The 57,671-nt window shown below is 51.8% G+C and carries 47 protein-coding genes (1 of these 47 running past the window's edge); 23 read left to right on the forward strand and 24 right to left on the reverse strand.

The genetic code is table 11. The features are described 5' to 3' along the window. Window positions 1-551 (reverse strand): glycerol uptake facilitator protein GlpF (gene glpF, locus A7098_RS16655; protein WP_105281119.1); only part of this gene is annotated, 551 nt, incomplete at its 3' end. A 424-nt stretch (window positions 552-975) separates the two neighbouring features. Between glpF and zapB the strand changes: the two genes are divergently transcribed. Next, entirely contained in the window at window positions 976-1,221 is a 246-nt protein-coding gene (gene zapB, locus A7098_RS16660) for a septal ring assembly protein ZapB (protein ID WP_001296623.1), read from the forward strand. A gap of 83 nt (window positions 1,222-1,304) precedes the next feature. Here zapB and rraA read toward each other — a convergent pair whose 3' ends face one another. From rraA to priA, 7 genes are all read right to left on the reverse strand, one after another. Continuing rightward, window positions 1,305-1,790 (reverse strand): ribonuclease E activity regulator RraA, encoded by a 486-nt coding sequence (gene rraA / locus A7098_RS16665; RefSeq protein ID WP_000872912.1) that lies wholly within the window; start codon window positions 1,788-1,790, stop codon window positions 1,305-1,307. Window positions 1,791-1,882: 92 nt separating this feature from the next. Continuing rightward, window positions 1,883-2,809 (reverse strand): 1,4-dihydroxy-2-naphthoate polyprenyltransferase, encoded by a 927-nt coding sequence (gene menA, locus A7098_RS16670; protein ID WP_024212602.1) that lies wholly within the window; start codon window positions 2,807-2,809, stop codon window positions 1,883-1,885. Between the two features lie 66 nt (window positions 2,810-2,875). Next, entirely contained in the window at window positions 2,876-4,207 is a 1,332-nt protein-coding gene (hslU, locus tag A7098_RS16675) for an HslU--HslV peptidase ATPase subunit (RefSeq protein ID WP_001293348.1), read from the reverse strand. Window positions 4,208-4,216: 9 nt separating this feature from the next. Further along, window positions 4,217-4,747 carry an ATP-dependent protease subunit HslV gene (gene hslV, locus A7098_RS16680; RefSeq protein ID WP_000208242.1) on the reverse strand — a complete coding sequence of 177 codons (531 nt, stop codon included), beginning with the start codon at window positions 4,745-4,747 and terminating at the stop codon, window positions 4,217-4,219. Between the two features lie 92 nt (window positions 4,748-4,839). Beyond that, entirely contained in the window at window positions 4,840-5,799 is a 960-nt protein-coding gene (gene ftsN, locus A7098_RS16685) for a cell division protein FtsN (RefSeq protein WP_000068842.1), read from the reverse strand. Between the two features lie 91 nt (window positions 5,800-5,890). Beyond that, the gene (gene cytR / locus A7098_RS16690; RefSeq protein WP_000644884.1) at window positions 5,891-6,916 is read right to left on the reverse strand and encodes a DNA-binding transcriptional regulator CytR; all 1,026 of its coding nucleotides are present in this window, start codon (window positions 6,914-6,916) and stop codon (window positions 5,891-5,893) included. A gap of 155 nt (window positions 6,917-7,071) precedes the next feature. Beyond that, the gene (priA, locus tag A7098_RS16695; protein ID WP_024212601.1) at window positions 7,072-9,270 is read right to left on the reverse strand and encodes a primosomal protein N'; all 2,199 of its coding nucleotides are present in this window, start codon (window positions 9,268-9,270) and stop codon (window positions 7,072-7,074) included. Between the two features lie 203 nt (window positions 9,271-9,473). On the opposite strand from priA, the gene rpmE reads away from it, so the two are divergent. After that, complete coding sequence (gene rpmE, locus A7098_RS16700; protein WP_000710770.1) at window positions 9,474-9,686, forward strand: 50S ribosomal protein L31; 213 nt, start codon at window positions 9,474-9,476, stop codon at window positions 9,684-9,686. Between the two features lie 70 nt (window positions 9,687-9,756). Here the strand turns inward: rpmE and A7098_RS16705 are convergent, their stop codons facing one another. The 4 genes from A7098_RS16705 to A7098_RS16720 form a co-directional block, all read right to left on the reverse strand. Continuing rightward, window positions 9,757-11,037, reverse strand: a complete 1,281-nt coding sequence (locus A7098_RS16705) for a sigma-54 dependent transcriptional regulator (protein WP_000132856.1) — start codon at window positions 11,035-11,037, stop codon at window positions 9,757-9,759. A 2-nt stretch (window positions 11,038-11,039) separates the two neighbouring features. Beyond that, on the reverse strand, window positions 11,040-13,007 hold the full coding sequence (locus A7098_RS16710) for an ATP-binding protein (RefSeq protein ID WP_105281120.1): 1,968 nt from the start codon (window positions 13,005-13,007) through the stop codon (window positions 11,040-11,042). After that, window positions 13,004-14,236 carry an ABC transporter substrate-binding protein gene (locus A7098_RS16715; RefSeq protein WP_000619303.1) on the reverse strand — a complete coding sequence of 411 codons (1,233 nt, stop codon included), beginning with the start codon at window positions 14,234-14,236 and terminating at the stop codon, window positions 13,004-13,006. Before A7098_RS16715 ends, A7098_RS16710 begins: the two co-directional genes overlap by 4 nt. 155 nt (window positions 14,237-14,391) lie before the next feature. Beyond that, on the reverse strand, window positions 14,392-14,646 hold the full coding sequence (locus tag A7098_RS16720) for a hypothetical protein (RefSeq protein WP_301005545.1): 255 nt from the start codon (window positions 14,644-14,646) through the stop codon (window positions 14,392-14,394). A 373-nt stretch (window positions 14,647-15,019) separates the two neighbouring features. Between A7098_RS16720 and A7098_RS16725 the strand changes: the two genes are divergently transcribed. Then, window positions 15,020-16,405, forward strand: a complete 1,386-nt coding sequence (locus A7098_RS16725) for an MFS transporter (protein WP_024212600.1) — start codon at window positions 15,020-15,022, stop codon at window positions 16,403-16,405. A gap of 33 nt (window positions 16,406-16,438) precedes the next feature. On the opposite strand, the gene A7098_RS16730 is transcribed toward A7098_RS16725, so the two are convergent. Beyond that, complete coding sequence (locus A7098_RS16730) at window positions 16,439-17,047, reverse strand: YiiX family permuted papain-like enzyme (RefSeq protein WP_105281122.1); 609 nt, start codon at window positions 17,045-17,047, stop codon at window positions 16,439-16,441. Window positions 17,048-17,249: 202 nt separating this feature from the next. After that, complete coding sequence (gene metJ, locus A7098_RS16735) at window positions 17,250-17,567, reverse strand: met regulon transcriptional regulator MetJ (RefSeq protein WP_000852812.1); 318 nt, start codon at window positions 17,565-17,567, stop codon at window positions 17,250-17,252. Window positions 17,568-17,843: 276 nt separating this feature from the next. Between metJ and metB the strand changes: the two genes are divergently transcribed. The 5 genes from metB to yijE all read left to right on the forward strand — a co-directional run bounded on the left by metB (window position 17,844) and on the right by yijE (window position 26,163). Beyond that, a complete protein-coding gene (metB, locus tag A7098_RS16740; RefSeq protein ID WP_105281123.1) occupies window positions 17,844-19,004 on the forward strand; it encodes a cystathionine gamma-synthase in 1,161 nt (386 codons plus the stop codon). Window positions 19,005-19,006: 2 nt separating this feature from the next. Then, on the forward strand, window positions 19,007-21,439 hold the full coding sequence (gene metL / locus A7098_RS16745; protein WP_000110772.1) for a bifunctional aspartate kinase/homoserine dehydrogenase II: 2,433 nt from the start codon (window positions 19,007-19,009) through the stop codon (window positions 21,437-21,439). A gap of 316 nt (window positions 21,440-21,755) precedes the next feature. After that, window positions 21,756-22,646: a methylenetetrahydrofolate reductase gene (gene metF, locus A7098_RS16750; RefSeq protein WP_000007526.1), complete on the forward strand. Its 891-nt coding sequence runs from the start codon at window positions 21,756-21,758 to the stop codon at window positions 22,644-22,646. Window positions 22,647-22,974: 328 nt separating this feature from the next. Further along, window positions 22,975-25,155 (forward strand): catalase/peroxidase HPI, encoded by a 2,181-nt coding sequence (gene katG / locus A7098_RS16755; protein ID WP_105281124.1) that lies wholly within the window; start codon window positions 22,975-22,977, stop codon window positions 25,153-25,155. Between the two features lie 96 nt (window positions 25,156-25,251). Beyond that, window positions 25,252-26,163 (forward strand): cystine transporter YijE, encoded by a 912-nt coding sequence (yijE, locus tag A7098_RS16760; RefSeq protein WP_105281125.1) that lies wholly within the window; start codon window positions 25,252-25,254, stop codon window positions 26,161-26,163. Window positions 26,164-26,189: 26 nt separating this feature from the next. On the opposite strand, the gene A7098_RS16765 is transcribed toward yijE, so the two are convergent. The 4 genes from A7098_RS16765 to ptsP all read right to left on the reverse strand — a co-directional run bounded on the left by A7098_RS16765 (window position 26,190) and on the right by ptsP (window position 31,518). Beyond that, the gene (locus A7098_RS16765) at window positions 26,190-26,807 is read right to left on the reverse strand and encodes a DUF1287 domain-containing protein (protein WP_000647914.1); all 618 of its coding nucleotides are present in this window, start codon (window positions 26,805-26,807) and stop codon (window positions 26,190-26,192) included. A 421-nt stretch (window positions 26,808-27,228) separates the two neighbouring features. Beyond that, window positions 27,229-28,332, reverse strand: a complete 1,104-nt coding sequence (gldA, locus tag A7098_RS16770) for a bifunctional L-1,2-propanediol dehydrogenase/glycerol dehydrogenase (RefSeq protein ID WP_000373988.1) — start codon at window positions 28,330-28,332, stop codon at window positions 27,229-27,231. A 10-nt stretch (window positions 28,333-28,342) separates the two neighbouring features. Next, complete coding sequence (fsa, locus tag A7098_RS16775) at window positions 28,343-29,005, reverse strand: fructose-6-phosphate aldolase (RefSeq protein ID WP_000424833.1); 663 nt, start codon at window positions 29,003-29,005, stop codon at window positions 28,343-28,345. Between the two features lie 11 nt (window positions 29,006-29,016). Further along, window positions 29,017-31,518 carry a phosphoenolpyruvate--protein phosphotransferase gene (gene ptsP, locus A7098_RS16780; protein ID WP_105281126.1) on the reverse strand — a complete coding sequence of 834 codons (2,502 nt, stop codon included), beginning with the start codon at window positions 31,516-31,518 and terminating at the stop codon, window positions 29,017-29,019. A gap of 308 nt (window positions 31,519-31,826) precedes the next feature. On the opposite strand from ptsP, the gene A7098_RS16785 reads away from it, so the two are divergent. Genes A7098_RS16785 through A7098_RS16805 form a run of 5 tightly spaced genes read left to right on the forward strand, consistent with a single transcriptional unit; the run spans window position 31,827 to window position 36,779 of the window. Beyond that, window positions 31,827-32,906, forward strand: a complete 1,080-nt coding sequence (locus tag A7098_RS16785; protein ID WP_001004465.1) for a PTS fructose transporter subunit EIIC — start codon at window positions 31,827-31,829, stop codon at window positions 32,904-32,906. Between the two features lie 14 nt (window positions 32,907-32,920). Further along, a complete protein-coding gene (locus A7098_RS16790; protein WP_000161267.1) occupies window positions 32,921-33,241 on the forward strand; it encodes a PTS fructose-like transporter subunit IIB in 321 nt (106 codons plus the stop codon). A gap of 53 nt (window positions 33,242-33,294) precedes the next feature. Then, complete coding sequence (locus A7098_RS16795) at window positions 33,295-35,592, forward strand: formate C-acetyltransferase (protein WP_105281127.1); 2,298 nt, start codon at window positions 33,295-33,297, stop codon at window positions 35,590-35,592. Then, window positions 35,558-36,436 carry a [formate-C-acetyltransferase]-activating enzyme gene (locus A7098_RS16800; protein WP_105281128.1) on the forward strand — a complete coding sequence of 293 codons (879 nt, stop codon included), beginning with the start codon at window positions 35,558-35,560 and terminating at the stop codon, window positions 36,434-36,436. The genes A7098_RS16795 and A7098_RS16800 overlap by 35 nt, the downstream gene beginning before the upstream one ends. 1 nt (window position 36,437) lies before the next feature. Further along, window positions 36,438-36,779, forward strand: coding sequence for a PTS fructose-like transporter subunit IIB (locus tag A7098_RS16805; RefSeq protein ID WP_000323849.1), 342 nt, complete (start codon window positions 36,438-36,440; stop codon window positions 36,777-36,779). On the opposite strand, the gene A7098_RS16810 is transcribed toward A7098_RS16805, so the two are convergent. The 4 genes from A7098_RS16810 to argE form a co-directional block, all read right to left on the reverse strand. After that, on the reverse strand, window positions 36,766-37,617 hold the full coding sequence (locus tag A7098_RS16810) for an AraC family transcriptional regulator (RefSeq protein WP_000274614.1): 852 nt from the start codon (window positions 37,615-37,617) through the stop codon (window positions 36,766-36,768). The genes A7098_RS16805 and A7098_RS16810 overlap by 14 nt on opposite strands. 162 nt (window positions 37,618-37,779) lie before the next feature. Beyond that, window positions 37,780-39,513: a phosphoethanolamine transferase CptA gene (locus A7098_RS16815; protein WP_000556327.1), complete on the reverse strand. Its 1,734-nt coding sequence runs from the start codon at window positions 39,511-39,513 to the stop codon at window positions 37,780-37,782. A gap of 180 nt (window positions 39,514-39,693) precedes the next feature. Beyond that, window positions 39,694-42,345, reverse strand: a complete 2,652-nt coding sequence (ppc, locus tag A7098_RS16820) for a phosphoenolpyruvate carboxylase (protein WP_105281129.1) — start codon at window positions 42,343-42,345, stop codon at window positions 39,694-39,696. A 350-nt stretch (window positions 42,346-42,695) separates the two neighbouring features. Next, the gene (argE, locus tag A7098_RS16825) at window positions 42,696-43,847 is read right to left on the reverse strand and encodes an acetylornithine deacetylase (protein WP_032226759.1); all 1,152 of its coding nucleotides are present in this window, start codon (window positions 43,845-43,847) and stop codon (window positions 42,696-42,698) included. Window positions 43,848-44,000: 153 nt separating this feature from the next. On the opposite strand from argE, the gene argC reads away from it, so the two are divergent. The 6 genes from argC (at window position 44,001) to oxyR (ending at window position 51,448) form a co-directional block, all read left to right on the forward strand. Beyond that, window positions 44,001-45,005 carry an N-acetyl-gamma-glutamyl-phosphate reductase gene (argC, locus tag A7098_RS16830; RefSeq protein ID WP_000935358.1) on the forward strand — a complete coding sequence of 335 codons (1,005 nt, stop codon included), beginning with the start codon at window positions 44,001-44,003 and terminating at the stop codon, window positions 45,003-45,005. Window positions 45,006-45,012: 7 nt separating this feature from the next. Then, window positions 45,013-45,789, forward strand: coding sequence for an acetylglutamate kinase (gene argB / locus A7098_RS16835; RefSeq protein ID WP_001362445.1), 777 nt, complete (start codon window positions 45,013-45,015; stop codon window positions 45,787-45,789). A gap of 60 nt (window positions 45,790-45,849) precedes the next feature. After that, entirely contained in the window at window positions 45,850-47,223 is a 1,374-nt protein-coding gene (gene argH / locus A7098_RS16840; protein ID WP_105281130.1) for an argininosuccinate lyase, read from the forward strand. A gap of 467 nt (window positions 47,224-47,690) precedes the next feature. Next, window positions 47,691-48,929 (forward strand): D-mannonate dehydratase ManD, encoded by a 1,239-nt coding sequence (gene manD / locus A7098_RS16845; protein ID WP_105281133.1) that lies wholly within the window; start codon window positions 47,691-47,693, stop codon window positions 48,927-48,929. Window positions 48,930-48,995: 66 nt separating this feature from the next. Then, window positions 48,996-50,279, forward strand: a complete 1,284-nt coding sequence (locus tag A7098_RS16850) for an MFS transporter (RefSeq protein ID WP_000382178.1) — start codon at window positions 48,996-48,998, stop codon at window positions 50,277-50,279. Between the two features lie 251 nt (window positions 50,280-50,530). Beyond that, on the forward strand, window positions 50,531-51,448 hold the full coding sequence (gene oxyR / locus A7098_RS16855) for a DNA-binding transcriptional regulator OxyR (protein WP_001025936.1): 918 nt from the start codon (window positions 50,531-50,533) through the stop codon (window positions 51,446-51,448). On the opposite strand, the gene sthA is transcribed toward oxyR, so the two are convergent. Next, the gene (gene sthA, locus A7098_RS16860; RefSeq protein WP_001120821.1) at window positions 51,431-52,831 is read right to left on the reverse strand and encodes a Si-specific NAD(P)(+) transhydrogenase; all 1,401 of its coding nucleotides are present in this window, start codon (window positions 52,829-52,831) and stop codon (window positions 51,431-51,433) included. The genes oxyR and sthA overlap by 18 nt on opposite strands. 329 nt (window positions 52,832-53,160) lie before the next feature. On the opposite strand from sthA, the gene A7098_RS16865 reads away from it, so the two are divergent. The 4 genes from A7098_RS16865 (at window position 53,161) to A7098_RS16880 (ending at window position 56,799) form a co-directional block, all read left to right on the forward strand. After that, window positions 53,161-54,327 (forward strand): M20 aminoacylase family protein, encoded by a 1,167-nt coding sequence (locus tag A7098_RS16865; protein ID WP_105281131.1) that lies wholly within the window; start codon window positions 53,161-53,163, stop codon window positions 54,325-54,327. Between the two features lie 42 nt (window positions 54,328-54,369). Next, complete coding sequence (locus A7098_RS16870) at window positions 54,370-55,686, forward strand: citrate-proton symporter (protein WP_000125449.1); 1,317 nt, start codon at window positions 54,370-54,372, stop codon at window positions 55,684-55,686. Between the two features lie 103 nt (window positions 55,687-55,789). After that, window positions 55,790-56,440: an HTH-type transcriptional repressor FabR gene (gene fabR / locus A7098_RS16875; RefSeq protein WP_123007655.1), complete on the forward strand. Its 651-nt coding sequence runs from the start codon at window positions 55,790-55,792 to the stop codon at window positions 56,438-56,440. Further along, a complete protein-coding gene (locus tag A7098_RS16880) occupies window positions 56,440-56,799 on the forward strand; it encodes a YijD family membrane protein (protein ID WP_032152522.1) in 360 nt (119 codons plus the stop codon). Before fabR ends, A7098_RS16880 begins: the two co-directional genes overlap by 1 nt. 39 nt (window positions 56,800-56,838) lie before the next feature. On the opposite strand, the gene trmA is transcribed toward A7098_RS16880, so the two are convergent. After that, window positions 56,839-57,671 carry the 3' portion of a tRNA (uridine(54)-C5)-methyltransferase TrmA gene (trmA, locus tag A7098_RS16885; RefSeq protein WP_000186992.1) on the reverse strand. Its footprint extends 268 nt past the window's final position, so 833 of the gene's 1,101 nt are visible here — the last part of the coding sequence; its start codon lies off the right edge, out of view; the stop codon is at window positions 56,839-56,841.

Consider the following 57,671-nt stretch of genomic DNA (forward strand, 5'->3'; position numbering starts at 1 on the left):
CCAATCAACAACGGTGCCAATGGCCCACGCGGTACACCGTTACCATCGTCCGTGAGCGCCAGGATCAGCCCCATCAGAATAGCGGTAATCACCATTTCAACTGCGAAAGCCTGCACAAAATTGATATGAGGGTTAGGGTAAGTAGAGAATGTGCCCGCCAGATCAACACTTTCGACGCTGCCGCGAACAATATGATGGGTCTGTTCGAAGTCGAGGAATAAATTGTAGTAAAGTCCGTAAACTAATGCCGCAGCGCAGAAAGCACCAGCAACTTGTGAAACGATAAAAGGAATAACTTTTCGCTTGTCGAAACAGGCAAACAGCCACAACGCAATAGTGACAGCGGGATTAAGATGCGCGCCGGAAACCCCTGCGGTCAGGTAGATGGCCATTGCCACCCCTAGTCCCCAAATGACACTGATTTCCCACTGACCAAAAGACGCACCAGCGACTTTAAGTGCTGCAACGCAACCCACACCGAAAAAAATCAACAACCCGGTCCCTAGGAATTCGGCAATGCACTGGCCTTTCAAGGTTGATGTTTGACTCATAATCGGATCCTGAAGAGTTAATGTTTGTTGTAAGCGTGAAAGTCACTGACGTTCACGATGCTTGTAGGCATCCTGTGAATTTATCGTTAACGAGCAAAAACGAGAAATATCGAAATCAAAATGTGTGTGCCGCGTCATAAAATGAGCGTTATCGCGCCATTTGTTTCACATCTTCTTACATGATGCACGTTTGTTAAATCATTCTTGCAACAAATTTTTTAACATTTTCGATTCATGTGGGTTATGTCACCAGGAGAAGGATGAAAAGTGTGGCAAACCGGAATCTGCAAGGCGTGCTGCTGGACAGAGATGGCGCGGCTTCATACAATCGGAGCTAACGAAAACGTGCACGTATTTATTAAGGCGTCACCGATAATCGGGACGAGGATATATATCCATCAACGCCTTGCAATTCAGGAGAGGTATGACAATGTCATTAGAAGTGTTTGAGAAACTGGAAGCAAAAGTACAGCAGGCGATTGATACCATCACTTTGTTGCAGATGGAAATCGAAGAGCTGAAAGAAAAGAACAACTCACTGTCGCAGGAAGTTCAAAATGCCCAGCATCAGCGCGAAGAGCTGGAGCGTGAGAACAACCATCTGAAAGAACAGCAGAACGGCTGGCAGGAACGTCTGCAGGCCCTGCTGGGTCGCATGGAAGAGGTCTGATTACGCTTCATCTTTCGCGTAATTGCTTTACTGTGTAGGCAACAGGTAACGCAGAAAAAAGGCACCTTGCGGTGCCTTTTTTATCATTCGATATCCAGCGGATCTTCAGAAAGAATAATCCCGGTATTGTCGGCATAGAGATGGTCGCCGGAGAAGAAGGTGACGCCGCCAAAGTTGACGCGGACATCGCTTTCACCAATGCCTTCGCCAACAGCACCGACCGGAATTGCCGCCATCGCCTGGATGCCGATATCCAGCTCTTCCAGGTCATCTACCTGACGCACCGCGCCGTAAATGACCAGGCCTTCCCATTCATTTTGTACTGCCAGACGCGCCAGTTCAGCATCGACCAGTGCGCGACGAACAGAACCACCGCCATCGACGACAAGAACACGACCACGACCATTCTGTTCGAGCAGATCATACAGCAACCCGTTGTCCTCGAAACATTTTACCGTGATGATTTGTCCGCCAAACGACGCCCGTCCACCAAAGTTGGAGAACAGCGGTTCCACGACGTTGACATCTTCTTGATAGATGTCACAAAGCTCGGAAGTATCGTATTTCATAGGCTTAACATTCAGTTGCTGCGAGAATTTTCAGTATATCGCGCTATGTGGGTTGTTGGCAAAATCATCAATTGTTAATTGATATTTGTCAGTTATGCTGCCCACTGGCTTAGGAATATCCCTAAAACAAACAGCAAGTTAGTCAGTAATGCGCCCTTGACAGTGCGTTCCAGCATTGGTCGCATCGCTACCGGATCCATTTCACGCATCACATAACGAGCCTGTTTCACCAGTAACGGCGTTGCCAGCAGGAACAACCAGCCCCACAGGCTGTGCAGCGAAAAGAGATTAAACAGCGCCAGGCACACCAGTGAGCCGATCAGCAGGCAGGCATGGTAACGACGCGCGTTTACTGCACCTAAGCGCACCACCAGTGTATTTTTGCCATTCTCGCGGTCGCTATTGATATCACGCAGGTTATTAATATTCAGAACCGCTGTTGCCAGCAGGCCACAGGCGGTCGCCGGAAGGATCAATGCCGGAATCAACGTATGCGCCTGCAAATACCAGCTCCCCATCACGCTCAACCAGCCAAAGAAAACCAGTACGGAAATATCACCCAGACCGATATAACCATAAGGGCGATTGCCCACGGTGTAGGTGATTGCGGCGATGATCGACAACCCGCCCAGAATCAGGAAGCCGACAAAATCGGCCAGCGTATGGCACGCCACTGCGACCAGCGCCAGTCCGGAGAGACAGATGAGCACGACGGTAATGATGAGCGCCCGTTTCATCTCTTGCTGGGTAATAACCCCTTTTTGCATACCACGTAGTGGTCCGATACGGTCAGGTTTGTCGCTGCCTTTGACGGCATCGCCGTAATCATTGGCGAGGTTAGAAAGGATCTGTAATAGCCCGGCGGTAATCAGTGCCAGCAGGGCGACCAGCGGATCGAAGTGACCTTGCCACCATGCCAGCGCCGTCCCGACGATAATTGCAGCAAAGGCGAGGGGGAGGGTTTTAGGTCGTAAACTTTCCAGCCACGCCTGAGTTCGGCTAATTTGTTGTTCAGTCATAATACGCGCCAATAAAAATGGGGCCTTTCAGCCCCATCAAACAATGATGAAAATGATTGAACGCGATTATAGGATAAAACGGCTCAGATCTTCATCTGCCACCAACGCATCCAGATGTTTGCTCACATAATCTGCGTCAATGGTGATAGTTTGACCGCTTAAATCGCTGGCGTCGTAGGAAATCTCTTCCATTAAACGCTCCAGAACGGTATGTAAACGGCGTGCACCGATGTTTTCGGTAGATTCGTTCACCTGCCATGCCGCTTCCGCGATACGCTTAATACCGGAATCCGTAAATTCGATATTCACGCCTTCGGTCGCCATCAGTGCTTTGTACTGCACGGTGATAGAGGCATTCGGTTCGGTCAGAATGCGCTCGAAGTCGCTGGTGGTCAGCGCCTGGAGTTCGACGCGGATCGGCAGACGACCTTGCAGTTCCGGGATCAGGTCAGACGGTTTCGCTACCTGGAATGCGCCAGAAGCGATAAACAGAATGTGGTCAGTTTTGACCATCCCGTGTTTGGTAGAAACGGTGCAACCTTCTACCAGCGGCAGCAGGTCACGCTGAACACCTTCACGAGAAACATCCGGACCGGAAGACTCGCCGCGCTTACAGATTTTGTCGATTTCGTCGATAAACACGATCCCGTGCTGTTCAACGGCGTCGATAGCGTCTTGCTTCAGTTCTTCTGGGTTAACCAGTTTCGCCGCTTCTTCTTCAATCAGCAGCTTCATGGCGTCTTTGATTTTCAGCTTACGCGCTTTTTGTTTCTGACCGCCCAGGTTCTGGAACATGGATTGCAGCTGGCTGGTCATCTCTTCCATTCCCGGAGGCGCCATAATTTCAACACCCATCGGTGCTGCGGCAAGATCGATCTCGATTTCTTTGTCATCGAGCTGGCCTTCACGCAGTTTTTTGCGGAATGCCTGACGGGCAGCGGACGGCTCCTGCTGCTGTTCGGTCTGTCCCCAGTTGTTTTTGGCCGGTGGGATCAGCACGTCGAGAATACGTTCTTCTGCCAGTTCTTCAGCGCGATAACGGTTTTTCTCGATAGCTTGTACGCGCACCATTTTCACGGCGGCATCGGTCAGGTCGCGGATAATAGAATCGACTTCTTTACCCACATAACCGACTTCGGTGAATTTGGTCGCTTCAACTTTGATGAACGGCGCGTTAGCCAGTTTTGCCAGACGACGGGCGATTTCAGTTTTACCGACGCCGGTCGGGCCGATCATCAGGATATTTTTCGGGGTCACTTCATGGCGCAGCTCTTCGTTGAGCTGCATACGGCGCCAGCGGTTACGCAGAGCAATCGCCACAGAACGCTTGGCGTTGTCCTGGCCGATGATGTGCTTATCCAGCTCGCTGACGATTTCGCGTGGGGTCATTTCAGACATAGGAGATCCTTACGCTTTGTAGCTTAATTCTTCGATAGTGTGGAAATGGTTGGTATAGATGCAAATGTCGCCTGCAATATCCAACGCCTTTTCAGCAATTTCACGGGCGCTAAGTTCAGTGTTTTCTAACAGCGCGCGCGCCGCCGCCTGGGCGTAAGGGCCGCCGGAGCCGATAGCAATAAGATCGTTTTCTGGCTGCACCACGTCACCGTTACCGGTGATGATAAGCGATGCAGTTTCGTCTGCGACTGCCAGCAGTGCTTCAAGTTTGCGCAACATGCGATCGGTACGCCAGTCTTTTGCCAGTTCAACGGCCGCTTTAACCAGATGACCCTGATGCATTTCCAGCTTACGTTCAAACAGTTCGAACAGCGTAAAAGCATCCGCAGTACCGCCCGCAAAGCCCGCGATGACTTTGTCGTTGTACAGACGGCGGACCTTTTTCACGTTGCCTTTCATTACGGTATTGCCCAACGTGGCCTGACCATCACCAGCGATGACCACATGGCCGTTACGGCGTACGCTTACTATAGTTGTCACGAGCTGACCCCTTGGTTACGAATACAGAGTACAAACCCCGTACAAAAGTACGGGGCATAATGCAATTATAGATGGGGGGGATTTTGAGGGTTTCAACCCCCGGCGGCGAGCCGAATGCAGTTTGTATGACCCGCCATCTTCAACCGATTGAGGGTGCTGTCTGCGTTCTCTTTGCCTTTCACCGGGCCAATGACCACACGATTCCAGCCATTGTTGGTGGTAATTTTCGAGTCAAAGCCTTCGAACGCCAGCTGAGCACGTACTGTCTCTGCCTGTTCTGCCCCTCTGAACGAACCGCACTGTACCATCCAGCGGCGTTCATCTTTTTTCTCCGCCGTCGGTTTTGGCGCGTCAGCTGCACGAGCAACTGGCGCAGCTTGCTGCGGCTTCGACTGCGCGGTAGTGTGCGCAGGGGTTTGCAGCAGATCCTGGTACGGCTGCTGAGTAGAAGCCGGTTTTGACTGGCGCGGCTGCGACTGAACCGGCGCGGCTTGCGACGTACGCGTCTGTTGCTGCCAGCTTTGTTCGGTTGTACGTGACTGCTGAGCCAGGCGTTGCTGTTCCGCTAACTGCTGCGCCTGACGCTGGCGTTGCAGCGTTTGCTGGCGCTGTTCTGGCGTTTGCTCATTCCACGGAACTTCAACTAACTGCGTTGGCTGCTGGCGCATATCGGCCTGCATTTGTTCAAGAAGCTGGCGCTGTTCTGGTGTCAGTTGCTCCGGCGTTTTTACTTCACCACCGGCAGAAGGTTCTGTTGGCGCACGCACACCCGGCTGGCGACTTTCCAGCTCTTTAATGTAGCGCCAGCGTTCTTCCGGTTTCGGAGGTAGTCCGTTTCCGGTCACTTTCTGGCTTTGCAGCGTCTCGGACTCTTCTTTCTTGTGATGCGTAATGAAGTACAGACCACCGATAAAGGTCACAAGAACGGCGGCAGCAATAGCGACCATTGCGGGAGAAACCGCAGGCAGATTTCGTTGCTTTTTCCGTGAGGTACTCTTTTTTCGCCGCGAAGGTGCCGGTTGGCTGCGGCGTACATAATCTCGTTGTGCCACTATCGTTTCGCTGTATTTATTCGTTCGTCAGCCCGCCATGTTACTTAAGCGGCGGGCCTTTGACCAGTCACGGAAGCCTTAAAGGTTTACTTTAAGTCAATGTGCGTGTCGATCCCCGGATAATAAGCTCGCAGTCCATTAAACGTGAGCCACTGCCGACCGTTTGCCCTTGCATTTGGTCAAGCAATAGCAACATTGCCTCGCGACCAATTTCATAGCGCGGCTGTGCGATGGTTGTCAGTGGCGGATCACAAAATTGCGTCAGGTCGATGTTATCAAAACCGATTATGGAAAGGTCATCAGGAACTTTCAGCCCCTGACGTTTTGCCTGCGAAAGTGCGCCAAGTGCCATCACATCGCTATGACAGAAAACAGCAGTTGGCGGTTGCGGAAGGTCGAGCAACTGCTGCATGGCTTTGCTTCCGGCGTCGAAGGTGAAGTCGCCACGGGCGATGTATTGTGGATCAACCATAATTCCGCAGCGACGCAGAGCCTGAACGTAGCCTTGCAGGCGATAGTGACACAGCGGCATTTCTTCCGGCCCAGCAATACAGCCGATCAATTTATGCCCCTGTTCATACAGGTAATTTACCGCATCAAATGCAGCGGTCAGGTTGTCGATATGAACTGTAGGCAGTTCCAGCTCCGGTGCAAATTCGTTCGCCATCACCATCGGCGGCAGATTACGCTGTTCCTCAATGCTGGCATCAAACGGCAGCCTTGAACCGAGCAGCAACATGCCATCAATTTGCTTAGTGATTATCAAATCGATAAAGGTTTTTTCCTGCTGGTTTTGATGTGCACAGTCGCCAATCAGTACCAGATACCCATGACTTGCTGCCGTAATTTCGATTCCGCGAATAATTTCGCTAAAGAAGGGATCACAGATATCCGGGACAATCACCAGAATGGTGCGGGACTCATTACGCTTGACGTTACGCCCCATCGGCTGCGGTAAATAACCCACATCCCGGGCGGCTTTTTCAACCCGGTTACGAGTCGCCAGGGAGACTTTATCGGGATTCATTAACGCTCGGGAGACGGTTGCCGTAGAGACTTTTGCTTTCAGGGCGACGTCTTTCATGGTTGCGGCAGTTTCCTGCTTCTTCGCTTTCACTCTCACTCCTCGCCTGGCACGTCAGGCGTACTACATCCGTGTTTACTTCACATCGGCAACATTTTTAGCAGATAGCGCGTGAAAACGGTTACAGAATTTTCATGAAAAGTGTGATGAATATTTAATTTTTCGATCCGCCTCGCATCGTTAGCGGTTTAACCCTCAATAGGATCGACATCCAGCACCCATTTCACTTTCCGTGAATCCGGTATTGTATTAATAAGCGCCAGCGTACCGTTAATGATGTGCTGTAAGCGCACGCGGGAAGGATGTTGCAGCAGGATCTGCCAGCGCCAGCGACCGCCACGTTTGGGTGCCAGTGCTGGAACCGGGCCGAGAACCCACAGTTTCTCATCCGCCAGCGGACTGGAGAGGATGAGATTTCGCAACTGTTGCAGGAACAGCGGCGCGTGCTGATTGTTATGATCTTCGGCGCGCACAATCACGTGGCTGGTCCACGGTGGTAGCTGCATCATACGCCGCTCGGCCAGCGCCTGTTCTGCAAAGGCGTCATAGCCTTTATAGAGCAATGTTTGCAAGAGAGGATGTTCCGGATGATGCGTTTGCAGCACCACTTCGCCCTGTTTACCGGCACGCCCCGCACGACCAGCGACCTGGGTGTAAAGCTGGGCGAAACGTTCTGCGGAGCGAAAATCGGCAGAAAACAGCGCACCGTCCACGTCCAGTAATGCCACAAGTGTGACATCCGGAAAGTGGTGACCTTTCGCCAGCATTTGCGTGCCAATCAAAATCCGCGCGCCGCCGCGATGTACTTCCGCCAGTTGTTGTTCCAGCGCACCTTTGCGGCTGGTAGTGTCACGATCAATACGTGAAATGGGTACACCAGGGAACATCGGGGCAAGCGTCTGCTCAAGCTGCTCGGTGCCCAGGCCCACCGGCACAAGATGCGTGGAGCCGCAGGAAGGGCACTGGCGCGGCACTGGGCGCTGGCTGTCGCAGTGATGACAGCGCAGATGCTGCTGCGCCTGATGCAATGTGTAGTAGTGATCGCAACGCGGGCATTCGGCTATCCAGCCACAGTCGTGGCACAGCAGCGCAGGCGCAAAACCCCGGCGGTTAAGAAAGAGGATAACCTGGTTGTCGGCCTGTAAATGCTGGCGCATACGGCTGATCAACGCCGGAGCCAGCCCCGCTTGCACCTTCTGACCTTTTAAATCCAGCACGTGTTGAATTGCCGGACGCGCATTACCCGCCCGACGGGTCAGGCGCAGCAGGCGGTATTTTTTCTGCTGGACGTTGCATAACGTTTCCAGCGCGGGCGTTGCGGAGCCAAGAATAATCGGGATTTGCTCGCTATGCGCGCGATACACCGCCAGGTCGCGGGCATGGTAGCGCCAGCCTTCCTGCTGTTTGTAGGAACTGTCGTGCTCTTCATCAATGACAATCACGCCGAGATTTTTAAACGGTGTAAACAGCGCGGAGCGGGTGCCAATCACAATCGCCGCCTCGCCATTTTTCGCTTTTAGCCACGCCGAAAGGCGTTCGCTGTCGTTCAGGCCAGAATGCAGAACTTCCACGGGGGCATTAAAGCGTTCACGAAAACGGGCGATAGTTTGCGGTGTCAGGCCGATTTCCGGCACCATTACCAGCGCCTGTTTGCCCTGGGCGAGCACGTTTTCCAGCACGCTTAGATAAACTTCCGTTTTACCGGAGCCGGTGACGCCCGCCAGCAGCCAGGCGGAAAAGGTATCTGCCGCGCTATGGATGGCGCCAACGGCGGTGGCTTGTTCAGTATTCAGTCGCAACCGCTCGCCAGAAACGGCGTAGTTCGTTCGCCAGTCACTAAACTCTGGTGTTTCACTTGCTAAATCACACAGACCTTTTTTGCGCAGTGCCTGTAGCGCGGCATCATTAAATTCGAGAGTGGCAACCTGGTCGCGCCAGATTTTCCCTTGTCGCAATGCCGCCAGTGCCTGTTGTTGCTTTGGCGAACGTTTCAGGCTGTTGATATCTACCGCCTGACCGTGCTCGGTGGCAAACCAGTACCACATGGGCGCGTTCGCTGCAGGTCGCCCCTGGCGCAGTAAAATCGGCAAGGCATGAAACAACACATCGCCAATGGGATGATGATAATAATCCGCCGCCCATAGCAGTAATCGCCAGACGGAGTGAGTAAATACCGGCTCAACGTCCAGCACTTCAACTACCGCTTTTAGCTCGTTGAGCGGCAGCTCGCTGACATCGCTAACGGACACCACAATCCCGATGCGCTCCTGCTGTTTACCAAACGGCACGCGCACGCGACACCCGGCTTTAACCGTCATGCCTTCAGGCAGCAGATAGTCAAAGGTTCGGGGAAGCGGAACGGGCAAGGCAACGTGAGCAACGGGCATAGCATCATCCTGACTTGAAATTCGGTGGAACAGTATACACATTGCCGTAGAGGAGTGCGGATCAGTTTGCATACGCTGGTTAATTTCTGTATGATTCGGCGCCTTTGATACGAAATGATCGTATTGAAACTATACTTTAAACATCGCGTGGTGTCTGGCGTTAGGGCTGGAAGAGCGACGCGGCCTTAAACCGAGGTTTTCCCATGAAAAAAGATATTCACCCGAAATACGAAGAAATTACTGCTAGCTGCTCTTGCGGTAACGTAATGAAAATCCGCTCCACCGTTGGTCATGACCTGAACCTCGACGTGTGCAGCAAGTGCCACCCGTTCTTCACTGGCAAACAGCGTGATGTTGCTACCGGTGGCCGTGTTGACCGCTTCAACAAGCGTTTCAGCATCCCGGGCAGCAAATAAGACCGGATTTCCGAAAAAAGCGCCGCACGGCGCTTTTTTTGTGCCTGAAAACCTACATTATCAACATAACTCATTGAGTTTGTGTCTTTTTATCTTTCTTCTCATAGCGAAAATCCATTTTATCAATACCGTATTTTTTCATGCGCAAATACAGCTTTTTCCTGGGTATCTGAAAGTAATCGGCAACGTCGTTGATACGACCCTGATGGAAGTTGAGAGCATCAATAATTATTTGTCTTTCATAAGATTCTACGAGTTCATCCAGCGGGGCTGGATCCGTCTCCATCATCTGCAAACTGACCGAATCGTCCAGCATTAAAACGCCGACGGCCACCAGTTCTGCCGCATTCACCAATTCAATAATATTACCAGGCCAGGTACGCGCCATCAGTCGCTTATAAAAAGCTTTTCCCAGCAGTGGCTGCTGGCGATTTAATCGTTTACAGGTGAGGGTCAGATAATGGTGAAAAATAGGTTCAATATCCCCCGGACGCTGGCAGAGTGGTGGGCATTCAATGTGGGTGAGTGAAAAAAGAAAATACAATGCAGGAATAATTTTTTGTGCGGCAGCCAGTTCAGCCAAAGGGCTTTGATTAACAACAATCAGACGAAATGACCGATCCTGGGGTCTTTCCTGGTACTGGATCAAGGCGCGCTGATTTTCTGGCGTTAAATGCTCAAGTTCTTTTAATAACAGCGTGCCACCTTCTGCTTCTTTCACCCATTCTTCCAACGGCTGCTGGCTATTGGCGCTGAGTGTGCGTTCAATTAAAGGTCTTTCCTTGCGAGAACTAAATTGATGAAGATAGTGGGCGGCTAATGTTCTTCCTGTGCCAGGTTCGCCGTAAAAGCAGACGGGAAGATCGGTTTCTGCCAGCGTTTCAAGCTGTTGACGTGTCTGGCGAATCCAACCACTGTTACCGATTAAGTGCCGATTAAACTGAGCGTGTCGCCATTTTTTTTGTTCCAGATAAGCTTCACGTTCAGCCAGTGCTTTTTCGATAAGTGAGAGAAATTGTTCTGGATTGATCGGCTTTTGCAGGAAATCCCACGCTCCCTTTTTTACTGCTTCAACGGCCATGGGGACATCGCCATGCCCGGTGATCATCAGAATGGGAAGATGAGGGTCGATAAGCATTATTTTTTCCAGCAGCGTGATGCCTGAAATATCCGGCATACAAACGTCGCACACCACGATGCCTTCCCACGTATTTTGCAGTAATTGTAGAGCCTCAGAAGGGTTGCTACAGGTACATACGACATAACCCTCTTGCTGTAAGAGAGTGCTGTAGGCTAGCAGAACATCATTGTCGTCATCAATTAACAGAATTGTTGGGGTAGTGTCTGTCATGCTTAAAGTTTCCTGAAACGTAGAATAACCAGCGCATGGCGGTCGAGAGTTGACGCGATATATAACTCTCCCTGGCACTGGCGCATAATAGAATGGCTAATCGAAAGGCCAATACCCAAACCTACAGCTTTGTCCGTGGTAAAAGGCGTTAATAGTCGATCAGCCAGATGCACTGGCCAGCCTTTTCCATTATCAGCAATATATAGCGTTACAGTGGAGGCTTCTTCTTCAAAGCTGATGGTTATTGTGGGTGATTGCTCCAGACTGGCTTCCAGGGCATTCGTAAACAAATTAACTAAAACTTGTTGAATCAAGACATCATCACCATAAACGGCAGGGAAATTATCAGGGTAGTGAAGAGAGGCCTTCTGTGATCGATGTTTCAACGCCAGAAGTTCCCAGGACGAATAAATTACCTGCTGTAAATTGATTGCACCGCCAGCCAGTTCACTATCTCGACGGCGGGCGAAGTTGCGCAATCTTTTAACGATGTTATCCATGCGCTCGACTAACGATCGCATAGTAACAATATAATTTTTCACCAAACCAACGTCTTGTTGTTCCAGCGCGCGGTTGGCGCTGAAAAGATACATAGATAAGGCATTAAGTGGTTGATTAATTTCATGTGCCAGTGTTGTCATTGTCTGCCCAACCACGGCCAGTTTTGCAGTTTGGATCAATTCACTTTGCGTTGTACGAAGGTTTTTTTCTGTCGCGATACGCTCGCATATTTCCTGTCCCAGTTGACGTTGCTGTTGATTAATTTTCTCAATGGTCTGGCGGAGCAGGTTGGCAATTCTCCCAAGTTCATCGTTACCGGAGACAGGGATATCAGCATCGAGTTCACCATTGCTTAACTTGACAACGGCATCATTCAGTAACCGAAATCGGCGGATCATTCTGGGACGAATGTAGAGGTAATTTACCAGAATAACGAACAGTAAGGCGGTAACCATAGCTGCCAAAATCAATAGCCCGCTGATTTGCATTATTTTTTCCAATCGTAGATTGAATGTTTGTAATTGTTGATGGCTATTACCTAATTGCGTTTCTAATTGAGCACGTATTTGCGTAAATACACGCTCTTTATCCCCGATAGTACTCATGAGAGTTTGTTGAGCTTGTTGCCAGGCAGCCAGGGTTCCGGGTAGATAATTTTGCTGAGTACCCAGTTCCCACAAGGAATAAACTGTCTGGTGTAATGTGATGGTACTGGAATAAGAAGATAACGACCGCACATTTTCGTCAATGCTGTGTTTCAAAAAATTCAAATACTGAATATGTTGTTTCAACGCGTCTATATCTCTGCTATGCGTGTTAAGCATCTCCTTTAGCGTACTGACGATTTGGGTTTCTATATGTGAAAGTTCGAAAACGAGCTGCAATTCTTTTTGAATAGTTTGCTGAGCATTTTGCAAACTCTCTTTTTCGGGTAGATCTTTTCGTTGGCTGAGTTGATTTAGCAACGACGATTGTTGCCAACTTAAATCCTGGGTAAGTGAGTTGAGTTCATTATTAAAGTCATCATGCAGCCAGTTAACTCTTGAGGATATAACGTCGAGTTTTCCTTTTTCCTGATTGTTGTTGTTCAATGCGTTATCGAGCTTGTTAAGCAGTCTGTCACTACTGGCGACCTGTTGGTTAAGCGCACGTTGATGTACTGAATCAAGATGAGGATTAATGGCCTTAATTTTTTGTAGCCGTTGTTCAATTTGCTTCCTCACCTGAAGACGACTAGCGGTATTGGTTGTCTGTTGTAGCTCATTAAATTCGTTTACCAATGCGGTGAGGTTTTCTTCAAAAAGAAATGAAGCCTGAATCCTCGGGAAATAATCATCAAGCGCGTAGCGAACCTGAGAATTTTGTTCATACCAGGAATAGAGGCTGACTACGCTAACGAATAGCGTAAGAATGGCGCTAAAAACAAAGGCGAGCCGTAAGCTCGTCCCTATAGTATGTAGTTGTTTCACTTTAACGACTCAAGTTGTGTGTTCACCAATTGCTGCTGATGCAGGAAAAACTGCTGCCATGCCATGAGCTGAGCTTCACGAAAGCCTGATTGCAGTTCGAATTGCTGCAGGTACATGGCATTAACGGACTGCTCCGGGGTAACAGGAACTGCTGTTAATAATGCACGCACATCTGGCAATTTACGCTTAAGCCGATGTTCTGCGGCATATAATGATTTCCAGCTGTTTTGAAGTTCGGTAAGGCGAACAGTAATCGCATTATCAAATAACAATTGCACAAGCTTTTGGCGCTGCATAATCAACGGATAATCAAGGGAAGGAGAGGCAAATAATCGCAATTGTTGATCCGCGAGTGGAGTACCGGAGGGTAGCGGATATACCGGATACTTTCCTGAATCAGAATCGCTCAATGCCTGTTGTCCTTCCTGGCTCAACAAAAAATTAATAAAACGCCCCGCCTCCTGTGGGTGTTTACTGCCGTTTGCGATGGCAATAAACATTGGCGCTGCGCGAGAGTTGGGGAAATAACTGAAACGTAAAGTTGAATTATTAAGCAGTACGTTAGCGTAATTGTCGATGACTGGACCTGCGTCACCCAGCCCTGTACTGATCTTATTTGCTACGCCAAAGCTGCGAGATGAAATGGTAGCGAGATTACCGCCTATTTTCAGTAGCGTACCCCAACCATTACTCCATCCTTGTTGTTGCAGGAGATCTTCAATCATCAGATGTGTGGTATCTGAACGTGAAGGGCTGCTCATTAATAGTGTTCCTTGATAACGTGACCTGCTCAATTCCTTCCATGAAGTAGGCACTGGCTCATTTTTATCTTCCAGATGCGCCACATTGATCAGGATGCCATAGCCCGATACCGCAACCGCAACGGTGGTTGAACGAATAGATTCGGGGACTAACTTTCTGCTTGTTTCGATTTGATTATTAAAAGGCTGGAGCAGATTTTTACTTTGCAACCGCTGTAGCAACATGGGGGATGAACTCAGTACCAGATCAATATTTTCACCCAATGGATTTTCTAGCAGGCGCTCAATGGATGCACTGGTTCGGTTAAGCGTTCGGATTTTGGTTGCCAGTGGTTGTTTTTGCCATTGACTAATAATGTGTTCCGTCGCTTCCGAAGAAAGCGTTGTTGCAATCACCAGCTCTTGCGCTGAGGTGACATTGACGCATAAAACCCAACAGATTAATGCTCGTTGTATAATACGAATCATGTCAAAAATCCTATTAACGAGAGAAAAACTCTTACGCTGTAATTCATATCATTATCCGTTAGCTAATATACATAATGACTGTAAGACGCTGGTGTCAGTATCGGAAATTTCATTAATTCAGATGTAACGAGCGTCACTATATCCGGAAGCGGTTATCAAAAAAAGATCAATATTGCACCTCTGAACATGTGTATCTTGCGGAAATAGCGATTGTTACAGCTATTTCCGGTAATTAATTTCGATATTTGTGCTATCGGATTCAGGCCCTGACCGGATTCTATTGTTTCTTTGCACCAGCCTTCAGAAGCCGGAACAATCGCTTTAACTTGAGCGCAAATGTGCTTATCACGAAGGATAACATGAAAATCCTTAATCCCTGCTGGTTGTTGAACGGTGATGAAAATTTTCATGTTGCGTAGCATGATCCTCCAACAGGGTAAAATCGAGTCTCTTCAATGATCACGTATATGGATGCAAAATATGTGACTGACCTCAAAAACTGAAAAAATTAATAAAAGTCATTATTTTTTTATTGGGGCTGTTGTAACCCGTTAATGCTGAAATAATGGCTTTGTTCTATTTTGAGATATAAAAATGGGAAAGAAATGGAACATGATATTTGTATTTTTGAGTCAGTTTTGACTCATATGCCCTGTATTGTAACTTAAACTCACTTGCTTCACTATCTTTAAAACCAATGAAGCAAGGGCTTTTGCAATACTCTTCAGAGAGTAGCAACTGGCATTGCTGTTTTAAATAACTCTATGAACTGGAAGGTGATATATGCTTTCTCTATTGAAACCTAAAGTGGCAACACATAAGGTTCCTGAAAGTGAAATAAAGAATACGTATAATCGTTATCGTATGCAGGCGCTATTTAGCGTATTTATCGGTTATCTTTCGTATTATATTGTCAGGAATAACTTTGTTCTTTCCACACCTTATTTAAAGCAAGATCTTAATCTGTCTGCGACTCAAATAGGTCTACTTAGCAGTTGTATGCTGATCGCCTACGGTATTAGTAAAGGGGTAATGAGTAGTCTGGCAGATAAAGCGAATCCTAAAGTCTATATGGCTGTGGGTTTGGTTCTTTGTGCTCTCGTTAACGTGGCGCTTGGATTTAGTTTTGCTTTCTGGATGTTTGCGGGACTTGTTGTTTTAAACGGTCTCTTTCAAGGGATGGGGGTTGGTCCTTCGTTTATTACAATAGCCAACTGGTTCCCTCGTAAAGAACGAGGCATCGTCGGTGCGGTCTGGAATATTTCACACAATGTCGGGGGCGGTATTGTTGCTCCGATTGTTGGTGGTGCATTTGCTGTGCTCGGGACTGAACACTGGAAAATAGCAACATATGTTGTTCCAGCGATTGTATCTGTTGTCATTGCTATAGTGGTACTGATGTCAGGTAAAGGTTCGCCCGTAAGTGAAGGTTTGCCGCCATTAAGCGAAATCGTCCCGGACGACGTCAGCATTAAAGCAAAAGATGATCGTGCGCCGGAAGATATGACGGCCTGGCAAATTTTTTGTACCTATGTGCTAAAAAACAAGAACGCATGGTTCGTCTCTTTCGTTGATGTTTTTGTCTATATGGTGCGTTTCGGAATTATCAGTTGGTTGCCTATTTACCTGTTAAGTGTGAAACATTTTACGAAGACTGAAATGAGCACGGCATTTTTAATCTTCGAATGGGCGGCGATTCCAACTACATTATTTGCTGGTTGGTTGAGTGATAAATTATTTCGTGGTCGCCGTATGCCACCCGCTATTATCAGTATGGTATTAATTTTCTTCTGCCTGCTGGGCTACTGGAAAAGTGACTCTCTGCTCTCTATTACCATTTTTGCTGCTTGCGTAGGCTGCCTTATCTATGTACCGCAGTTCCTGGCTTCTGTTCAGACAATGGAAATTGTCCCCAGTTTTGCCGTGGGTTCCGCAGTCGGTTTGCGTGGTTTTATGAGCTATATTCTTGGCGCAACGCTTGGAACAAGTCTGTTTGGTGTTATGGTCGATCAGGTTGGTTGGGATGGCGGTTTTTATCTTCTGCTTGCTGGTGTTATCTGCTGCATTATTTTCTGTACGTTAACGCACTTTGGCGCGATCGCCATGGAACGACAGCGTCAAAATGACGTTGCTGAGTTTTCGCAAGAGCTTCAGAGCAGCAAAAGTTAGATTTGGGGGGCCAATTATGATGCGATTGGCCCATTACCATGAAAACAGCGGCCATTCTTTAGCAACGGTAGTGAGTTGTGGCGCATCGAAAACGGCCTGAGGTGAAACCACAGTTTCCTCAAGAGGAATATTTTTGCCGTAGCGTTCTTTGAGCTTTGCCTGAACCAGCGGGTTACTAAGATCGAACTCTTTTAGTTTTTGCTGCTCACCCACGCGTATTCCCAGCGCGTTCTGATAAACCTTCCACACCACTTCCGAACAGTACTGGCGATCGTCGCTCCACGAGAAGCTGAAATCGTATGGTTTGCCGAGATAACGTTTTGCCGTTTGCGCCAGTTTTTGTTGCTGTTCGGCGCTGAGTCCGCCTTCAACGCGGCGAACAACGTATTTGCCATTTTCACCGTGGGCGATCCACTGTTTGAGCGGGGTGTATTTCACCGGGCCGACCGCTTCAAAGACGTAGGGCTTTTTGTTACGCATCATCAACATACCGGTGTGGCTGTAATCGGAATGGGTTGCCAGTTGGATTGCTTTACTTTGCGATGAGCGAGAAATTTGAAAGATGATGTCGCCGGTTTGCGGTTGCCAGGCAAGGGCAGGCACAGAAACCAGCAGGCCGGGGAGCAGTAGCCTGTATTTCATAGTTAAACGTCCATGTATAAAAAGCGGTGGGTTAGAGCAGAACTGCTGACAACGTGCTCGTTGTTTATGCCGGATGCGGCGTGAACGCCTTATCCGGCCTACAAGTTCGTGCAAATTCAATAAATTGCAATATGACGTAGACGTAGGCCTGATAAGCGTAGCGCATCAGGCGATTCCACTCTCCGCGCCGCTCTTTTCCGCTTTAGTATTCCCACGTCTCCGGGTTAATCCCCATCTCACGCATGATCTCTTTTGCCGCTTCCGGGATTTCGTCGCTGCGCTCTTTACGCAGATCGGCATCATCCGGCAGAGGTTGCCCGGTAAAGGCATGCAGAAACGCTTCGCACAGCAGCTCGCTGTTAGTAGCGTGACGCAGGTTGTTCACCTGACGACGCGTGCGTTCATCGGTGAGGATTTTTAACACCTTAAGAGGAATGGAAACCGTAATCTTTTTGACTTGTTCACTCTTCTTACCGTGCTCAGCGTATGGGCTGATATATTCGCCGCTCCATTCAGCCATGAGATACTTAATCCTCTTCGTCAATAAATTGAGACCAGACCGCACAGTTTATAAGGGTACTGGTCATAAACCCGCATAGTTTACCGCACAGGCGCTACCGTGACATCGTGTAATGCGCCTGCCAGCGTGATAATGCATATAATTTTAACGGCAATTTCGGATTTGCTCAATCTATACGCAAAGAAGTTTAGATGTCCAGATGTATTGACGTCCATTAACACAATGTTTACTCTGGTGCCTGACATTTCACCAACAAAGCCCAGGAAACTTCATCACATGACGCGTAAACAGGCCACCATTGCAGTGCGTAGCGGGTTAAATGACGACGAACAGTATGGTTGCGTTGTCCCGCCTATTCATCTTTCCAGCACCTATAACTTTACCGGATTTAATGAACCACGCGCGCATGATTACTCGCGTCGCGGCAACCCAACGCGCGATGTGGTTCAGCGTGCGCTGGCAGAACTGGAAGGCGGTGCAGGTGCGGTGCTAACCAATACCGGCATGTCAGCTATTCACCTGGTCACGACTGTCTTTTTGAAACCCGGCGATCTGCTGGTTGCGCCGCACGACTGCTACGGCGGCAGCTATCGCCTGTTCGACAGCCTGGCGAAACGCGGTTGCTATCGCGTGTTGTTTGTTGATCAGGGCGATGAGCAGGCATTACGGGCGGCACTGGCAGAAAAACCTAAACTGGTGCTGGTAGAAAGCCCAAGTAATCCATTGTTACGCGTCGTGGATATTGCGAAAATCTGCCATCTGGCAAGGGAAGTCGGGGCGGTGAGCGTGGTGGATAACACCTTCTTAAGCCCGGCATTACAAAATCCGCTGGCATTGGGTGCCGATCTGGTGTTGCATTCATGTACGAAATATCTGAACGGTCACTCAGACGTGGTGGCGGGCGTGGTGATTGCTAAAGATCCAGATGTTGTCACCGAACTGGCCTGGTGGGCAAACAATATTGGCGTAACGGGCGGCGCGTTTGACAGCTATCTGCTGCTGCGCGGTCTGCGTACTCTGGTGCCGCGTATGGAGCTGGCTCAGCGTAACGCGCAGGCGATTGTGAAATATCTGCAAACCCAGCCGTTGGTGAAAAAACTTTATCACCCATCGCTGCCGGAAAATCAGGGGCATGAAATTGCCGTGCGCCAGCAAAAAGGCTTTGGCGCAATGTTGAGTTTTGAGCTGGATGGCGATGGGCAAACGCTGCGTCGTTTCCTGGGCGGGCTGTCGTTGTTTACGCTGGCGGAATCGTTAGGGGGAGTGGAAAGTTTAATCTCTCACGCCGCAACCATGACACATGCAGGCATGGCGCCAGAAGCGCGTGCTGCCGCCGGGATCTCCGAGACGCTGTTGCGTATCTCCACCGGTATAGAAGATGGCGAAGATTTAATTGCCGACCTGGAAAATGGCTTCCGGGCTGCAAACAAGGGGTAAAAATGAGTGTGATTGCGCAGGCAGGGGCGAAAGGTCGTCAACTGCATAAATTTGGTGGCAGTAGTCTGGCTGATGTGAAGTGTTATTTGCGTGTCGCGGGCATTATGGCGGAGTACTCTCAGCCCGACGATATGATGGTGGTTTCCGCCGCCGGTAGCACCACTAACCAGTTGATTAACTGGTTGAAACTAAGCCAGACCGATCGTCTCTCTGCGCATCAGGTTCAACAAACGCTACGTCGTTATCAATGCGATCTGATTAGCGGCCTGTTACCCGCTGAAGAAGCCGATAGCCTTATTAGCGCCTTTGTCAGCGATCTTGAACGCCTGGCGGCGCTGCTCGACAGCGGTATTAACGACGCGGTGTATGCGGAAGTGGTGGGTCACGGTGAAGTGTGGTCGGCGCGCCTGATGTCTGCGGTGCTTAACCAACAAGGACTGCCTGCGGCCTGGCTTGATGCCCGCGAGTTTTTACGTGCTGAACGCGCCGCACAACCGCAGGTTGATGAAGGCCTTTCGTACCCGTTGCTGCAACAACTGCTGGTGCAGCATCCGGGCAAACGTCTGGTAGTGACCGGGTTTATCAGCCGTAACAACGCCGGTGAAACGGTGCTGCTGGGGCGTAACGGTTCCGACTATTCCGCCACCCAAATCGGTGCGCTGGCAGGCGTTTCCCGCGTAACTATCTGGAGCGATGTCGCCGGGGTATATAGCGCCGACCCGCGTAAAGTGAAGGATGCCTGCCTGCTGCCGTTGCTGCGTCTTGATGAGGCCAGCGAGCTGGCTCGTCTGGCGGCTCCCGTTCTTCACGCCCGTACTTTACAGCCAGTTTCTGGCAGCGAAATTGACCTGCAACTGCGCTGTAGCTACACGCCGGATCAAGGCTCTACACGCATTGAACGCGTGCTGGCTTCCGGTACAGGAGCGCGTATTGTCACCAGCCATGATGATGTTTGTTTGATTGAGTTTCAGGTGCCCGCCAGCCAGGACTTCAAACTGGCGCATAAAGAAATCGACCAGATCCTGAAACGCGCGCAGGTGCGCCCACTGGCGGTTGGCGTACATAACGATCGCCAGTTGCTGCAATTTTGCTACACCTCAGAAGTGGCCGACAGCGCCCTGAAAATTCTCGACGAAGCGGGATTACCTGGCGAACTGCGTCTGCGTCAGGGGCTGGCGCTGGTGGCGATGGTCGGGGCGGGCGTCACCCGTAACCCGCTGCATTGCCACCGTTTCTGGCAGCAACTGAAAGGCCAGCCGGTCGAATTTACCTGGCAGTCGGATGACGGTATCAGCCTGGTGGCAGTGCTGCGTACCGGCCCGACCGAAAGCCTGATTCAGGGGTTGCATCAGTCCGTATTTCGCGCGGAAAAACGCATTGGCCTGGTTCTGTTCGGCAAGGGCAATATCGGTTCCCGCTGGCTGGAACTGTTTGCCCGTGAGCAGAGTACGCTTTCGGCGCGTACTGGATTTGAATTTGTGCTGGCAGGCGTGGTGGACAGCCGCCGCAGCCTGCTGAGTTATGACGGGCTGGACGCCAGCCGCGCGTTAGCGTTCTTCAATGATGAAGCCGTCGAGCAGGATGAAGAGTCGCTGTTCCTGTGGATGCGCGCCCATCCGTATGATGATTTAGTGGTGCTGGACGTTACCGCCAGCCAGCAGCTTGCCGATCAATATCTTGATTTCGCCAGCCACGGTTTCCACGTCATCAGTGCCAACAAACTGGCGGGAGCGAGCGACAGCAATAAATATCGCCAGATCCACGACGCGTTCGAAAAAACCGGGCGCCACTGGCTGTATAACGCCACCGTCGGTGCGGGGTTGCCGATCAACCATACCGTGCGCGACTTGATCGACAGCGGCGATACTATTTTGTCGATCAGCGGGATCTTCTCCGGCACGCTCTCCTGGCTGTTCCTGCAATTCGACGGTAGCGTGCCGTTTACCGAGCTGGTGGATCAGGCATGGCAGCAAGGGTTAACTGAACCTGACCCGCGTGATGACCTTTCCGGCAAAGACGTGATGCGCAAGCTGGTGATTCTGGCGCGTGAAGCAGGTTACAACATCGAACCGGATCAGGTGCGTGTGGAGTCGCTGGTGCCTGCTCATTGCGAAGGCGGCAGCATCGACCATTTCTTTGAAAATGGCGATGAGCTGAACGAGCAGATGGTACAACGGCTGGAAGCTGCCCGCGAAATGGGGCTGGTGCTACGCTACGTGGCGCGTTTCGATGCCAACGGCAAAGCGCGTGTTGGTGTGGAAGCGGTGCGGGAAGATCACCCGCTGGCATCACTGCTGCCATGCGATAACGTCTTCGCCATCGAAAGCCGCTGGTATCGCGATAACCCGCTGGTGATCCGTGGACCAGGCGCAGGGCGCGATGTCACCGCTGGGGCGATTCAGTCGGATATTAACCGGCTGGCGCAGTTGTTGTAAGTTCAGGAGCCCAATTAGGCATGATGCACATGCTTATTGGGCTTATGGCCTTTAACACTATTTACCTAATTATCATTGAGTTGTAAGCCGGATAAGGTGTTCACGCTGCATCCGGCAAGAAACAATAAATCCGTCTGCCAGGTTTCTTGTAATTCCCATCCTGAATCTTTTTCATCTTCCCTGATTTTTCCTCACCATCATTGGTCATTTTTCGGTTGACGCCCCTCGGCTTTTCCTTCATCTTTACATCTGGACGTCTAAATGGATAGATGTTCACAACACAACATATAACTACAAGCGATTGATGAGGTAAGGTATGAGCTTTTTTCACGCCAGCCAGCGGGATGCCCTGAATCAGAGCCTGGCAGAAGTCCAGGGGCAGATTAACGTTTCTTTCGAGTTTTTCCCGCCGCGTACCAGTGAAATGGAGCAGACCCTGTGGAACTCCATTGATCGCCTTAGCAGCCTGAAACCGAAGTTTGTGTCGGTGACCTATGGCGCGAACTCCGGCGAGCGCGACCGTACACACAGCATCATTAAAGGCATTAAAGATCGCACCGGTCTGGAAGCTGCGCCGCATCTCACCTGCATTGATGCGACTCCCGATGAGCTGCGCACCATCGCTCGCGACTACTGGAATAACGGCATTCGCCATATTGTGGCGCTGCGTGGCGACCTGCCGCCGGGAAGCGGTAAGCCGGAAATGTATGCCTCTGACCTGGTGACGCTGTTAAAAGAAGTGGCAGATTTTGATATCTCCGTGGCGGCGTATCCGGAAGTTCACCCGGAAGCGAAAAGTGCCCAGGCCGATTTGCTTAACCTGAGACGTAAAGTCGATGCCGGCGCCAACCGTGCGATTACTCAATTCTTCTTCGATGTCGAAAGCTACTTGCGTTTTCGCGATCGCTGCGTCTCGGCGGGTATCGATGTGGAAATTATTCCGGGCATTTTGCCGGTCTCTAACTTTAAGCAGGCGAAGAAATTTGCCGACATGACCAACGTGCGTATTCCGGCGTGGATGGCGCAAATGTTTGACGGTCTGGATGACGATGCCGAAACCCGCAAGCTGGTGGGGGCGAATATCGCCATGGACATGGTGAAGATTTTAAGCCGGGAAGGGGTTAAAGATTTCCACTTCTATACGCTTAACCGCGCTGAAATGAGTTACGCGATTTGTCATACGCTGGGTGTTCGACCTGGTTTATAAATATTGTGGCTTTTGTGAAAATCACACAGTGATCACAAATTTTAAACAGAGCACAAAATGCTGCCTCTAAATGAGGGTGGGAAAATAAGGTAGTCAGCCTTGTTTTCTCCCTTCTTCCTTGAAGGATGTGAAGCTAAAACACTTTTTTATAAAGTATTTGTCCTAAATCGGACATAATCAAAAAGGCTTAATTACGATCAATTTGATCTACATCTCTTTAACCAACAATATGTAAGATCTCAACTATCGCATCCGTGGATTAATTCAATTATAACTTCTCTCTAACGCTGTGTATCGTAACGGTAACACTGTAGAGGGGAGCACATTGATGAGCACGTCAGACGATATCCATAACACGACAGCCACCGGCAAATGCCCGTTCCATCAGGGCGGTCATGACCAGAGCGCAGGTGGGGGCACAACCACTCGCGACTGGTGGCCAAATCAACTCCGTGTTGACCTGTTAAACCAACATTCTAATCGTTCTAACCCGCTGGGTGAGGACTTTGACTACCGCAAAGAATTCAGCAAATTAGATTACTACGGCCTGAAAAAAGATCTGAAAGCCCTGCTGACAGAATCTCAGCCGTGGTGGCCAGCCGACTGGGGCAGCTATGCGGGCTTATTTATTCGTATGGCCTGGCACGGCGCGGGGACTTACCGTTCCATCGACGGACGCGGCGGCGCAGGTCGTGGTCAGCAACGTTTTGCACCGCTGAACTCCTGGCCGGATAACGTAAGCCTCGATAAAGCGCGTCGCCTGTTGTGGCCAATCAAACAGAAATATGGTCAGAAAATCTCTTGGGCAGACCTGTTTATCCTCGCGGGTAACGTGGCGCTGGAAAACTCCGGCTTCCGTACCTTCGGGTTTGGTGCCGGTCGTGAAGACGTCTGGGAACCGGATCTCGACGTTAACTGGGGTGATGAAAAAGCCTGGCTGACCCACCGTCATCCAGAAGCACTGGCGAAAGCACCACTGGGTGCAACCGAGATGGGGCTGATTTACGTTAACCCGGAAGGCCCGGATCACAGCGGCGAACCGCTTTCTGCGGCAGCAGCTATCCGTGCGACCTTCGGCAACATGGGCATGAACGACGAAGAAACCGTGGCGCTGATTGCGGGTGGTCATACGCTGGGTAAAACTCACGGTGCCGGTCCGACATCTAACGTTGGCCCTGACCCGGAAGCTGCACCGATTGAAGAACAAGGTTTAGGTTGGGCGAGCACTTACGGCAGCGGCGTTGGCGCAGATGCCATCACCTCTGGTCTGGAAGTGGTCTGGACGCAGACACCGACTCAGTGGAGCAACTATTTCTTCGAAAACCTGTTCAAATATGAGTGGGTACAGACCCGCAGCCCGGCTGGCGCAATCCAGTTCGAAGCGGTAGACGCACCGGAAATTATCCCGGATCCGTTTGATCCGTCGAAGAAACGTAAGCCGACGATGCTGGTGACCGACCTGACGCTGCGTTTTGATCCAGAGTTCGAGAAGATCTCTCGTCGCTTCCTCAACGATCCGCAGGCGTTCAACGAAGCCTTTGCCCGTGCCTGGTTCAAACTGACGCACAGGGATATGGGGCCGAAATCTCGCTACATCGGACCGGAAGTACCGAAAGAAGATCTGATCTGGCAAGATCCACTGCCGCAGCCGATCTACAACCCGACCGAACAAGACATTATCAGTCTGAAATTTGCGATTGCGGATTCTGGTCTGTCTGTCAGTGAGCTGGTATCGGTGGCCTGGGCGTCTGCTTCTACTTTCCGTGGTGGCGACAAACGCGGTGGCGCCAACGGTGCGCGTCTGGCATTAGCACCGCAGCGCGACTGGGATGTGAACGCCCCAGCCGTTCGTGCTCTGCCAGTTCTGGAGAAAATCCAGAAAGAGTCTGGCAAAGCCTCGCTGGCGGATATCATCGTGCTGGCAGGTGTGGTTGGCGTAGAGAAAGCCGCAAGCGCCGCAGGGTTGAGCATTCATGTACCATTTGCGCCGGGTCGTGTCGATGCGCGCCAGGATCAGACTGACATCGAGATGTTCGAGCTGCTGGAGCCGATTGCTGACGGCTTCCGTAACTATCGCGCCCGTCTGGATGTTTCCACCACCGAGTCGCTGCTGATTGATAAAGCACAGCAACTGACGCTGACCGCGCCGGAAATGACCGCGCTGGTGGGCGGGATGCGTGTACTGGGTGCCAACTTCGATGGCAGTAAAAACGGCGTCTTCACTGACCGCGTGGGCGTATTGAGCAATGACTTCTTCGTGAACTTGCTGGATATGCGTTACGAGTGGAAAGCGACCGACGAATCGAAAGAGCTTTTCGAAGGCCGTGACCGTGAAACCGGCGAAGTGAAATACACGGCCAGCCGTGCGGATCTGGTGTTTGGTTCTAACTCTGTCCTGCGCGCAGTGGCGGAAGTTTACGCCAGCAGCGATGCCCACGAGAAGTTTGTTAAAGACTTCGTGGCAGCATGGGTGAAAGTCATGAACCTCGACCGTTTCGACCTGCTGTAATCTGACCTCCTTCAGCGACTGCCTTTCAGGCAGTCGCTGAAGTTTCTTTACCGGCGTATAGTGTCGCTAACAAAACTACTACACGCTGGATCTCTCATGCCTACTACGGGAAAGAGCAACCCACTGGCAATCAGTGGCCTGGTTGTGCTCACACTTATCTGGAGTTATAGCTGGATTTTCATGAAGCAAGTCACCAGCTACATCGGTGCCTTCGACTTCACCGCCTTACGCTGCATTTTCGGCGCTCTCGTTTTATTCATCGTCCTTTTATTACGTGGTCGCGGAATGCGCCCGACGCCGTTTAAATACACCTTAGCCATCGCCCTGTTACAAACCTGCGGGATGGTTGGCCTGGCGCAGTGGGCGCTGGTCAGCGGCGGAGCGGGGAAGGTGGCGATCCTGAGCTATACCATGCCGTTCTGGGTGGTGATTTTCGCCGCGTTGTTTCTCGGTGAACGACTGCGGCGCGGGCAATATTTCGCGATTCTGATTGCCGCCGTTGGTTTATTGCTGGTGTTGCAGCCGTGGCAACTCGATTTTTCTTCGATGAAAAGTGCCATGCTGGCAATCCTCTCCGGTGTTAGTTGGGGGGCGAGCGCGATTGTTGCTAAACGCCTTTATGCCCGCCATCCGCGCGTGGATTTATTGTCGTTAACATCCTGGCAGATGCTTTATGCGGCGCTGGTGATGAGTGCGGTCGCGTTACTGGTGCCACAACGTGAAATTGACTGGCAACCCACCGTGTTCTGGGCGCTGGCCTACAGTGCGATTCTGGCGACGGCGCTGGCCTGGAGCTTATGGTTGTTCGTGCTGAAAAACTTACCCGCCAGTATTGCCAGCTTAAGTACTCTGGCAGTTCCCGTTTGCGGGGTACTGTTTTCGTGGTGGCTGCTCGGTGAGAATCCCGGCGCGGTTGAAGGTAGCGGTATTGTGCTGATTGTGCTGGCACTGGCACTGGCGCTGGTGAGCCGTAAGAAAAAAGAAGCCGTCAGTGTAAAAAGGATCTGAATTTTTTCTTCATGTGGGGCGATCTCTTATTTAACAAAATAACGATAATGCCCCACCATCCGCCAGCTAAACAGCACATCTTCTTCCTGCGCGCCTGCGCCAATGTTATGTATCACCAGCGGCGTACCGTCGCGGGCGAAGCCATCTGACACCACCCCAATATGCGCCAGCCCGTTATCTAATCGCCAGGAGACAATATCGCCCGCTTGATAGTCACTGGCGTTTTTGCTGGTGGGGCGTGTTTTATCGTGGCGGCTAAACCAGGTTTCCAGATTCGGCACCCGACGATGATCGATGTTGCTGTCCGGACGTTTTAACTGCCACTTTTGTGGATAATCGGCAAAATTCTTCGCCATATCTTCATGCACCAGCTTCTGCAAATCGACCTTCTGGCTGCGCAAGGCGCGGATCACTACATCAGAACATACGCCGCGCTCCTGCGGGACATCACCGCCAGGATAGGTAAGCTGCATATACGCCGGATCGTAAAATAGCGTGCTGCCGATTTGCTGTCTGGCACCGTCTGCGATGGCAAGGTTGGTGTTGGTCTGGATTTGTACCACGGTTGGTGGAACGGCGGGAGATTTTAAGGAGTGGCTGGTAAATCCCGTCAGAAGACTGACCAACGCGAGTGAAGCTTTCATCTGTTTCGTCCGTGAAAATAAGAGTCACAGATTCGACCTTCCGGGCGTTTGAATGTTCTGTGGGGAAAATGTCCAGAAGCGGATAAAAAAACTCCGAACAATGCGGAATTTCAGATGGGTGACAAAGTAAAAAAGTGTCCGGACGGTTCCCTCACATCTTTGGGGAGAGGGCGAGGGGGAAAACCGTGCCCTCAGTGACGAATGAGCCAGTTTGGCAGCAATTTCCAACACCCGGACAACGCAGGTGTTTCAGACGGGCGACAATGTATAAAACGTGCCCGGACGGTCCCCTCGCCCCTTTGGGGAGAGGGTTAGGGTGAGGGGAACAAACCAGCTCCGGCGCGACCCCGGCAAGGGGGAATACCGTGCCCACTTTGCCTGCAATCTCAAACTCTCGGACAAGCCGGGAGTTTGGCATAGGTTATTCCCACTCTTGCAGGAAACGCTGTCCGTACTGGTCGGCTACCAGCAGTGCGGCGTAAACCTGATCTGGCGTTGCGCCGCCTGGCATGTTGTGAATAGTTTCACCTTCTGCACAAGATGCTTCTGCGACAATCCGCATTTTCGCCGGAATATCTTCTTTAATATCCAGTTGCGCCAGGGTAATTGGCAGACCAACGGCATGACACAGCGCCGCGACGGTTTCGATTTCCTCAACCGGTGCGTTTTCCAGCACCAGTTGTGTCAGCGTACCGAACGCCACTTTTTCACCGTGATAATAGTGATGCGCGTCCGGGATAGCGGTCAGGCCGTTATGCACCGCGTGTGCCGCAGCCAGACCACCGCTTTCAAAGCCTACACCGCTCAAATAGGTATTCGCTTCAATCACGCGCTCCAGCGCCGGAGTTACCACATGCTGTTCGGCAGCAAGCATCGCTTTTTCGCCTTCTTCCAGCAGGGTGTTGTAGCACAGTTCAGCCAGCGCCAGCGCGGCCTGGGTGCACTTGCCGCCCGCCATCGTGGTCGCGCCACTGCGAGAGCAGGCACGTGCTTCAAACCAGGTTGCCAGCGCATCGCCGATACCCGCCGCTAACAGACGTGCAGGTGCGCCAGCAACGATTTTTGTATCCACAATGACGCGTTCCGGGTTGTTCGGCAGCAGCAGATAGCGGTCAAACTCACCATCATCGGTGTAGATAACAGACAGTGCGCTACACGGTGCGTCGGTAGAGGCTATGGTCGGTGCGATTGCTACCGGAACGCCCATAAAGTGCGCCAGTGCTTTGGCGGTATCGAGAGTTTTGCCACCACCGATACCGAGAATTGCGCCACACTGAGCTGTTTCCGCAATGCCGCGCAGACGGTCGATCTCATTTTGCGAACATTCACCGCCAAACGGCGCAATTTCTACTACCAGTCCAGCATCTTTAAAGCTTTTCTCGACAGTGGATTGAGCAAAGCCTAAAACAAATTTGTCACCCACCACTAACCAGCGTTCCGCCAGTGGCTTCAGGTATTCGCCCAGACGATTAATGACATCTGCGCCCTGGATGTATTTACCCGGTGATTGAATAATGCGGTCCATAATTGCTCCTTTAGAGATGAGTAGTGCCAAATGCGGCGTTCCAGTCGTGTTCGAACTTCTCTATTGCTGACTCTACCGCAGGCGTGTTGAGCATTTGTTGCGCTACATCTAAGGGCAGGGTGATGGATTCACATCCTGCCAGCAAACAATCCAGCGCCTGACGCGGTGTTTTAAAGCTGGCAGCCAGCACCATGCTTTCTGGCGCGTGCATTTCCAGCAATGCTTGCAACTCCTGAACCGTGCGAATACCGTCACCGCCCTGGGCGTCTACGCGGTTAACATACGGAGCAACATATTTGGCGCCTGCCAGCGCGGCTAATAACCCTTGTGCGGCGCTATATACAGCGGTGCCAAGCGTAGTAATACCTTCTTTTTTCAGTATTTTAATTGCTGCCAGACCTTCGGCGGTTACCGGGATTTTCACCACGATGCCCGGAATGGCGTCGCGCAGACGCTTCGCTTCTTCCACCATACCCTGCGCGTCACGGCTCATGGTCTGAGCAAACAGAATGCCCTCATCACCAATCGCTTTTTGCAGACGCGGCAGCACTTCCCAGATGGACTCCTTGCTGGCAGCGATAATGCTCGGGTTAGTTGTCACCCCGGCAATCGGGAATATGCGTGCCAGACGTTCGACTTCTGCGACGTTAGCGGTGTCCAGATACAGTTCCATGATGTTTCCTTTTACAGTTCCAGTTCATGTTGCAGCAGGCTGGCGATAGCGTCGGCAGAGGCGGCGTTAACCAGCGCGTTACGGAATTCTTCGTGCATGATGCGACGAGCGAGGCGCGAGAAAATGCGCATATGCTGATCGCCCGCAGCGTGTTTGTTCAGCGTTAACATAATGATGAATTGCGCTTCATCATCGCCCCAGCGTACCGGCGCCGCCAGACGCGCCACGCTGATGGTGGATTGCTCAATGTGTTCTGATTTGCTGTGTGGAATGGCAAAACTAAAGCCCAGACCGGTAGAGAAAACGGCCTCGCGCGCCCACAAGTCGGCTTCCAGTTTACGCGGATAGCGGCAGCGGCCTGCCAGCAGCAGGTTATCGGTCATGCTTTTGAGCACTTCTTCTTTGCTGCGCCAGTCGCTTTCCAGCGTGATGCACTCAGCGGTGACCAGCGGTGCGTCCTGTTGTGTCATGCGGAATTGTGCCAGCAGGTGTTCCACTTCCAGCGAAGTACGGCAGGCCATTGCCTGGTTGAGTAACTGGCGGCATTCGCGGCTATCAAGTTGCGCCATCCGCGCTTTCGCCGCCGGAATTGACGGCGCGCTCATGCTGAGTTCATCCAGCCCTAAACCGATCAACAGCGGCAGCACGGAACCTTTCGCTCCCAGTTCACCGCACAGACCAATCCATTTCCCCTGGCGATGCACCGCCTGTACGGCGTAGTCGAGCGCCCGCAAGAATGCCGGATTCAGGCTGTTGTAGTGACGGGTAACCTTAGCGTTATCGCGATCTACTGCCAGCAGATATTGCGTCAGGTCATTACTACCGATACTAAAGAAATCAATCTCTTCGCAGCACTGATCGATGATGAACATCACCGACGGCACTTCCAGCATAATGCCGAGCTGGATCTTCTCATCAAACGGAATATGTTCGTTACGCAGTTGCTGTTTAGCTTCCGCCAGTTTTTCTTTCACCCATAAGATCTCTTCCATTGAGGAGATCATCGGGATCATGATTTTCAGGCTACCGTGAGCAGAGGCGCGCAGGATCGACCGTAGCTGCGTGGTAAACAGCGAGGCGTACTCTTCATAAATACGCACGGCGCGATAACCGAGGAACGGGTTAGCTTCTGCGGGAATGTTCAGATAATCAACGGGTTTGTCACCGCCAATGTCCATGGTACGCACAATAATGCTGCGCCCGTTGGCGGACTCCAGCGCCTGACAAAAAATGTTGTACAGCTCGCTTTCGCCCGGTGCGCTGGTGCGATCCATATAGAGCATTTCAGTGCGGAACAAACCAACGCCTTCCGCGCCATTGCCAAATGCGGCCTGCGCTTCCACGGAGTGGGCGATGTTAGCGGCAATTTCAATGCGGATACCGTCAGCGGTGCGGGCTTGCTGAGTCAGCCAGACACGTTGCTGCTCACGCAGGGCGTCCTGTACGCGGGCTTCTTGTTGATAATAACGCGCTACCGCGTCTGTCGGTTCGACCACAATCGCCCCAGCGTTGCCGTCGATATAAATCGTTTGCTGCTGCCACGGAGTAAGCGTGTCGATATCCACGCCAACCAGTGTCGGAATGTTGAACGAACGGGCAAGGATCACCGTATGTGAGGTGGTGCCGCCGCTTTTGAGTAACAAACCTTTGAGGTGATTTTTATCCAGTTCGAGGAACTGACTGGGGGTCAGTTCATCAGCCATACAAATGGCGGGCTGCGTCAGTTTGCCCGGTGCTGGAAAGCGTTGTTCACCGTAAATTTGCTGGAGTAACTGGAAGCAGACATCGCGCACATCCAGCGCACGTTCTTGCAGATAGCTGCTGCTGGAGCGGGCGAACTCTTCGCAAAAGTGATTCGCACTGGCAACAATCGCTTCGGCGCAGCTTAATCCCTCGCTGACGCCTGCCAGTAAGTGGTGACGCAAAGATGTATCGCTCGCTAATGAACGGTGCGCTTCCAGAATCGCGCTGGTGGCGCCGTCGCTATCCAGCAGACGAAACTCAATATTTTTCAGTACCAGTGTCAGGCCGTTTTCCAGTGCGGATTGCTCGGCGTCAACGTCTTTGGCTGCGGGAAGATTACCCAGCGCGTTAAGATCTAAAGAAGAGATCGGCGTCAGAATGCCACCTGCGCTACCGCTGCATACGGTGCGGGCGCGGATAATTCTCGGATTCAGGTTGGTCAGTGAAACCGGCAACGGCTCCAGTTCGTCAGATTTAACTTCCGCCAGCGGCGCGTCGCAGTGGGGAAATTCATCGCGCAGCCATTGGCTTAAACGCTGGTGCGCTTCCTGTTCGTCGGCTCCGGAAATCAGTAACTGGCAGTTATCGCCCACCAGCGTGTCGGTGCCAATCAGCGCCAGTGCGCTTTTGGCGTTGCCTTTGCGATCGGTGCGCAGGTTATGCCACTCAATTTGTGATGAAAAAGTATTACACAGCGTTTCAACGTGGCTTGCCGGACGTGCATGTACGCCGTTAGGTAGCTCACAAATAAATTCTACAATCAGGGCCATTGCCTTTCTCCCGGTACGGTTTTCTGTTTACAGGATAAGAGCGCACGGCAACGGCCTGCCATGTGACAAATCTGCCAAAAGCTGGACAAATGTAATGTAACCGCCAATTTGCGACGCGTCTCACAAGACGCGTCACTCCGGCATGATTCCGAGTTAACGCAAGTTATGAGGCGGATCGCATTTTTGTACAGACATTACAAAAATCCAGTAAATGGCCTTTTTATCCACTGTTTGCCCTGCTTGCGATTGCCTATTGTTTCTGCCATCAAAAATATGGACATGGGCTTTACTAAGCCCGGGAGCGACTTATGAATGAGTTGGTGCAGATCCTGAAAAACACCCGTCAGCACTTAATGACGGGCGTTTCACACATGATTCCCTTCGTGGTATCGGGCGGTATTTTGCTGGCGGTTTCCGTCATGTTGTATGGCAAAGGCGCAGTGCCGGATGCCGTCGCCGATCCGAATCTGAAAAAACTGTTTGATATCGGCGTCGCGGGTTTGACGCTGATGGTGCCTTTCCTCGCGGCGTACATCGGTTATTCCATTGCAGAACGCTCTGCGCTGGCGCCGTGCGCTATTGGTGCCTGGGTTGGTAACAGTTTCGGCGCGGGCTTCTTTGGCGCGCTGATCGCCGGGATTATCGGCGGCATCGTGGTGCATTACCTGAAGAAAATTCCGGTGCATAAAGTTCTGCGTTCTGTCATGCCCATCTTCATTATCCCAATCGTCGGCACACTGATTACCGCTGGCGTCATGATGTGGGGGCTGGGCGAGCCGGTGGGTGCGTTGACTAACAGCCTGACCCAGTGGCTTCAGGGAATGCAGCAGGGCAGCATTGTTATGCTGGCGGTGATCATGGGATTGATGCTGGCGTTCGATATGGGCGGCCCGGTTAACAAAGTGGCTTATGCATTCATGCTGATTTGCGTTGCTCAGGGGGTTTATACCGTGGTGGCCATTGCCGCTGTGGGTATTTGTATCCCGCCGCTGGGTATGGGGCTGGCGACGTTGATTGGTCGTAAAAATTTCTCCGCTGAAGAGCGCGAAACGGGTAAAGCGGCGCTGGTGATGGGGTGTGTTGGCGTCACTGAAGGGGCGATTCCTTTCGCCGCCGCCGATCCGTTACGTGTGATCCCTTCCATCATGGTCGGTTCTGTTTGTGGCACGGTGACCGCAGCAATGGTCGGTGCGCAGTGCTATGCAGGCTGGGGGGGTCTGATTGTGCTGCCGGTGGTTGAAGGTAAGTTGGGTTATATCGCAGCAGTGGCTGTCGGGGCGGTTGTGACGGCAGTCTGCGTGAACGTGCTGAAAAGTCTGGCGCGTAAAAATGGGTCTTCGGCTGATGAGAAGGAAGATGACCTGGATCTGGATTTTGAAATTAATTAATTGAGGAACGAGCCATGACGAAAATTATTGCAGTAACCGCATGTCCTTCAGGTGTTGCCCATACCTATATGGCGGCAGAGGCGCTGGAAAGCGCCGCGAAAGCGAAAGGCTGGGAAGTGAAAGTAGAAACCCAGGGCTCGATCGGTCTGGAAAATGAACTGACTGCGGAAGATGTGGCGAGTGCCGATATGGTGATTCTGACCAAAGATATCGGCATCAAGTTTGAAGAGCGTTTTGCTGGCAAGACCATCGTGCGCGTCAACATCAGCGACGCGGTAAAACGCGCTGAAGCCATCATGAACAAAATCGAAGCCCATCTGGCACAGACTGCTTAAGTTTTTAGCCCGCCTGAAACGGCGGGCTTGTTTTTTCCCTACAGGAGTTCCTCATGACGAATCGTATCTCTCGCCTTAAAACTGCGCTGTTTGCCAATACCCGTGAAATCTCGCTGGAGCGGGCGCTGCTTTATACCGCCAGCCATAAGCAAACCGAAGGCGAACCGGTGATTATTCGTCGGGCAAAAGCCACGGCGTATATCCTGGAACACGTTGAAATTTCGATTCGTGATGAAGAACTGATTGCCGGTAACCGCACCGTAAAACCTCGCGCCGGGATTATGTCACCGGAAATGGATCCTTACTGGTTGCTGAAAGAGCTGGAGCAATTCCCGACGCGACCGCAGGATCGCTTTGCTATCAGTGAAGAAGATAAACGTATCTACCGCGAAGAGTTGTTCCCGTACTGGGAAAAACGTTCGATGAAAGATTTCATCAACGGGCAGATGACGGATGAAGTAAAAGCCGCAACCAGCACGCAAATTTTCAGCATCAACCAGACGGATAAAGGTCAGGGGCATATCATTATTGATTATCCGCGCCTGCTGAATCACGGGCTGGGTGAGCTGGTGGCGCAGATGCAGCAACATTGTCAGCAACAGCCGGATAATCACTTTTATCAGTCCGCGCTGTTACTGCTGGAAGCTTCACAAAAACACATTTTGCGTTACGCCGAACTGGCGGAAACGATGGCGGCAAACTGCACCGATGCCCAGCGTCGCGAAGAATTGCTGACTATTGCGGAGATCTCCCGCCATAACGCGCAACATAAGCCGCAGACGTTCTGGCAGGCGTGCCAGTTGTTCTGGTACATGAACATCATTCTGCAATACGAATCCAACGCCAGTTCGCTGTCGTTAGGGCGCTTCGACCAGTATATGTTGCCGTTCTATCAGGCATCATTAACCCAGGGCGAAGACCCGGCGTTCCTGAAAGAACTGCTCGAATCTTTATGGGTGAAATGCAACGACATCGTGCTGTTACGCTCCACCAGCAGCGCGCGCTATTTCGCAGGTTTCCCGACCGGCTATACCGCGCTGCTCGGCGGTTTAACGGAAAACGGACGTAGTGCGGTGAACGTGCTTTCGTTCCTCTGCCTCGACGCCTATCAAAGCGTGCAATTACCGCAACCGAACCTGGGCGTGCGCACTAACGCCTTGATCGACACGCCGTTCCTGATGAAAACCGCAGAAACCATTCGCCTCGGCACCGGTATTCCGCAAATCTTTAACGATGAAGTGGTGGTGCCAGCGTTCCTCAACCGTGGCGTTTCGCTGGAAGATGCGCGCGACTATTCAGTGGTCGGTTGCGTGGAGTTGTCTATTCCTGGCAGAACCTACGGCTTGCATGACATCGCGATGTTTAACCTGCTGAAAGTGATGGAAATTTGTCTGCATGAAAATGAAGGCAATGCTGCGCTGACTTATGAAGGTTTACTGGAACAGATCCGCGCCAAGATCAGCCACTACATCACCCTGATGGTTGAAGGCAGCAATATTTGTGATATCGGCCATCGCGACTGGGCGCCAGTGCCGCTGCTTTCGTCGTTTATCAGCGATTGTCTGGAAAAAGGCCGCGATATTACCGATGGCGGCGCGCGTTATAACTTCTCCGGCGTACAGGGGATCGGTATTGCCAACCTGAGCGATTCTCTCCATGCGTTGAAAGGGATGGTTTTTGATCAACAGCGTTTAAGTTTTGACGAATTGTTGTCGGTATTAAAAGCCAACTTCGCAACGCCAGAAGGCGAAAAAGTTCGCGCTCGCTTAATTAACCGCTTTGAGAAATACGGCAACGATATCGACGAGGTGGATAACATTAGCGCCGAACTGCTGCGCCACTACTGCAAAGAAGTGGAAAAATACCAGAACCCGCGCGGTGGCTACTTCACGCCGGGGTCGTATACCGTTTCTGCTCACGTCCCGTTGGGATCGGTGGTTGGCGCGACGCCAGACGGTCGTTTTGCCGGGGAGCAACTGGCAGACGGTGGCTTGTCGCCAATGCTGGGCCAGGACGCACAAGGACCAACGGCGGTACTGAAATCAGTCAGTAAGCTCGATAACACGCTGCTGTCTAACGGTACATTGCTGAACGTGAAATTCACTCCGGCGACCCTCGAAGGTGAAGCGGGATTACGTAAACTGGCCGACTTCTTACGCGCATTTACCCAGCTTAAGTTGCAGCATATTCAGTTTAACGTGGTGAATGCCGACACGTTGCGGGAAGCGCAAAAGCGCCCACAAGATTATGCCGGGCTGGTGGTGCGCGTTGCCGGATATAGCGCCTTCTTTGTCGAATTGTCGAAGGAGATCCAGGATGACATCATCCGCCGGACAGCGCATCAGCTGTAACGTTGTGGAAACGCGCCGCGATGACGTGGCGCGCATTTTCAACATTCAGCGTTATTCGCTGAATGACGGTGAAGGCATCCGCACGGTGGTCTTTTTTAAAGGCTGCCCACATCTTTGCCCGTGGTGTGCTAATCCGGAGTCGATCTCCGGCAAAATCCAGACGGTACGCAGAGAGGCGAAATGTCTGCACTGCGCGAAATGTTTACGTGATGCGGATGAATGCCCCTCCGGGGCGTTTGAACGGATTGGTCGCGATATCAGCCTTGACGCGCTGGAGCGGGAAGTGATGAAAGATGAGATTTTCTTTCGCACGTCCGGCGGCGGCGTCACGCTTTCTGGCGGCGAAGTGTTAATGCAGGCGGAATTTGCGACCCGTTTTTTACAGCGACTTCGGCTGCGGGGCGTCTCATGTGCCATCGAAACTGCCGGAGACGCGCCAGCCAGCAAGCTGTTACCACTGGCGAAATTGTGCGATGAAGTGTTGTTCGATTTAAAAATTATGGACGCGACTCAGGCGAGGGATGTGGTGAAGATGAACCTGCCACGCGTGCTGGAGAATCTGCGTTTGCTGGTAAGCGAAGGTGTCAACGTGATCCCGCGTTTACCGCTGATCCCTGGTTTCACACTCAGCCGGGAGAATATGCAGCAGGCGCTGGACGTGCTGATCCCGCTGAATATCAGGCAGATCCATCTTTTACCGTTTCATCAGTACGGCGAACCGAAATACCGCCTGCTGGGGAAAACATGGTCGATGAAAGAGGTTTCTGCGCCCTCGTCAGCCGATGTGGCAACGATGCGCGAAATGGCAGAACGAGCCGGATTTGAGGTTACCGTGGGGGGGTAAAATGGCATACCTGGTGGCAGTAACCGCCTGCGTCAGCGGCGTGGCGCATACTTATATGGCGGCAGAACGGCTGGAAAAATTATGCCAGTTAGAGAAGTGGGGCGTCAGCATTGAAACCCAGGGGGCGCTGGGAACGGAGAATCGTTTAGCGGACGAGGATATCCGTCGGGCGGATGTTGCGCTGTTGATTACGGATATCGAGCTTGCTGGTGCCGAGCGATTTGAGCATTGCCGCTATGTGCAATGCAGCATCTACGCATTCCTGCGTGAGCCGCAGCGGGTAATGAGCGCGGTGCGCAAAGTGCTTTCTGCGCCGCAGCAAACCCATCTTATTCTGGAGTAGTCGGTTTTTCTGTCAGTTGGCTGTGGTATTGCCGACGATATTCTGACGGCGAGCGTTCGGTGTTTTTACGAAACAGGCGGCAGAAGTAGTTGCTGTCGACAAAGCCGCAGGCGTGCGCCACTTCTTTTACCTTCAGGTCATAGCCTTTCAACAACGTTTTTGCATGTTCCAGCCGTGTATGATTCAGGTATTCGTTAAAGCCCGTCGCACCCGTTTTTTGAAACAGGTGGGAGAGGTAATTGGGCGAAATATAGAATGCTTGCGCGACAGATTCACGGGTTAGCGCGGAGGCATAGCGTTCATCGATATAATCGCGAATCGCTTCAAATAGTGCCTGGCTGCGTGAGGCGGTCTGGATTTGACTGCCGAGCAAGTCGCGGCAGTGGCTAAGCAGGCTGGCGACGATAAGCCTTGCCGTTTGCTGCTCCTGTGGCTGCATTTGCATTTCATTGAGTGTTTGCAGCAAGAATGAACCAATGCGCGGGCCGCGTCGGGCGACGTGCTGCTTTGCCAGATTTTGGTATTGCTTGCCATCCCATTGTACGACGCTGAAGCCGAGTTGCTGTTTGCCAAACAGCACGCTGAAGGTGGTGGCGGGTGTTTGCCATTGCGGGAAGTTCCAGCCGCCAGCAGGGACGTACAGTACATCGCCGGGAACTAACGTTGCGCCAGCGCCGGTATCAACAAACTCGCCTTCCAGCACAATTTCCAGCCGTGGAAAATCGACCTGATATGCAAGATCGGGCGCCGGGCCATTGCTACTGGCAAAGTAAATCTGGCGCAGGGACAGCGGGCCGTTGATCAGGCGGGAGAGTAGATAGCTGACGTCGTGATACATGTTATTCCCTTAGGTATGTAGACGGGAAAACAGTAACTGGCATTATGAAAAAAGGCCACCTGAAAAGTGTGGCCTGATGAGAGTTCGATGTAAACATTGCGGCAGTTGTATTGCCGGATGCGGCGTAAACGCCTTATCCGGCAAATAGCACCTGGCTGATAATTACTGATTACCCACCTGATCGCCATACGGCAGAGTGTCGTAATCGATCAGCGCGTTTTTCTTGTACGGGTTGCCAATCCAGCGGGTGGTTTCTTTGAACTGCGGGTTCACCACCGAACGGGTTGGATCGTAACCGTCGTAAGATAAGCCCGCCAAATCCGACCAGGTGTGGATCAGTTCCGCCAGGCTGTATTTACGATCGACATCCTGCGAGAAATCACGCGGATGAGTCGCCTGCCATTTTTCCGACGTCCACAGCAGGAACGGAATGGTGTACATGTGGCGCGTCGGGTTATCTTCGTTACGCCCCTGGGTTTTGTGCGGCGGCGTGTCGTAAACCTCTTCACCGTGATCAGAGAAGTAAACCAGGAAACCGTTCGGATCGGTCGCTTTAAAGTCTTTAATCAGGCTGGCAACCACATGATCGTTATACAGGTTAGCGTTGTCATAATCGTTATATGACTCCAGCTCTTCTGCGCTTAATCCTGGTGGGACATGATCGGTATTGCCATCAAACTTGCCCTGATCTTCCGGGTAACGGTACTTGTATTTGATATGTGTACCCAGCAGATGAACGATGATCAGCTTCTTCGGCGCAGGGTCCTTCAGCACTTCCTGGAACGGCTTCAGCACGTTAGTGTCGTATTCACGCGCACTCTGGGTACGTTGCTGGTTCATGTAGTACTGCTTGTCGGTCTGGCGCGAAAATACCGTCAGCATGGTATTGCGGGCGGTCATCGTCTGCTGGTTGGTTATCCAGAAGGTTTTATAACCCGCCTGTTTCATCATGTTCATCAGCGACGGTTGCGTCAGATACAGGTCAGGGTTCTTTTCGTTGGCAAAAGTCAGCGCCTGTTGCAGGATTTCAATGGTGTACGGACGAGACGTAACCACGTTATTAAATACGGTCAGATTCGGATCGGTTTTATGCAGCGCATCCAGTTCTGGCGTGGTTTCACGCGGATAACCATACAGACTCATACGTCCACGCTGGGTTGACTCGCCAATCACCAGTACCAGGGTGCGTGGTTCGTTGCCCGATTCATCTTTGAAATTAGCCAGCGGCGGTAATGCATTATTTTCATTCAGCAGCTTCGTCAGCGAGTTAAGTTGCTGGCGATACTGATAATAACCAGTCAGGAATTGCCACGGGGCGGCAGGTTCCATGCGCGATGCCAGGTTATTCAACGTTTTCTCAAACGGCTTGTTTTTGATAAACGTATTCATAGCGATCGGATGCAGAATCAAACCGTAAAGCAGGGCAAAAGAGACGATATAACGCCACGGCTTCGGAATATAGACCGGGCGCAGGCGTGTCCACAGCAGAACTGCCACCGCCGTATAGGCCAGCGCGATAAGCACAATCTTCAGGCTGAAATACTGGCTTAAATACTCGCTGGCTTCGTTGGTGTTGGTTTCAAACATCACAAACAGAACGCTCTGCGAGAACTCCTGACCGTAGATGACGTAGTAGCACAGCGCCGCCAGAGAGGCCGCCCACAGCACCACGCCGATCACTGCGGCAATAATTTTAATCCGCTTCGGAAAGAGGAATACCGGGATCAACCACAGCGAACTGAACAGCAGTGAGTCGCGAATGCCGTTGGTGCCGCTGTAGCCGCTGATGTAAATAATGGCCTGTAACAGGGTAGAGAAAAACCAAAAGTAGAGCAGTGCCCAACCCAGGGCTTTCCAGCTAAAAAGGGGTTTAGTCTGGACTTCAGTGGAATGCATAGTAAGAACCCGTTTTGGATAATAGCGCCGAATGTAAGGACAAAACCTTAAGGATATCTGAAGGGATATCCAGAATCTGGGTGAAATGCAGACAGAAATATATTGAAAACGAAGGTGTTAGAACAGAAGTATTTCAGAAAACCCTCGCGCTATTGCACGAGGGTTGATAGAGGATGGGGGTTAGCCGGTATTACGCATACCTGCTGCAATTCCGGCAATAGTGACCATCAACGCTTGTTCGACGCGGGGATCCGGCTCCTGGCCTTCTTTTTCTGCCTGGCGGGAGCGGTGCAGCAACTCTGCCTGCAGTACGTTCAGCGGGTCAGTGTATATATTTCGTAGCTGAATAGACTCGGCAATCCACGGTAGATCGGCCATCAGATGGGAATCGTTGGCAATTGCCAGCACCACTTTGATGTCTTCTTCTTGCAGATTGCGTAACTCTTTACCTAACGGCCACAGCTCTTTGTCGACCAGGCGTTGGTCATAGTATTCCGCCAGCCACAGGTCTGCTTTGGCGAAGACCATTTCCAGCATTCCCAGACGCGTTGAGAAGAACGGCCAGTCGCGGCACATGGCTTCCAGTTCGCTCTGTTTGCCATCTTCCACCACTTTTTGCAGCGCAGTACCCGCGCCCAGCCAGGCTGGGAGCATCAGGCGGTTTTGTGTCCAGGCAAAAATCCACGGAATGGCGCGCAGTGATTCGACGCCGCCGGTCGGGCGACGTTTCGCCGGACGTGAACCTAACGGCAGTTTGCCCAGTTCCTGTTCCGGCGTGGCGGAGCGGAAGTATGGAACAAAGTCTTTGTTTTCACGCACATAACCACGGTAGAGATCGCAGGAGATGACCGAAAGTTCATCCATAATATGACGCCAGCTCTCTTTCGGCTCCGGCGGTGGCAGCAGGTTGGCTTCCAGAATCGCCCCGGTGTACAGCGACAGGCTGCTGACCGTGATTTCTGGCAGACCGTACTTAAAGCGGATCATCTCGCCCTGTTCGGTCACGCGCAGGCCGCCTTTCAGGCTTCCTGGCGGTTGCGATAGCAGCGCCGCATGAGCCGGTGCGCCGCCGCGACCAATAGAACCACCGCGACCGTGGAACAGCGTCAGTTCAATACCCGCTTTTTCGCAGGTTTTGATTAACGCATCCTGTGCCTGATATTGCGCCCAGGAAGCCGCCATCACGCCTGCATCTTTTGCCGAGTCGGAATAGCCAATCATCACCATCTGTTTGCCCTGAATCAGGCCGCGATACCAGTCGATATTCAGCAGCTGGGTCATGACATCGTTGGCGTTGTTCAGGTCATCGAGGGTTTCAAACAGCGGAGCAACCGGCATTGCAAACCCGATACCCGCTTCTTTCAGCAGCAGGTGGACAGCCAGCACGTCGGACGGCGTTTTCGCCATCGAGATCACGTAGGCGGCAATGGAGCCTTGCGGCGCTTCGGCAATCACCTGGCAGGTATCGAGCACTTCGCGCGTTTCGGCGCTTGGTTGCCAGTTGCGCGGTAGCAGCGGACGTTTGGAGTTCAGTTCGCGGATCAGGAACGCCTGTTTGTCAGCTTCTGACCAGCTCTCGTAGTCGCCGATACCGAGGTAGCGGGTCAGTTCACCCAGTGCTTCGGTATGACGGGTGCTCTCCTGACGGATATCAATACGCACCAGCGGTACGCCGAAACATTTCACGCGGCGCAGAGTGTCGAGCAGATCGCCGTTGGCGATAATGCCCATACCACACGCCTGAAGGGACTGGTAGCAAGCGTAGAGCGGCTCCCACAGTTCTTCGTTCTGCGTCAGCAGACCTTCCGGCTTCGGCAGTTCTTCGCCTTTCAGACGCGCTTCCAGCCAGGCCTGTGTTGCCATCAGGCGGGAACGCAGGTTTTTCATCAGATAGCGATACGGTTCTGCGGCACCTTCTTCGCCAACCAGCGCCAGCAGTTCAGGGGTTGCTTCAACCATCGACAGTTCAGAAACCAGAACCTGAATATCTTTCAGGAACAGGTCGGTTGCTTTCCAACGGCTGAGCAGCAGGACGTGGCGGGTGATATCGGCAGTGACGTTCGGGTTGCCGTCGCGGTCGCCGCCCATCCACGAGGTAAAACGCACCGGAACAAATTCGACGGGCAGTTTGTAGCCGAGATTCTCTTCCAGTTGTTCGTTCAGTTCGCGCAGGTAATTCGGTACGCCTTGCCACAGGCTGTTTTCTACTACGGCAAAGCCCCATTTGGCTTCATCTATCGGGCTTGGGCGCAGCTTACGGATTTCATCGGTATGCCATGACTGGGCGATCAACTGGCGCAGGCGGCGCATCAGTTGGTTGTGTTCGTAGTCGGCGATATCTTTGTTGTCGAGCTGTTTTAAGCACGCGTTCACTTCCACCATTTTGTGGATCAGTGTACGACGAGTAATTTCGGTTGGGTGCGCAGTGAGTACCAGTTCCAGCGACAGTGATTCCACCGCTTTTTTGATGGTGTCTTCGCTCAGTTCCGGCTGGTTTTTCAGTTTACGCAGGGTGCGGGCGATCACTTCCGGGTTGCTGGCAGCCTCGCCTTTCGGCGAAATGCTGTGGTATTGCTCGGCGGTGTTTGCCAGGTTCAGGAACTGACTAAACGCACGCGCAACGGGCAGCAGCTCGTCGTTCGACAAATTTTGTAAGGTGGTGAGCAACTCCTGGCGGTTAGCATCATTGCCAGCGCGTGAAGATTTGGACAACTTACGGATAGTTTCTACGCGTTCAAGAATGTGTTCTCCCAACGCATCCTTGATGGTTTCTCCCAGCACTTTGCCGAGCATACTGACATTAATACGCAATGCGGAATATTGTTCGTTCATATAACCCCAGACACCCCATCTTATTGTTTGAAGCCCGGTATCCTTCACGTCGCATTGGCGCGAATATGCTCGGGCTTTGCTTTTCGTTGTCTTTTATAAAGCCACGTAAAAGCGATGACGTCAAATGCTGCGAAATCGCTTCAGCAAACGAATAACTAGCAGGAATTTACGCCATTAAATTCACGATGATTTAAATAAGCGTAACTTATGGAAATGTTAAAAAATCACCATACATAACACCAAAGATGTAGGTCGGATAAGATGCGCAAGCATCACATCCGACATTATTGCGGCACTGGAGTTTGGTAACAGTCTCGGATGCGTCGCGAGCGCCTTATCCTGCCTACGTTTTAATGCCAGCAGAAATGGTGAATGACCTGGGTGATCAGTTCGCGGGTGGGTTTAATAAACCGCGTCTCCAGATATTCATCAGGCTGATGAGCCTGATTAATTGAGCCTGGACCCAACACTAGCGTCGGGCATAACGTCTGAATAAACGGCGCTTCGGTACAGTAGTTCACCACTTCGGTCTTTGCACCGAGTAATTTCTCAACCACTTCAACCAGTTGATGATTCGGCGGGCACTCGTAACCAGGGATCGGCGGATGCAGCTCTTCGACCGTCAGACGACCCGGCCAGCGTTCGCTCACCGGAGCCAGCGCGTCGTTGAGTAAGCCATTAAGTTCATTGAGCGTCATGCCAGGCAACGGACGAATATCCATATGCAACTCGCAGCAAGCGCAAATACGGTTAGAGGCGTCACCACCGTGAATATGCCCAAGGTTGAGCGTGGGATATGGCACGGTAAACGCTTCGTAGTGATAACGCTCTTTCAGGTTATCGCGCAATTGTAAAATATGACCGATGGCGTCGTGCATCAGTTCGATAGCGTTAACACCGCGCGACGGATCGCTGGAATGCCCCGACTGACCCAGAATGCGAATGGCATTGGAGATGTGGCCTTTATGTGCGCGTACCGGTTGTAGCGACGTCGGTTCGCCAATGATGGCGCAATCCGGGCGCAGGGCGGTGGTTTCGGCAAAATAACGCGCTCCGGCCATACTGGTTTCTTCATCGGCAGTCGCCAGAATGTAGAGCGGTTTTGCCAGCTTCGTGACGTCGACGTCGCGTAGCGCATCGAGGATAAACGCAAAGAAGCCTTTCATGTCGGCGGTGCCTAAGCCGTAAAGCTTGCCGTCATGCTCCGTCAGCGTAAACGGATCGCGCGTCCAGCGACCATCATCAAACGGCACCGTATCGGTATGACCCGCCAGCAGCAAGCCGCCAGCACCCTGTCCGCAACTGGCCAGCATATTAAATTTGTTGCGAGTTCCTGGCACAGGCTGCACTTCCACATTGAAGCCTAAATCTTTAAACCAGCCCGCCAGCAGAGTGATTAAATCTGCATTGCTTTGATCGAGTGCCTCTTCCGTGGCGCTTATTGAAGGTGTGGCAATCAGAGCACGGTAAATCTCGATAAATGGCGGTAATTTGTTTTTCATTGTTGACACACCTCTGGTCATGATAGTATCAATATTCATGCAGTAATTGTGAATAAAAATACACTAACGTTGAGCGTAATAAAACCCACCAGCCGTAAGGTGAATGTTTTACGTTTAACCTGGCAACCAGACATAAGAAGGTGAATAGCCCCGATGTTGAATACGCTGATTGTGGGTGCCAGCGGCTACGCTGGCGCAGAGCTAGTGACCTATGTAAATCGCCATCCGCATATGAACATAACCGCTTTGACTGTTTCAGCGCAAAGCAATGATGCGGGAAAGTTAATCTCCGATTTGCATCCGCAGCTAAAAGGCATCGTTGATCTGCCGTTGCAGCCGATGTCGGATATCAGCGAGTTTAGCCCAGGGGTGGACGTAGTGTTTCTCGCCACCGCCCATGAAGTTAGCCACGATTTAGCGCCGCAGTTTCTTGAAGCGGGCTGTGTGGTGTTCGACCTTTCCGGCGCGTTTCGTGTTAACGACGCCGCCTTCTATGAAAAATATTACGGCTTTACCCATCAATATCCGGAACTGCTGGAACAGGCCGCTTATGGTCTGGCGGAGTGGTGCGGCAATAAATTAAAAGAAGCGAACTTAATTGCGGTGCCGGGATGTTATCCGACGGCGGCACAACTGGCGCTGAAACCGTTGATTGATGCCGATCTTCTCGACCTCAGTCAGTGGCCGGTGATTAACGCCACCAGCGGTGTGAGCGGAGCGGGACGTAAGGCAGCGATTTCAAACAGCTTTTGTGAAGTTAGCCTGCAACCGTATGGTGTCTTTACCCATCGCCATCAACCAGAGATCGCCACACACCTCGGTGCTGACGTTATCTTCACCCCGCATCTGGGCAATTTCCCGCGCGGCATTCTCGAAACCATTACCTGCCGCCTGAAACCGGGTGTGACCCAGGCGCAAGTCGCGCAAGCGTTACAGCGGGCGTATGCCCATAAACCGCTGGTACGGCTATATGACAAAGGCGTTCCGGCACTGAAAAATGTCGTCGGGCTGCCGTTCTGTGATATCGGGTTTGCCGTTCAGGGCGAGCATCTGATTATTGTGGCGACCGAAGACAATTTATTGAAAGGTGCGGCGGCACAAGCGGTACAGTGCGCCAATATTCGTTTCGGTTATGCGGAAACGCAGTCTCTTATTTAAGGGTGCAATGATGAATCCATTAATTATCAAACTGGGCGGCGTACTGCTGGATAGTGAAGAGGCGCTGGAGCGTCTGTTTAGCGCACTGGTGAATTATCGTGAGTCACATCAGCGTCCGCTGGTGATTGTGCACGGCGGCGGCTGCGTGGTGGATGAGCTGATGAAAGGGCTGAATCTGCCGGTGAAAAAGAAAAATGGCCTGCGGGTAACGCCTGCGGATCAGATAGACATTATCACCGGAGCACTGGCGGGAACGGCAAATAAAACCCTGCTGGCATGGGCGAAGAAACATCAGATTGCGGCCGTAGGTTTGTTTCTCGGTGACGGCGACAGCGTCAAAGTGACCCAGCTTGATGAAGAGTTAGGTCATGTTGGACTGGCGCAGCCAGGTTCGCCTAAGCTTATCAATACGTTGCTGGAAAACGGTTATCTGCCGGTGGTCAGCTCCATTGGCGTAACAGACGAAGGACAACTGATGAACGTCAATGCCGATCAGGCGGCAACGGCGCTGGCGGCAACGCTGGGCGCGGATCTGATTTTGCTCTCCGACGTGAGTGGCATTCTCGACGGCAAAGGGCAGCGTATTGCCGAAATGACCGCCGCGAAAGCAGAACAACTGATTGAGCAGGGCATTATTACCGACGGCATGATAGTGAAAGTGAACGCGGCGCTGGATGCTGCGCGCACGCTGGGGCGCCCGGTGGATATCGCCTCCTGGCGTCATGCGGAACAGCTTCCGGCACTGTTTAACGGTATGCCGATGGGTACGCGGATTTTAGCTTAAGTTTTGTTAGCCGGAGGCGTAGCTTTCCGGCATTGAATTTCAAAATAAGGAAACAGAGTTATGGCACTTTGGGGCGGGCGTTTTACCCAGGCAGCAGATCAACGGTTCAAACAATTCAACGACTCACTGCGCTTTGATTACCGTCTGGCGGAGCAGGATATTGTTGGCTCTGTGGCCTGGTCCAAAGCCCTTGTAACGGTCGGCGTGTTAACCGCAGAAGAGCAGGCGCAACTGGAAGAGGCGCTGAACGTGCTGCTGGAAGATGTTCGCGCCAGGCCACAACAAATCCTTGAAAGCGACGCCGAAGATATCCATAGCTGGGTGGAAGGCAAACTGATCGACAAAGTGGGCCAGTTAGGCAAAAAGCTGCATACCGGGCGTAGCCGTAATGATCAGGTAGCGACTGACCTGAAACTGTGGTGCAAAGATACCGTTGCCGAGTTACTGACGGCTAACCGGCAGCTGCAATCGGCGCTGGTGGAAACCGCACAAAACAATCAGGACGCGGTAATGCCGGGTTACACGCACCTGCAACGCGCCCAGCCGGTGACGTTCGCGCACTGGTGCCTGGCGTATGTTGAGATGCTGGCGCGTGATGAAAGCCGTTTGCAGGATGCGCTTAAGCGTCTGGATGTCAGCCCGCTAGGCTGTGGCGCGCTGGCGGGAACGGCCTATGAAATTGACCGTGAACAGTTAGCAGGCTGGCTGGGCTTTGCCTCGGCAACGCGTAACAGTCTGGACAGCGTTTCTGACCGCGACCACGTGCTGGAACTGCTTTCTGCTGCCGCTATCGGCATGGTGCATCTGTCGCGTTTTGCCGAAGATCTGATTTTCTTTAACACCGGCGAAGCGGGGTTTGTGGAGCTTTCTGACCGCGTGACTTCCGGTTCATCATTAATGCCGCAGAAGAAAAACCCGGATGCGCTGGAGCTGATTCGGGGTAAATGCGGTCGAGTGCAGGGCGCGTTAACCGGCATGATGATGACGCTGAAAGGTTTGCCGCTGGCTTACAACAAAGATATGCAGGAAGACAAAGAAGGTTTGTTCGACGCGCTCGATACCTGGCTGGACTGCCTGCATATGGCGGCGCTGGTGCTGGACGGCATTCAGGTGAAACGCCCACGTTGCCAGGAAGCGGCTCAGCAGGGTTACGCCAACGCCACTGAACTGGCGGATTACCTGGTGGCGAAAGGCGTACCGTTCCGCGAGGCGCACCATATTGTTGGTGAAGCGGTGGTGGAAGCCATTCGTCAGGGCAAACCGCTGGAAGATCTGCCGCTGACCGAGTTGCAGAAATTCAGCCAGGTGATTGGCGAAGATGTCTATCCGATTCTGTCGCTGCAATCGTGCCTCGACAAGCGTGCGGCAAAGGGTGGTGTCTCACCGCAACAGGTGGCGCAGGCGATTGCTTTTGCAAGGGCGCGTTTGGGGTAACCTTGTTATTTTGCTCCCCTGAGAATGGGGAGTTTGCCTGATGTGCTTTGTTTATCATGTCTACGTAGTGTTGCACTTGTAGGCATGATAAGACGCGACAGCGTCGCATCAGGCAGTATTCTGTTGACCTTAAATTTAACGCCCAACCAGAACCATTATTTGTCACATGCCTTTTTATTCTTGCTTTACTCTCCCTATAAAAATCATTTTTAAATACATCAGGCGATACACAGTTTAATTAATTGAATATAATTAATTTCTATTGTTGTGTTTATTTTTAAGATTGATGGTGTTTATTATGTGATTATTTAACGCGTTGTTTTAACGATGATGATTAATAGTGTAGGTCAAATTTGAGGATATTTTTGTTCTCCGCCGGAAATTTTTGTTTTTAATGTGATCACGGTTGAATAATCACTCTTTCTCTCTTGTATGGTAGTAGGCGCGTAATTAAGTTTGAAGCGTCTATTTACAACACAGGAGATTGCAATAATGAAATTATTGCTGCGGACGTTTTTGTTACTTGCCCCGGGCGTAATTTCGTTACGCTTAAAATAACCACTGAAAGCGGACTTTGTGGGCTGGGAGATGCCACGTTAAATGGCCGCGAATTGTCGGTCGCTTCTTATCTGAAAGATCATCTTTGCCCACAATTAATTGGCCGCGATGCCAGCCGTATCGAAGATATCTGGCAATTCTTTTATAAAGGCGCTTACTGGCGACGTGGTCCCGTCACGATGTCGGCCATTTCTGCCATTGATATGGCGTTGTGGGATATCAAAGCTAAAGCAGCCAATATGCCGCTGTATCAACTGCTTGGCGGTGCTTCTCGTGAGGGCGTGATGGTTTATTGCCATACCACCGGGCGCACGATTGATGAAGTTCTTGAGGATTATGCAAAGCACCAGCAGATGGGCTTTAAGGCGATTCGTGTGCAGTGCGGTGTGCCTGGGATGCAAACTACCTATGGCCTGGCGAAGGGCAAAGGGCTTGCGTATGAACCGGCAACCAAAGGCCAGTGGCCGGAAGAGCAGTTGTGGTCTTCAGAAAAGTATCTCGACTTTACGCCGAAGTTATTTGAGGCGGTGCGCAATAAGTTCGGTTTTAACGAACATCTGTTGCATGACATGCACCATCGCCTGACCCCCATCGAAGCGGCGCGCTTTGGAAAGAGCATTGAAGATTACCGCCTGTTCTGGATGGAAGATCCAACGCCTGCCGAGAATCAGGAATGTTTCCGTTTGATTCGCCAGCATACCGTGACGCCAATTGCGGTCGGAGAAGTGTTTAACAGTATCTGGGATTGCAAGCAGTTAATCGAAGAGCAGCTAATTGACTATATTCGCACGACGATAACCCATGCAGGCGGCATTACCGGGATGCGGCGGATTGCCGATTTTGCATCACTTTATCAGGTACGTACCGGTTTGCACGGTCCTTCTGATTTATCGCCCATTTGCCATGCGGCGGCGCTGCATTTTGACCTCTGGGTGCCAAACTTCGGCGTGCAGGAGTACATGGGCTATTCCGAACAAATGCTTGAAGTCTTCCCGCATAGCTGGCGCTTCGAGGAGGGGTATATGCATCCGGGCGATGAACCGGGGCTGGGTATTTCTTTCGATGAGAAACTGGCGGCGAAATATCCGTATGACCCGGCGTATCTCCCCGTCGCACGACTGGAAGATGGCACATTGTGGAACTGGTAATAACGGTTCGCTTAATTATTTTCTGAATAGTCATCAAATCGATTAATTCCGCTCAAGGAGCTAAAAATGGACGTTGATGTGTCAACCAGTGTTGCGGGTAATAAACCGCAACGGATTCGTCGTATTCAGACAGTGACGCTGGTTTTATTATTTATGGCGGGGATCGTTAATTTCCTCGACCGTTCGTCACTGAGTGTGGCAGGCGAAGCGATTCGTGGCGAGTTAGGATTATCGGCGACAGAGTTTGGCGTTTTGCTTTCTGCATTTTCTCTGTCTTATGGTTTTTCACAACTTCCTTCCGGTATTTTGTTAGATCGTTTTGGTCCACGAATAGTATTAGGCGCAGGTTTGATATTCTGGTCATTAATGCAGGCATTAACAGGAATGGTTAACTCTTTTAGCCACTTTATTTTAATGCGTATTGGTCTGGGTATTGGCGAAGCGCCATTTATGCCAGCGGGGGTGAAATCTATTACCGACTGGTATGCACAAAAAGAACGCGGCACGGCGCTGGGGATTTTTAACTCATCTACCGTTATCGGTCAGGCCATCGCGCCTCCTGCTCTTGTATTGATGCAGTTGGCATGGGGCTGGCGGGCGATGTTCGTTATCATCGGCGTAGCGGGGATTCTGGTTGGGATTTGCTGGTACGTGTGGTATCGCAACCGGGCGCAGTTTGTCCTGACCGACGAAGAACGGACGTATCTCTCCGCGCCGGTTAAACCGCGTCCACAGCTGCAATTTAGCGAGTGGCTGGCGCTGTTTAAGCACCGGACAACCTGGGGGATGATTTTAGGTTTCTCTGGGGTTAACTATACCGGTTGGCTCTACATCGCGTGGTTACCCGGTTATTTGCAGGCCGAGCAAGGTTTCAGTCTGGCGAAAACGGGCTGGGTGGCGGCGATTCCTTTCCTCGCGGCGGCGGTCGGGATGTGGGTTAACGGTATTGTTGTCGATCGACTGGCGAAAAAAGGCTACGACCTGGCGAAGACGCGTAAAACGGCTATTGTCTGCGGTTTGATGATGTCGGCATTAGGAACGTTGCTGGTCGTGCAATCTTCCTCGCCTGCGCAAGCGGTGGCGTTTATCTCAATGGCGCTGTTCTGCGTGCATTTTGCGGGAACATCTGCATGGGGACTGGTTCAGGTGATGGTGTCAGAAACAAAAGTGGCTTCCATCGCCGGGATTCAAAACTTTGGTAGTTTTGTCTTTGCTTCCTTTGCCCCGATCGTAACCGGCTGGGTGGTGGATACCACGCACTCGTTTAATCTGGCGCTGGTTATCGCGGCCTGTGTGACCTTCACTGGTGCGCTGTGTTACTTCTTTATCGTCAAAGATCGCATTGAGTAAGTATTGCAGCCTGGCCCTCCGCTGGAGGGTCGGAAGAAATAAAAAAAAGCGGATCCTGGAGATCCGCAAAAGTTCACGTTGGCTTTAGTTATTCGAGTTGAGAAACTCTCGAAACGGGCAGTGACTTCAAGGGTTAAAGAGGTGCCGCTCCGTTTCTGTGAGCAATTATCAGTCAGAATGCTTGATAGGGATAATCGTTCGTTGCTATGCTACCTATCGCCATGAACTATCGTGGCGATGGAGGATGGATAATGAATATTCGTGATCTTGAGTACCTGGTGGCACTGGCCGAACACCGCCATTTTCGGCGTGCGGCAGATTCCTGCCACGTTAGCCAGCCGACGCTTAGCGGGCAAATTCGTAAGCTGGAAGATGAGCTGGGCGTGATGCTGCTGGAGCGAACCAGCCGTAAAGTGTTATTCACCCAGGCGGGAATGCTGCTGGTGGATCAGGCGCGTACCGTGCTGCGTGAGGTGAAAGTCCTTAAAGAGATGGCAAGCCAGCAGGGCGAGACCATGTCCGGGCCGCTGCACATTGGTTTGATTCCCACGGTCGGGCCTTACCTGCTACCGCATATTATCCCGATGCTGCACCAGACCTTTCCAAAGCTGGAAATGTATCTGCATGAAGCGCAGACCCACCAGTTACTGGCGCAACTGGACAGTGGCAAACTCGACTGCGTGATCCTCGCGCTGGTGAAAGAAAGCGAAGCATTCATTGAAGTGCCGTTGTTTGACGAACCAATGTTGCTGGCTATCTACGAAGATCATCCGTGGGCGAACCGCGAATGCGTACCGATGGCCGATCTGGCAGGGGAAAAACTGCTGATGCTGGAAGATGGTCACTGTCTGCGCGATCAGGCGATGGGCTTCTGCTTTGAAGCCGGGGCGGATGAAGATACACATTTCCGCGCCACCAGTCTGGAGACGCTGCGCAACATGGTGGCGGCAGGTAGCGGGATCACTTTACTGCCTGCGCTGGCTGTACCGCCAGAGCGCAAACGCGATGGCGTTGTTTATCTGCCGTGCATTAAGCCGGAACCACGCCGCACTATTGGCCTGGTATATCGTCCTGGCTCACCGCTGCGTAGTCGTTATGAACAACTGGCAGAGGCCATCCGCGCACGAATGGATGGCCATTTCGATAAAGCGTTAAAACAGGCGGTTTAAGCCGTTTAGTGCCGCTACCCGATAGGCTTCCGCCATGGTCGGGTAGTTAAAGGTGGTGTTAACGAAGTACTCAATGGTGTTGCCGCCACCTTTCTGTTCCATAATCGCCTGACCGATATGAATAATTTCGGCAGCGCGCTCGCCAAAGCAATGAATCCCAAGAATCTCTTTTGTTTCCCGATGGAATAAGATTTTCAGCGTACCCACGTTCATGCCAACGATTTGCGCTCGCGCCAGATGTTTGAACTGGGCGCGACCCACTTCATACGGCACTTTCATCGCGGTCAGTTGCTGTTCGGTTTTACCGACTGAGCTGATTTCCGGGATGGTGTAGATGCCGGTAGGGATATCTTCAATCAGATGCGCGGTGGCTTCACCTTTCACCAGCGCCTGTGCGGCGATGCGCCCCTGGTCATAGGCCGCCGACGCCAGGCTCGGATAACCAATCACGTCGCCCACGGCATAAACATGCGGCTGTGCGGTTTGATACATGCTATTGACCTTAAGCTGGCCACGACTGTCAGTTTCCAGACCAATATTATGCAGCGCCAGCGAATCGGTATTACCGGTGCGGCCGTTGGCATAGAGCAGGCAGTCGGCTTTTAGTTTCTTGCCTGATTTCAGGTGCATGATTACGCCGTCGTCACAACCTTCAATCTTCTCGTATTCTTCGTTGTGACGAATTACCACACCGCTGTTCCAGAAGTGGTACGAGAGAGAATCTGACATCTCTTGATCAAGAAACGCCAACAAACGATCGCGGGTGTTGATCAGATCCACTTTCACATCCATTCCACGGAAGATCGATGCGTATTCGCAGCCGATCACTCCGGCACCGTAGATAAGCACGTGGCGTGGTTCGTGATGCATGCTAAGAATTGAGTCGCTGTCGTAAATGCGCGGATGGGTAAAATCAACGTCCGCCGGATGATATGGACGAGAGCCGCAGGCAATAACAAATTTTTCTGCGGTCAGCGTTTCGACCGTGCCGTCCGGGCAATCAAGCGCCAGCGTGTGCTCGTCAACAAAGCGAGCGTTCCCCTGCAATATTTCGCAGTGATTACGTTCGTAAAATCCCTGACGCATACGTGTTTGTTGATTAATCACGTTATCGGCATGGTTAAGGATATCGGCAAAAGAAGAGCGGAGCAGTCGCGAATGGTCGCTGTAAAGTGGGTTTTGATTGAATTCTATAATGCGGCTGACGGCGTGACGGAGAGCTTTCGACGGGATGGTGCCCCAGTGGGTGCAACCGCCGCCAACATTTTGATAACGCTCGATAACTGCGACGCGCGCACCTTGCTTAACCAGACCCATTGCAGCGCCTTCGCCGCCGGGGCCGGAACCTATTACTATGGCATCGTAATCGTAGGAATGTGGCATGGTAGGGCTTACCTGTTCTTATACATAAAAGCAACAGAATGGTAACATTTTATCGCGGGTAAGCCAATTGATCCCCGTCATTTATCTGGCTATATCGTGAGCGGCCTTTGCTTTGTCTTCCTCCTTCTTATTTTATTTATTCACTATTAATCGCTTTTTCTTGTGACTGGCAGTTTTATCTTGATGAAGTGTGCTTTTTTGTTATTGTATTTGTGAAATTTTCTTATAAAACAAATATATAAATATTTTATATTGATGGGGTATTTGTATTTATACCATCAATAAAATCCGTCAATTAGCCTGTTTATCTATAAATAAGGGAATAGCAGATGATCGAACACTATATTCGTGGGTTTGAGGAAGAACTGCGCGAGATTCGCCATCAGATCCATGAAAACCCGGAGCTGGGGTTACAGGAGTTTCAAACCAGTGCGTTGGTAGCAGAAAAGCTGCGCCAGTGGGGCTATGAGGTAGAGCAAGGGCTGGCGACGACCGGCGTGGTTGCCACCTTAAAAGTGGGCGACGGAGAGAAAAGTATTGGTTTGCGGGCGGATATGGATGCGTTACCGATTTATGAAAATAGCGGCAAACCCTGGTCCAGCAAACAACCTGGTTTGATGCACGCCTGTGGGCATGACGGGCATACCACAATATTGCTGGGTGCCGCGCGCTATCTTGCCGAAACCCGCCGCTTTAACGGCACGTTGCGTCTCATCTTCCAGCCAGCTGAAGAGATGATCAACGGCGGTGAGATTATGGTTAAAGAAGGTCTTTTTGACCGTTTCCCCTGCGATGCGATTTTCGGTATGCACAATATGCCGGGTCTGCCGGTTGGCAAGTTTTACTTTCAGCCAGGGGCGCTGATGGCGTCAATGGATCAGTTCCACATTACGGTTCGTGGCTGTGGTGGACATGGTGCGATTCCCCACAAAGCCATCGACCCGGTGCTGGTCGCGGCACATATCACCACCGCATTACAAAGTATTGTGTCGCGCAATGTCGATCCGCTGGAAGCGGCGGTCATTACCGTTGGCAGCATTGTTGCGGGTGAGGCTGCTAACGTCATTCCAGATAGTGCTGAGATGAAAATCAGCGTCCGCTCGCTTAGCCGTGAAACCCGGCAACTTCTTCTGACCCGTATTCCTGCTCTGGCACAAGCCCAGGCCGTTAGCTTTGGCGCTACGGCTGATGTGATGCATGTTAACGGCACTCCGGTGTTAGTGAATGATGAGGCGATGGCGAGATTTGCCTGCCAGGTGGCCTGCGAAACGTTTGGTGAAGACAGGGCGGAGTTTGGCATCAAGCCTCTGATGGGCAGTGAAGACTTCTCTTTCATGCTGGAGGCCCAGCCAAAAGGTGCTTTCCTGTTGTTCGGTAATGGTGACGTCGGGGAAGGTTCCTGCATGGTGCATAACCCCGGATACGACTTCAACGATGCAAGTCTGGTGCCGGCAAGTAGCTACTGGGGCGCGCTGGTGGAAGCCTGGTTGCAATAAATAAAACAACACACAACAACACTTTCTGGCAAGGAATATGGAATGACGGCGATCGTAAATGAATCGGTGGGCGTAAAGAAAAAGCCCAGCGGTAAGCGGGTGATTTTTGCCTCGGCGTTTGGCAATGCGCTCGAATTTTTTGATTTTGGCGTTTACAACTTTTTTGTGGTCTATATCAGTACACTTTTCTTTCCTCCCAGTGCCGATCATAACGTTGCGCTGTTACTGGCATTTGCGACTTTTGGCGTGAGCTTTTTTATGCGCCCGCTTGGTGGGATTATCGTTGGCGCCTGGGCCGATCGTTTCGGACGCAAACCCGCGATGGTGTTCACCATTGCCCTGATGAGCCTCGGTACGTTGATGATCGGCATCGCGCCGACCTATGCGACGGCGGGATATTGGGGAACCGCGACGCTGGTGCTGGCGCGTCTGATCCAGGGCGTTGCGGCAGGTGGTGAAGTCGGCGCCTCAATGTCTTTGCTGGTTGAGTCTGCGCCGGCAAATCGTCGCGGCTTTTACAGCAGTTGGTCGCTGGCGACCCAGGGGCTGGCAACGACCTTTGGTGGCATCGTCGCTTTAGGGTTGAGTGCATGGCTGCCGTTTGCCACAGGTTCAGAGACCGTAATGGCGGAATGGGGCTGGCGAGTGCCGTTTTTTATTGGTGTGCTGTTAGCACCCATCGGTTGCTGGCTGCGCCTGAGTCTGGAAAATGATGCGCCTGAAGTGGCGAATAAGAAGAGTGCTGCTGCCAGCGAAAGTACGTTTTCCCTGCTTCTGCAACATAAAGCGACTCTCGCTAACGGTGTTTTACTCGCGATTGGCAGTACGGTAGCAACCTATATCTCCCTCTTTTACTACGGCACCTGGGCGGCGAAGTATCTGGCGATGCCTCAACATTATTCTCATGCAGCGATGTTACTGGCTGGCGTTATTACTTTTGTGGGGGCGCTGCTGGTGGGGATGCTGTGTGATTCGGTCGGGCGTAAAAAGCTGATTTTAATCTCCCGTGTGATGGTGCTTCTCTGTAGCTGGCCTTCGTTCTGGCTGTTGGTGAATTACCCAAGCCCTGGCATGTTGCTGACGGTGGTTTTCGTGATGGTCAGCTTTACCACGCTTGGCGGTGTGCCGGTAATGTTGTTGATTTCCGAACTATTGCCGAAACGGATCCGGGCATTGGGCTTCGCGCTGGTTTATAGCATTGGCGTGGCAATTTTTGGTGGTTTTGCACAATATTTCGCCACGCAATCTATCGTGTTACTGGAGAGTCTGACGGCTCCAGCGTGGTATCTGGGCGGCGGCACGTTGCTGTCGATGCTGGCGTTGTTGTTTGTGAAAGAACCAGCCAAAGAGCTGCAGTAAATGTGTTTTATTGCGTTACCGTTCATTCACAACACTGGAGCAATCCAGTATGTTCATTCTCTGGTATAGTGCCAGCAGTACTTTTGGCAAGGATTCAGACATTGTGATGGGCGTAAGAGCGCAACAAAAAGAAAAAACCCGCCGTTCGCTGGTGGAAGCCGCATTTAGCCAATTAAGTGCTGAACGCAGCTTCGCCAGCCTGAGTTTGCGTGAAGTGGCGCGAGAAGCGGGCATTGCTCCCACCTCTTTTTACCGGCATTTCCGCGACGTAGACGAACTTGGTCTGACCATGGTTGATGAGAGCGGTTTGATGCTGCGCCAACTCATGCGCCAGGCGCGTCAGCGTATTGCCAAAGGCGGGAGTGTGATCCGTACCTCGGTCTCCACATTTATGGAGTTCATCGGTAATAATCCGAACGCCTTCCGGTTATTATTGCGGGAACGCTCCGGCACTTCCGCTGCGTTTCGTGCCGCCGTTGCGCGTGAAATTCAGCACTTCATTGCGGAACTTGCGGACTATCTGGAACTCGAAAACCACATGCCTCGTGCGTTTACTGAAGCGCAAGCCGAAGCAATGGTGACGATTGTCTTCAGTGCGGGTGCCGAGGCGTTGGACGTCGGCGTCGAACAACGTCGGCAATTAGAAGAGCGACTGGTACTGCAACTGCGAATGATTTCGAAAGGGGCTTATTACTGGTATCGCCGTGAACAAGAGAAAACCGCAACTATTCCGGGAAATGTGAAGGACGAGTAATGAAACAAGCAAATCAAGATAGAGGTACGCTGCTGCTGGCGTTGGTTGCTGGCTTATCGATCAATGGTACGTTTGCGGCGCTGTTTAGCTCCATTGTGCCATTTTCTGTATTCCCGATTATTTCTCTGGTGCTGACGGTTTACTGCCTGCATCAACGTTATCTTAATCGCACCATGCCGGTAGGCTTGCCGGGGCTGGCTGCCGCCTGTTTTATTCTCGGCGTTCTGCTGTACAGCACGGTGGTTCGTGCTGAATATCCGGATATCGGTTCTAACTTCTTCCCGGCAGTGCTGTCCGTCATTATGGTGTTCTGGATTGGCACGAAGATGCGTAACCGTAAGCAGGAAGTTGCTGAGTAATCAGTAACATGCCGGATGCTGGCGCATCCGGCATGGGTTTTACTTCGCCGTCAGTAACACGCCGCACTCCATATGGTGCGTGTAGGGGAACTGATCAAACAGAGCCAGACGTTCAACTTTGTGCGTCTGGCTTAATGTTTCCAGATTCTTGCATAACGTTTCCGGGTTGCAGGAGATGTACAAAATACGCGGATACGCCTGCACCATTTTCTCGGTTTCACTGTCCAGACCGCTGCGCGGCGGATCGACAAAAATGGTTTCGCACTGATAACTCTTTAAATCGATCCCTTGCAGGCGGTTAAACTCGCGCACACCATTCATCGCCTGGGTAAACTCTTCCGCCGCCATACGAATAATTTGTACGTTATCAATATGGTTAGCAGCAATATTGTATTGCGCGGCAGCGACCGATGGCTTAGCGATTTCGGTAGCTAATACTCGATCAAAATTGCGCGCCAGAGCTAATGAAAAATTACCGTTGCCGCAGTACAGCTCCAGTAAATCGCCTTTTGAACCCTTGGTTACGTCCAGCGCCCATTCCAGCATCTGAATATTCATCGCCGCGTTCGGCTGAGTGAAGCTGTTCTCCACCTGACGGTAGATCATCTCTTTCCCTGCAACCGGCAGACGTTCGTCGATGTAATCTTGATCCAACTCGATTTTGGTTTTCGTTGCCCGACCAATCAGATGCACATTCAGATTCTGCGCTCGCAGTGCATCGCGCAGGGCTTCTGCCTGCTGGCGCCACTCGTCATCCAGCTTTTTATGGTACAGCAGGGAAACCACCGCCTGATTGCTCAGCGTGGTGAGGTAATCAATCTGGAACAACTTGTGGCGCAGAACGGGATTATTGCGCACACCCGCAATCATCG

It is taken from the genome of Escherichia sp. MOD1-EC7011 (genome assembly GCF_002965005.1).
Classification (GTDB): domain Bacteria; phylum Pseudomonadota; class Gammaproteobacteria; order Enterobacterales; family Enterobacteriaceae; genus Escherichia; species Escherichia ruysiae.

Excerpts from the sequence above, each read along its gene's own strand:
- A7098_RS16730 (WP_105281122.1), bottom strand. The coding sequence starts at position 17,047 with ATGAAATACAGGCTACTGCTCCCCGGCCTGCTGGTTTCTGTGCCTGCC.
- katG (WP_105281124.1), top strand. The coding sequence starts at position 22,975 with ATGAGCACGTCAGACGATATCCATAACACGACAGCCACCGGCAAATGC.
- menA (WP_024212602.1), bottom strand. The coding sequence starts at position 2,809 with ATGACTGAACAACAAATTAGCCGAACTCAGGCGTGGCTGGAAAGTTTA.
- A7098_RS16870 (WP_000125449.1), top strand. The coding sequence starts at position 54,370 with ATGACGGCGATCGTAAATGAATCGGTGGGCGTAAAGAAAAAGCCCAGC.
- argH (WP_105281130.1), top strand. The coding sequence starts at position 45,850 with ATGGCACTTTGGGGCGGGCGTTTTACCCAGGCAGCAGATCAACGGTTC.
- hslU (WP_001293348.1), bottom strand. The coding sequence starts at position 4,207 with ATGTCTGAAATGACCCCACGCGAAATCGTCAGCGAGCTGGATAAGCAC.
- rraA (WP_000872912.1), bottom strand. The coding sequence starts at position 1,790 with ATGAAATACGATACTTCCGAGCTTTGTGACATCTATCAAGAAGATGTC.
- A7098_RS16850 (WP_000382178.1), top strand. The coding sequence starts at position 48,996 with ATGGACGTTGATGTGTCAACCAGTGTTGCGGGTAATAAACCGCAACGG.
- rpmE (WP_000710770.1), top strand. The coding sequence starts at position 9,474 with ATGAAAAAAGATATTCACCCGAAATACGAAGAAATTACTGCTAGCTGC.
- sthA (WP_001120821.1), bottom strand. The coding sequence starts at position 52,831 with ATGCCACATTCCTACGATTACGATGCCATAGTAATAGGTTCCGGCCCC.
- argE (WP_032226759.1), bottom strand. The coding sequence starts at position 43,847 with ATGAAAAACAAATTACCGCCATTTATCGAGATTTACCGTGCTCTGATT.
- A7098_RS16715 (WP_000619303.1), bottom strand. The coding sequence starts at position 14,236 with ATGATTCGTATTATACAACGAGCATTAATCTGTTGGGTTTTATGCGTC.
- fsa (WP_000424833.1), bottom strand. The coding sequence starts at position 29,005 with ATGGAACTGTATCTGGACACCGCTAACGTCGCAGAAGTCGAACGTCTG.
- metF (WP_000007526.1), top strand. The coding sequence starts at position 21,756 with ATGAGCTTTTTTCACGCCAGCCAGCGGGATGCCCTGAATCAGAGCCTG.
- metB (WP_105281123.1), top strand. The coding sequence starts at position 17,844 with ATGACGCGTAAACAGGCCACCATTGCAGTGCGTAGCGGGTTAAATGAC.
- ptsP (WP_105281126.1), bottom strand. The coding sequence starts at position 31,518 with ATGGCCCTGATTGTAGAATTTATTTGTGAGCTACCTAACGGCGTACAT.
- argC (WP_000935358.1), top strand. The coding sequence starts at position 44,001 with ATGTTGAATACGCTGATTGTGGGTGCCAGCGGCTACGCTGGCGCAGAG.
- argB (WP_001362445.1), top strand. The coding sequence starts at position 45,013 with ATGATGAATCCATTAATTATCAAACTGGGCGGCGTACTGCTGGATAGT.
- A7098_RS16805 (WP_000323849.1), top strand. The coding sequence starts at position 36,438 with ATGGCATACCTGGTGGCAGTAACCGCCTGCGTCAGCGGCGTGGCGCAT.
- priA (WP_024212601.1), bottom strand. The coding sequence starts at position 9,270 with ATGCCCGTTGCTCACGTTGCCTTGCCCGTTCCGCTTCCCCGAACCTTT.
- A7098_RS16880 (WP_032152522.1), top strand. The coding sequence starts at position 56,440 with ATGAAACAAGCAAATCAAGATAGAGGTACGCTGCTGCTGGCGTTGGTT.
- A7098_RS16785 (WP_001004465.1), top strand. The coding sequence starts at position 31,827 with ATGAATGAGTTGGTGCAGATCCTGAAAAACACCCGTCAGCACTTAATG.
- metL (WP_000110772.1), top strand. The coding sequence starts at position 19,007 with ATGAGTGTGATTGCGCAGGCAGGGGCGAAAGGTCGTCAACTGCATAAA.
- A7098_RS16790 (WP_000161267.1), top strand. The coding sequence starts at position 32,921 with ATGACGAAAATTATTGCAGTAACCGCATGTCCTTCAGGTGTTGCCCAT.
- A7098_RS16720 (WP_301005545.1), bottom strand. The coding sequence starts at position 14,646 with ATGAAAATTTTCATCACCGTTCAACAACCAGCAGGGATTAAGGATTTT.
- A7098_RS16795 (WP_105281127.1), top strand. The coding sequence starts at position 33,295 with ATGACGAATCGTATCTCTCGCCTTAAAACTGCGCTGTTTGCCAATACC.
- A7098_RS16800 (WP_105281128.1), top strand. The coding sequence starts at position 35,558 with ATGACATCATCCGCCGGACAGCGCATCAGCTGTAACGTTGTGGAAACG.
- gldA (WP_000373988.1), bottom strand. The coding sequence starts at position 28,332 with ATGGACCGCATTATTCAATCACCGGGTAAATACATCCAGGGCGCAGAT.
- zapB (WP_001296623.1), top strand. The coding sequence starts at position 976 with ATGACAATGTCATTAGAAGTGTTTGAGAAACTGGAAGCAAAAGTACAG.
- A7098_RS16705 (WP_000132856.1), bottom strand. The coding sequence starts at position 11,037 with ATGACAGACACTACCCCAACAATTCTGTTAATTGATGACGACAATGAT.
- ppc (WP_105281129.1), bottom strand. The coding sequence starts at position 42,345 with ATGAACGAACAATATTCCGCATTGCGTATTAATGTCAGTATGCTCGGC.
- A7098_RS16810 (WP_000274614.1), bottom strand. The coding sequence starts at position 37,617 with ATGTATCACGACGTCAGCTATCTACTCTCCCGCCTGATCAACGGCCCG.
- oxyR (WP_001025936.1), top strand. The coding sequence starts at position 50,531 with ATGAATATTCGTGATCTTGAGTACCTGGTGGCACTGGCCGAACACCGC.
- metJ (WP_000852812.1), bottom strand. The coding sequence starts at position 17,567 with ATGGCTGAATGGAGCGGCGAATATATCAGCCCATACGCTGAGCACGGT.
- A7098_RS16865 (WP_105281131.1), top strand. The coding sequence starts at position 53,161 with ATGATCGAACACTATATTCGTGGGTTTGAGGAAGAACTGCGCGAGATT.
- A7098_RS16815 (WP_000556327.1), bottom strand. The coding sequence starts at position 39,513 with ATGCATTCCACTGAAGTCCAGACTAAACCCCTTTTTAGCTGGAAAGCC.
- A7098_RS16725 (WP_024212600.1), top strand. The coding sequence starts at position 15,020 with ATGCTTTCTCTATTGAAACCTAAAGTGGCAACACATAAGGTTCCTGAA.
- A7098_RS16765 (WP_000647914.1), bottom strand. The coding sequence starts at position 26,807 with ATGAAAGCTTCACTCGCGTTGGTCAGTCTTCTGACGGGATTTACCAGC.
- yijE (WP_105281125.1), top strand. The coding sequence starts at position 25,252 with ATGCCTACTACGGGAAAGAGCAACCCACTGGCAATCAGTGGCCTGGTT.